This is a genomic window from Burkholderia anthinoferrum (assembly GCF_002925705.1).
GTDB classification, from domain to species: domain Bacteria; phylum Pseudomonadota; class Gammaproteobacteria; order Burkholderiales; family Burkholderiaceae; genus Burkholderia; species Burkholderia semiarida.
On the sequence record NZ_LFZP01000071.1, the window covers coordinates 1 to 56676 of the forward strand.

A 56676-nucleotide genomic window follows, 5' to 3' on the forward strand; every position below is an offset into this window, starting at 1 on the left:
GTGAGTTGTCACCGATCCTGATGCGCGTTCCGGCGCGCGAGGCGACGCCGCCGCATGCAAGTGCGGCGGCGTGTTTTCTTGCCGGTCCGGGTGCAGGTCCGGTTCAGCAAAACCGTCGTCGCATCGCCTACGGCGCGCGTCGGCTATCGCCCGTCACTCAGTAATCCCACACGACCGGGACGAACCGGAAACCGTCGCCGTCCCGGGCAACATGGCCGATGGACGGGAACGCGACGTGCGCGGCAGCCAGCATCGAGCCGGTGTCCGCGGCTTCGTTGAACAGCGCGAGACGCACGTCGACCGCCGCTTCGGGATCGTGTTCGAAGCCGTTTTGCCAGTCGGGATTGTCGAAGTTGACTTCGAAAATCGCATCGCCCGCGAACGTCAGCTTTTCTCCGTTCGATGCGATGTCGACCACGCAGTGCCCCGGCGTATGCCCGCCCGTCACCCGCGCCGACACGCCCGCGGCGACTTCCACGGTGCGATCGAACTGCACGACGTGTTCGCCGTAGAGCTCCATGAACCTCGCTGCCGCCTTGCGCAGCGCGGGCGGAACGGTTTCCGGCATCACCGTCTTGCTGAAGTCCGGATGCTTCCAGAACGCCACTTCCGCGGCCGACACGTGAATGCGTACGTCGGGGCGCAGCTTCGCCTTGACGCCGTCGACGTTCAGCCCGCCGACGTGATCCATGTGCATGTGCGTGATCACGATATCGGTGATCGCGGCCAGATCGATGCCGGCCGATTCCAGACGCATCACCGAGCGCCCGGCGCGCGTGAAGTATTCGAAACCGTCGCCCACGCCCGAATCGATCAGGATCAGGCGATCGCCGCTGCGCACGAGCGCGATGTTGAGCGCCCAGTCGAACATGTCGCGTTGCAGGAAACGGCCGTCGAACCACGCGTTGCGGTCCGCTTCGCTCACGTTGGTGGACATGGTGGAAGTCGGCAGCGGCAGCACGCCGTCGCTGATCAGCACGACATCGACGTCGCCGATGCGCACCGCGTAGCGGGACGAAACGAGCTCGCCCGAAGATTCGTTGCCCAGGCGGGCGGTAACCGGCCGGACGTTGCGGATGGGTGCGTTCATGTTCAGTAGTCCTGTTCGTCGAGAGAGGTAAGCCGCGCGGCACGGCGCGGCTCGCTGGCGCGATCGTGAAGGCCGCGCTTCGGTTCGCCCGGATTCCGGTCGAGCGTGTCAACGATTGTAGTGACGGCCGACACACGCCGACAGCGCCGCGCGGGGGCACATCGTGTTGTCCGGACGACAACAATCGGGCCGCGGCTTCGGTGGCCCGAAATGCACGTCGCCCGCCGTCCGTTGCCGGACGGCGGGCGATGCAATGGTTGCCGTTTATGGGAAGCCGGGCGCGGCCGGCGCGCGGGTCAGCCCGGCTGGCCGGGGAGCGTGTCGCCGCGCAGCGAACATCCGCGCGTCTCGATCACCGCCAGCAGCGCTATCAGCCCGACCGCGCAGGCGGCCATCATGTAGTACGCGGGAATCAGTGCGTTGCCGGTCTTGCCGATCAGCCAGTCGTTGACGATCGGCGCGGTGCCGCCGAACAGCGACGTCGACACGTTGTAGGCGATCGCCATGCCCGCATACCGGACGTGGGTCGGGAACATCGCCGGGAACATCGCGGAAATGGTGGCGAGCTGCGGCACGTAGAGCACGCCGAGCACCGCGAAGCCGACGAACGCGCCGAGCGGGCCGTGCGTCATCAGCGTGAACATCGGCACGGCCGCGACGAACAGCCCGACGAGCGAGATCCACCACATCGTCTTGCGGCCGACGCGATCCGACAGCCAGCCGGCGAACGGCAGCAGCACCATCATCGCGAGCATGCCGATCAGCGGAATCAGCAGCGACATGTTTTCGCTGACGCCGAGCTCCTTGTGCATGTAGGTCGGCATGTACGCGAGCAGCACGTAGTTGACGACATTCAATGCGACGACGAGCCCGCCAAGCAGCAGCAGCGGCTTCGCATAGCGCACCAGCAGCAGCCGGATCGGCAGCGCGGCGGCGACGCTTTTCTCGCGGCGGTGCGCCTGCTCCTCGAGTTCGCGGAACACCGGCGTTTCCTCGAGGCGCGAGCGCAGGTAGAAGCCGATCAGGCCGAGCGGCGCCGCGACGAGGAACGGCAGGCGCCAACCCCACGCATGCATCGCCGAATCGCCGAGCAGCAGCGCGAAGCCGAGCATCAGGAACGCGCCGAGCGAGAAGCCGGCGAGCGTCGCGAATTCGAGGAAGCTGCCGCACAGGCCGCGCCGCGAATCGGGCGCGTATTCGGCGATGAAGGTCGCCGCACCGCCGTATTCGCCGCCGGTCGAGAAGCCCTGCACCATGCGCAGCACGATCAGCGCGGCCGGCGCCAGCCAGCCGGCCGTCGCGTAGCTCGGCAGCAAGCCGACGAGCAGGGTTGCGCCCGACATCGTCAGGACCGTCAGCGCGAGCACGCGCTTGCGGCCGAGCCGGTCGCCGAGCGGCCCCCAGAACAGGCCGCCGAGCGGGCGGATCAGGAACGAGATCGCGAACGTGCCGAGCGCGAACAGCGTCGCGCTGGCCGTGTTGCCGGGAAACAGCGCGGCGGAAATGTACGCGAGGCCGTACGCGTAAATACCGTAATCGAACCATTCGGTCGCGTTGCCGAGGGCGGCGGCCGTGATCGCGACCCGCGGCAGGCTGTGCGGCTCGTCGCCGCGCTGGGTGGTTGTATCGTCGGGAATCGACGACGCGGCGGAAACGGAAGTCCACGATGGCACGTATCGCATGAGGGTCCTCGCTATCAGCATGCGCCCGGGCGGGCGCCGACGAGGATCAAAGTAATCCCGCCAATTAGCGATGCCCGATGTCATAGGACGATGTGGAGATCGGGGTTTTCCCGCGCCGTGGCGGGGGGCCGGCGGAGGCCGGGGCCGGCTCGCCGCGGCGCCGGCCGGCGAATGGCGGTAAGCTGCGCGCAGCCATGCGGGATTCGTCGGAGTGTGCGGCGCGTGGCGTCCCTTTTTTCACCCTTCATCAGGAGCGCATATCGTGGCGACCTACATCGTCTTTACACGGGAAAGCACGCAGGACCAGCATGAGCTCGACCTCTACTCGAGCCAGGTCGGTGCGACCCTCGCCGGCCATCCGGTGAAGGTGCTCGCCGCTTATGGGCCGCAGGAAACCCTCGAGGGTGAAGGCCCGGAAGGCGTCGTGATCGTCGAGTTCCCGTCGAAGGAGGCCGCGCACGCGTGGTATCACGGCCCCGAATACCAGAAGGTCGTCCAGCACCGGTTCAAGGGCGCGCGCTATCGCGCGGTGCTGGTCGAGGGCGTCTGAGCGCGGCCGCGCGCGCCCGTTACCGCACGTGCGGCAGCAGCGCGCGCAGCCAGTACGCGACGGCCACCGCGCCGCCATCCGGCGTACCGATCGCGCGTTCGCCGAGATAGCTGGCCCGTCCCGCGCGCGGCGTCATGCGTGCCGTTTCCCGCGCGCCTCGCTCGGCCGCGTCGACGGCCGCCGCCCATGCGCTCGCGGGATCGCGATCGCCGTCGAGCGCGCGGCCGAATGCGTCGACGGCCGGCACCAGCGCATCGAGCATCGTCCGGTCGCCGGCCTGCGCGCCGCCGAGTTCACTGATCGAATCCACCGCCGCGCGCAATGCCGCGGCCCAGTCGCGCGGCGACGGCTCGGCGATATCGGCCAGCCGGCGCGACGCGCGCAGCAGCGCGGTCGCATAGAACGGGCCGGAGCTGCCGGCGATCGCGCGACGCAACGCGGCGCCGAGCGCCGCGAGCGCACCGGACGGCGTGCCGTACGCGGTGTCGGGTAGTTCGAGGATCGCCTGCGCGGCGCGCCGCATGCTCGCGCCGAGATCGCCGTCGCCGGCTGCCGCATCGAGATCCGTCAACGTCTGCTCGTGGTCGATCAATGTTTGCGCCACCGCGTGCAGCGCCGGTTGCAGGCGCGCGGCCCACGCGCGGCCGGCTGCGTCGAGCGGCGGCAGCGGCGCGTCCTGCGACGCGTCCGCGGCCACGCGAATCCGCGTGTTCGCGATGCCGCCGCCCGGCCATGCGCGCGCCTGCGTCGGCGCATCGAGCAGCGCCGCGCGCTCGTCGTTCAGCCGCAGCACCGAGATCGAGCAGCCCGGCATGTTCAGCGCGGACAGGAACGTGCCGGCCCATGCGCGCGCGACGACGATGCCGCGCCGGCTCAGGTTGTCGAACGCGGCGCGCAGCACGATCGCGAGTTCCATGTCCGGCGTCGCGCCGAGGCCGTTGACGAACAGCGCGACGCGCTCGCCGCGCTCGAGCACGAGATCGGCGACGATGCTCGACAGCAGCGTGTCGGCCAGCGCGTCGGCCGGCAGCGGCGCGCGGCGCTCGACGCCTTTCTCGCCGTGGATGCCGAGGCCCAGCTCGATCTCGTGATCGGCGAGGCTGAAGCCCGATTTGTCGGCGCCCGGGATCGTGCAGCCGTCGAGCGCGACGCCCATCGTGCCGAGCTCGGCTGCCGCGTCGCGCGCGATGCTCGCGACGCGGGCAAGCGGCAGCCCGCGCGCGGCGGCGGCGCCCGCGAGCTTGTGGATCAGCACGGTGCCCGCGATCCCGCGCCGCTGGCCGCGCTCGACGCGGCCGCGCAGCGCGACGTCGTCGGCGACGATCACGGTTTCGACCGGAATGCCTTCCGCGCGTGCGAGCTCGGCGGCGAGCCCGAAATTGAGGCGGTCGCCGGTGTAGTTCTTCACGATCAGCAGCGCGCCGTTCGGGCCGGCGCTCGCGCGGATCGCGGCAAGCACGGCGTCGGTCGACGGCGACGTGAACACTTCGCCGCACACGGCCGCGCTCAGCATCCCTTCGCCGACGTAGCCGCCGTGCGCGGGCTCGTGGCCGCTGCCGCCGCCGGACAGGATCGCGACCGGCCGCTGCGACGGCTCGGGCAGCGGCTGGCGGACGAGCACGTGCTCGTCGCCGAGGAGCGCGAGATGCGGCGATTGCCGCGCGATGCCTTCCAGCATCTCTCGCACGACGTCGGACGGGCGGTTTACTAGCTTTTTCATGGCGACGGGTTCCGGACGGGTGAACGGGGCTCGGCCGGACGCGCACGGGCGCCGGACGGCTTTCGTGTTGCGGAGGATCGTGCGTGAGCGGTTGCCGGTCGCGGACGGTCGCACAACCGACGACCGAATGCGGGGCGGGCAACGAAGCGTACGCCTGGCGCCACGATACATCAGGTTCGGACGTCGCGACACGGATCGCGACGTGATCGCGCCGGAGCGGAACGGCGGCGCGCGCCGGATGCCGCTACTTGAGCGCGGCGATCGCCTTCGCGCGAATCAGCCGCGCACGCAGCACGTTGCGGCTGATGCCGAGCAACTGCGCGGCGCGGATCTGGTTGCGATGGCTGAATTCGAACGCGACACGCATGACCGTGTCCTCGATGTGTTCGAAGAGATTGCCGGGCCCGTCGTCGAACAGGTCGCGCAGCGCGTGTTCGAGCGCCGCCTGTGCGTCGGCGGGCGAATCGGCTGCTGGCGCGGCAACGGTCGGGCGGCATGGCGGCGCGATGTGCAGGTCGGTGTCCTGCAGCGCGTCGTGGCGGCTCACGAGCAGCGCGTGATGGATCACGTTCTCCAGTTCGCGGATATTGCCCGGCCAGCCGTGCGCCTCGAGCCGACGCTCGGCGCGCGGATCGATGCGGCGCGGGCCGCTGCCGAGCCGGTCGCGGTACATGTCGAAGAAGTGCCGCGCGAGCGGCAGGATGTCGCCCGGGCGCTCGCGCAGCGGCGGGACCGCGAGCTGCACGACGTTGAGGCGGTAGAACAGGTCGCCGCGAAAATGTCCGGCCGCGACCGCCTGCTGCAAGTCGACGTTGGTCGCCGCGACCACGCGCACGTCGACCGGAATCCCCGTGCGCGAACCGAGCCGCACGACCTCGCGTTCCTGCAGCACGCGCAGCAGCTTGACCTGCATCGCGAGCGGCAGGTCGCCGATTTCGTCGAGAAACAGCGTGCCGCCGTGCGCGGCTTCGAACCAGCCGGGCTTCGCGTTGATCGCACCCGTAAACGCGCCTTTCTCGTGGCCGAACAGTTCGCTGTCGACGAGCGTTTCGGAGAATGCGCCGCAGTTCACGGCGACGAACGGTCCGTCGCGACGGGCGCCGAGATCGTGCACGCGGCGCGCGATCAGTTCCTTGCCGGTGCCCGTCTCGCCGACGATCAGCACGTTCGCGTCGCTCGGCGCGACGCGGCGAACCTGTTCGAGTAGCGCGAGCGAACGCGGATCGGCGAACACCTGCGCTTGCGCACAGGGCTGCGCGTGACGTTCGGTCCGCGTGAGCACGGGCGCCTCGGCCTGAAGCTCGGCGAGGTCGCGGGGCGCGGTGACGACACGAAGATTGAGCGGGCGCGGCGATGGGGAAATGGAAGTCATGGCGATGAACCGTTGGATGGCCAGGCGATGCGGGGCGGCTGCTGCGTGATCAGCAGAGTGTTGAACGTTTCGCCGCGCGCGAAAAGCATCGATTTCTGATAACCAAAGCGCGATTGCTGCGGAACCCGCAACGGCGCGGAAACGTGGCGGCGCCGTGACGCTCGAACGTCGAATCGGGTGCTATCGCGCGTGATGCGCTGCTGCCTGATCAGCAGCGCATCAGCAGGCCCGCTGCACCGGATTCATCTCGTTGCGGAATATCGATGTGACGCACGAACCGAAACGCTTGCCACTGTCGCGCATTTGGTCGAGCGCCAATGCTGACGGGCGATGGCGCAAAGTTTCGGGATGCAGACGACCTTGCAGCCGCGCACCCGAACCGATGGCACGCTCCTTGCTGACCCGAACCGGTATCGCCGCACTGCACGCGGCTCCACCACGGGAACGCATGGCATGAGCCACACCCTCAACGTCGTCGCAATATCGGGCAGCCTGCAGCGGCCGTCGCGCACGCTGACGCTGACCGACGCGATCGTCACGGCGCTCGGCGCCGCGCTGCCGATCGATACGCGGCTGATCGAACTCGGCGAGATCGGCAGCCGGCTGGCCGGCGCGCTGACGCGTGCGCAGGTGCCGGCCGATCTCGATGCGCTGATCCGCGCGATCGAGACGGCAGACGCGCTCGTCGTCGCGAGCCCGGTGTACCGCGCGTCGTACACGGGCCTTTTCAAGCACCTGTTCGACCTCGTGCGCCACGACGCGCTCGTCGACGTGCCCGTGCTGCTCGCGGCCACCGGCGGCAGCGAGCGGCATGCGCTCGTGATCGACCATCAGCTGCGCCCGTTGTTCAGCTTCTTCCAGGCACGCACGCTGCCGATCGGCGTGTATGCGTCCGAAAGCGATTTCAACGCGTACCAGATCGCCAGCCCGGCGTTGCGCGAGCGCATCGCGCTCGCGGTGAATCGCGCGGTGCCGCAACTGCGCGCGCATGTGCTTTCCGCCGCGGCCGCGTAAGCCGCTTTTTCGTTTCCCCTTCGACCAGGACACCTTCATGAGCCTTCCCGACCCTTCCGCCGACGGCGTCAAATTCGCGTACTGGGTGCCGAACGTCAGCGGCGGCCTCGTCGTGAGCACGATCGAGCAGCGCACCGACTGGAGCCTCGAATACAACCAGAAGCTCGCGCGCACGGCCGAGGCAGCCGGCTTCGACTACGCGCTGAGCCAGATCCGCTTCACGGCCGGCTACGGCGCCGAATATCAGCACGAGTCGGTGTCGTTCAGCCAGGCGCTGCTGCATGCGACGACGAAGCTCAAGGTGCTCGCCGCGATCCTGCCGGGGCCGTGGCATCCGGCCGTGGTCGCGAAGCAGCTCGCGACGATCGACCACATCTCGAACGGGCGCATCGCGATCAACGTCGTGAGCGGCTGGTTCAAGGGCGAATTCACCGCGATCGGCGAGCCGTGGCTCGAGCACGACGAACGCTATCGGCGCTCGAAGGAATTCATCCAGGCGCTCAAGGGCATCTGGACGCAGGACAATTTCACGTTCAAGGGCGACTTCTACCGCTTCAACGACTACACGCTGAGCCCGAAGCCGGTGCAGAAGCCGCATCCGGAAATCTTCCAGGGCGGCAGCTCGCGCGCGGCGCGCGACAACGCGGCGAGCGTGTCGGACTGGTATTTCACGAACGGCAATACGCCGGAGAACCTGAAGGCGCAGATCGACGACATCCGCGCGAAGGCGGCCGCGAACAACCATCGCGTGCGGATCGGCGTCAATGCGTTCGTGATCGCGCGCGACACCGAGGAAGAAGCGAAGGCCGTGCTCGACGACATCATCCGGCATGCGCACGTCGAGGCCGTGCACGCGTTCGGCGATGCGGTGAAGCAGGCCGGCAAGGCGTCGCCCGAGGGCGAGGGCAACTGGGCGAAATCGACGTTCGAGGATCTCGTGCAGTACAACGACGGCTTTCGCACGAACCTGATCGGCACGCCGCGGCAGATCGCCGAGCGGATCGTCGCGCTGAAGGCGATCGGCGTCGATCTCGTGCTGGCCGGGTTCCTGCATTTCATCGAGGAAGTCGAGTACTTCGGCAAGCGCGTGCTGCCGCTCGTGCGCGAGCTGGAGGCGCAGCGGCAGGCCGTGGCCGCGTGACGCCGACCGGCCGCCTGCGCGCGGCCCGCGATCGTGCGGGCCCGCGCGGCGGCACGACGCTTACGTGATGCCCGCCATCTTCGATGCCTCGATCACCATCTCCACGCCGAGGCCGCCGAGCACCGCGCCCATCGCCCAGCGCTGCGCGAGCAGCAGCGCGGGACGGCCGTGCAGAAACCTCGCGAGGCTGCTCGAGCAGATCGCCACCAGCCCGTTGGCCGACGCGAACGCGGCAATCAGCAGCGAGCCGAGAAACAGCGACTGGCCGAACACGCTGCCTCGCCCGTAGTCGATGAACTGCGGCAGCAGCGACACGAACAGCATCGCGAGCTTCGGGTTCAGCACGCTGGTCGTCGCGCCCATCGCGAGCAGCCGCAACGGCTGCTCGTTCGGCAGCGTCTTCACCTCGAACGGCGAGCGGCCGCCCGGCCGCACCGCCTGCCATGCGAGATACAGCAGATAGGCCGCCCCGACCGCGCCCAGCACGCTGCCCGCATAGGGCACGCTCATGAACAGCGTCGTGATGCCGAACGCCGCGGCGAACATGTAGAACAGGTAGCCGATCATCACGCCGGCGAGCGAAACGAGGCCGGCCGCGCGCCCTTGCGCGATCGAGCGCGACATCACGTAGACCATGTTCGGCCCCGGCGTGACCGCGAGCATGCCGCCGATGACGAGAAACGCGTAGAGCGATCCGGACGTATGCATGTTTTCCGCTTCCTGCATCGAGTGAGTGTTGACGGAATTCATTGTCCGGCGCTGGGGGCGAACAGTAAAACGGGATAAACTGAATCAATTGATCAGTTTTTCTGAATCGACATGAAAAAGCTCGACCTCGATGTGCTCGCGATGGTGGTGGCCGTCGCGGAGTCCGGATCGTTCGCGCAGGGCGCGCAAGTCGTGCATCGCTCGCCGTCGGCGGTGAGCATGCAGATCAGGACGCTGGAAGACGCGCTCGGCAAGCCGCTGTTCATCCGCGACACGCGCAACGTCACGGCGACCGACGATGGCAGGATGCTGGCCGACTACGGCCGCCGGATGCTCGCGATGCGCGACGAGGCGTGGGCGTCGGTCGTGCGTCCGGAGATTCGCGGCCGCGTGACGATCGGCGTGCCCGACGATTACATCTCGTCGCTGCTGCCGCAGGTGCTCGGCAAGTTCGCCGCGATGCATCCGCGCGTGGAAGTGCGCGTGATCGGCCAGCCGAGCAGCGCGCTCGTGCCGATGCTGAAGGACAACACGGTCGACCTCGCATGCCTCACGCGGATCAAGGGCGTGACGGGCGAGCTGATCCGGATGGAGCCGCTCGTCTGGGTCGGTTCGCCAAAGCGCAACGTGTGGGAAGAGCGGCCGCTGCCGGTGGCGTTTTTCCCGCACGGCGGTAGCATGGCGCGGGATCACGCGGTGAGGGCGCTGAATCGGCGGAAGATCCCGTACCGGATGTCGTACGAAAGCCCGAGCCACCTCGGGCTGCTGAGCATGGTGGAGGCCGGGCTCGCGGTCGCGCCGCTCGCGCGCTGCTGTATTCCCGATCATCTCGTGCAGCTGTCGGAAAGCCACGGGTTGCCGCCGCTCGGCGAAATGGAAGTCGTGCTCGCGCGCAGCGCGCAGTCCGCGCGCCCCCCGTGCGACTACCTCGCCGAGCAGATTCTCGGCGAATGGCGTGTCTGAGGGCCGCTACGCGCCGTGTGTCAGCACGACGCCAGCAACCATTCGCGGAAGGCGACGAGCGACGGCAGCGTTTCGTTGCCCGGCGGGTAGACGAGGTAATAGCTGCGCTGGCTGGTAATCGCGTCGCCGATCGACACGAGTTCGCCGCGGCTCAATTCATCCTCGACGAGCACCTTCGGCACCAGCCCGATCCCCATTCCCGCGCGCACGGCCTGAATCAGGTGCGACGTCAGCTCGAAGCTCGGGCCGACGCGCATCTGGCGATGGTCGAGTCGATAGTGCGAGAACCACTCGGCCCAGGCCTGCTGATTGCTCGTCACGCCCAGCAGCGTCTGCTTCGCGGCCCAGGCCGGCGTGCGCGTGTCGGTCTTGCGGCCGCGCCCCGTATCGGGCGGCGCGATCGCGATCAGGAACTCGTTGTACAGCCGGTGCGCGTGCAGGCCCGGCCAGTCGTCCGCGCCGACGGTGATCGCCGCGTCGAGGTCGTCGTTGAGAAAATCGATCGCGCCGATTCGTGAATGAAGGTGCACGGTCACACCCGGATGCGCGGCGTAGAAGCCGTGCAGGTGCGGCAGCAGCCATTTCGAGCCGAAGGTCGGCAGGGTGGCCAGCCGCAGCGAGCCGGCGCCGGCCTGATGCGACATCGCCTGCAGCGTCGCGCCGCGAATGCGCCCGAGCGCGCCGCTCAGCTCGGCGAAATAGCGGCGGCCGACTTCGGTCAGCTTGACCGAGCGGCCCTCGCGCCGGAACAGCGGCACGCCGAGCTGATCCTCGAGCGTCTGCACCTGCCGGCTGATCGCGCTCTGGCTCAGCGACAGCTCGTCGGCCGCGCGCGTGTAGCTTTCATGCCGCGCGGCGGCCTCGAATGCGAGCAGCAGCGACATCGACGGGGTGAGGCGACGGTAATTCATGAGTTTTTTGCAAGTTTTGCCGGGTGAGAATTCGTTTGTTTTCGGCGGAAGATACGAAGATACTGGAATTCCCGGTCGCGCGGAAACTTGCCAAAAATTCATGTTTCGGCGAACGCGAACCGGCCGGCTCCACCCACATTGCGTTTTTGCCCCATGTCGATCGTCCCGTTGCCCCGTCCTGCCAATCCGTCCGCGAACGTTTACCGCGATTTTCTCGTCGCGTTGCGGGCGACCGGCTTCGCCGGGGAAATCCGCGCGGACCACGCGAACCGGACCGTGCAGGCCACCGACAACTCGATCTACCAGCGCCTGCCGCAGGCGGTGGTCTGCCCCGCGCATGCGGACGACGTCCAGTTGCTGGCCCGGCTGCTGGCCGAGCCCGCGCATCGCGACGTCGCGGTGGCCGCGCGCGGCGGCGGCACCGGCACCAACGGGCAGTCGCTGACCGACGGCATCGTCGTCGATCTGTCGCGGAACATGAACCGCATCCTCGAGATCAACGCGGAAGAACGCTGGGTGCGCGTGGAGGCGGGCGTCGTCAAGGATCAGCTCAATGCGGCGCTGGAGCCGCACGGCCTCTTCTTCGCGCCGGAACTGTCGACGTCGAACCGCGCGACCGTCGGCGGGATGATCAACACCGACGCGAGCGGCCAGGGCAGCTGCACGTACGGCAAGACGCGCGATCACGTGCTCGAACTCGATTTCGTGCTGATGGGCGGCGAGCGGCTGCACAGCGACGCGCTCGACAATGAAGAACTGGAGCGCCGCTGCGCGCGGCAGGACCGTGTCGGCAAGGTGTATCGCACCGCGCGGCGCATCCGCGACGACAAGGCCGCGCTCATCGACGCGAAATTTCCGAAACTCAACCGCTGCCTGACCGGCTACGACCTCGCGCACCTGCGCGAACCCGACGGCCGCTTCAACCTGAACAGCGTGCTGTGCGGCGCAGAAGGCTCGCTCGGCTTCGTCGTCGGGGCGAAGCTCAACGTGCTGCCGATCCCGAAGTTTTCGGTGCTGGTCAACGTGCGTTATGCGGGCTTCATGGACGCGTTACGCGACGCGCGCGCGCTGCTCGAACACCGGCCGCTGTCGATCGAGACGGTCGATTCGAAAGTGCTGATGCTCGCGATGAAGGACTTCGTGTGGAGCAGCGTGGCCGAGTATTTCCCGCAGGACGACGCGCGTCCGACGCTCGGCATCAACCTGATCGAATTCAGCGGCGACGATGAACACGACGTCGATGCGCGCGTGCGTGCGTTCGTCGAGCATCTGCGCACCGATACGAGCGTGGCGCGGCTCGGCCACACGCTGGCGGTCGGCGACGACGCGGTGAAGCGCGTGTATGCGATGCGCAAGCGCGCGGTCGGCCTGCTCGGCAACGTGCAGGGCGAGGCGCGTCCGCAGCCGTTCGTCGAGGACACCGCGGTGCCGCCCGAGAACCTCGCCGCGTACATCGCCGAATTCCGCGCGCTGCTGGACGGCCACGGGCTGCAGTACGGGATGTTCGGCCACGTCGATGCGGGCGTGCTGCACGTGCGCCCGGCGCTCGACATGAAGGACCCGAAGCAGGCGGCGCTGGTGCGGCCTGTGTCGGACGCGGTGGCCGAGCTCACGCAGCGCCATGGTGGCCTTTTATGGGGCGAGCACGGCAAGGGCGTCCGCTCCGAATATGCGCCGGCGTTTTTCGGGGAGCTGTATCCGTCGCTGCAGCAACTGAAGGCCGCGTTCGATCCGCACAACCAGTTCAACCCGGGCAAGATCGCGACGCCGCCGGACTCCGCGCTGCGGCTGCTGAAGATCGACGAGGTGCCGACGCGCGGCGACCATGACCGGCAGATCGACGAGCGCGTGTGGCAAAGCTACGGCACCGCGATGCATTGCAACGGCAATGGCGCGTGCTACAACTTCGATCCGGACGACGCGATGTGCCCGTCGTGGAAGGCGACGCGCGAACGCGTGCAGTCGCCGAAGGGGCGCGCGTCGCTGATGCGCGAATGGTTGCGCCTGCAAGGGCAGGCGGGCGTCGACGTCGTCGCGGCGGCGCGCACGCGGCAGCCGTTCCTGCGCGGTCTGGCCGCGCGCTGGCGCAACGGCCGCAACGTCCGCGATGGCGACGCGGATTTCTCGCACGAGGTGTACGACGCGATGGCCGGTTGCCTCGCGTGCAAGTCGTGCGCGGGACAGTGTCCGGTCAAGGTGAACGTGCCCGAGTTCCGCTCGCGCTTTCTCGAGCTGTATCACCAGCGGTACCTGCGGCCGCTGCGCGACTACCTGATCGGCTCGCTCGAATTCACGATGCCGTGGATGGCGCGCGTGCCGGCGCTGTACAACGGGCTGATGGGCGCCGGCTGGGTGCGGACGCTGCTCGAGCGCCACGTCGGCATGGTCGACAGCCCGCTGCTGAGCCGCTTCGATCTCGCGGCCGTGATCCGCGCATGGCGCGTGAAGCCGGCCGATCCGCATGCGCTCGCCGCGCTGAGCGATGCGCAGCGCGCGCGCAGCGTCGTCATCGTGCAGGACACGTTCACGCGCTACTTCGATACCGAGCAACTGGCGACGCTGATCGAGCTGGCGGCGCGCCTGGGCTTTCAGGTGTGGCTCGCGCCGCTCGCGCCGAACGGCAAGGCGCTGCACGTGCAGGGGTTTCTTCACGCATTCGAAAAGGCGGCGGTCCGCAACGCGACGCAACTGGCCGCGCTCGCGCGCTCGGGCGTCGCGCTGGTCGGTCTCGATCCGGCGATGACGCTGACGTATCGGCAGGAGTACCGGAAGGTGACGGGGCTCACCGACGTGCCGAAGGTCGCGCTGCCGCAGGAATGGCTGCTCGATGTGCTGCCGGAAGCCGGTGCGGGCGGGGCGACGGTTTCATATCGGCTGCTGCCGCATTGCACCGAGAAGACCAATGCGCCGGACAGCGGCAAGCAATGGGTGCAGGTGTTCGCGCGTCGCGGGCTGCGCTTGCAGGTTCAGGCGGCCGGGTGTTGCGGGATGTCGGGCACGTACGGGCACGAGGCGCGCAATCTCGCGACGTCGAAGACGATCTATGCGCAGTCTTGGGCCGCGCACGTGGACGGGCCGGAGCAGGAAGGCGAGGCGCTGGCGACCGGGTATTCGTGCCGCAGCCAGGTGAAACGCCTGTCGTCGAAGCAGGTGCGCCATCCGTTGCAGGCGCTGCTCGACCATGTGCGGGCCGTGGGGTGACAACAGGGCGGTGCGGGGCGCGCGCCGCCTAGGCGGCGTCGATCGCGCGTCGAGCGGCAACCCCGTGCCGCTGTCGACTGCCGCCGGCGCGGGTCAGGCGTCGGCTTTCGCCGCTTTACGCGCCCGCGGTTTTTCCGCCGCGGGAAGCACGCCGACGCCGCGCGGCCGTTTCGGCTCGATCCGCATTTGCCGGATCACGCGCCGGAAGTCGATCTCGTGCGCGGCCAGCGTGCCGATCAGTTTCGCGATGACCGCGAGGTGGGAAGGGACGGTGCCCTTGCTCGAATAGTTGGTGATCGAACTTTCGTTCATCCGGATCAGGCGGGCGAACTCGCGCGCCGTCAACTGCGCCTTCTTCAACTCCTGCTGGAATTCCGCATACGCCATTGCGCACATGATGCTTCGTCTCCGTGAATCGGCATTCGGCCCGCGCGGCGCCGGCGTCGACGGGTGGCGTTCCCGTCGTGCCGGCGCCGCGTGGGGTTACATCTTCACCTGGTCGAGGAAGGTCTTCTTGCCGCTCTTGTAGCCGTAGATCGAGATGATCCCGTGCGTCAGGTCGCCCTTCGCGTCGAAGGTCGTCGTGCCGATCACGCCGTCGTACTTCGTCGCCGGCATCGCCGCGAGGATCTTCGCCGGATCGGTCGAGTTCGCGCGCTTCATCGCGTCGACCGCGATGTAGACCGCGTCATACGCGAACGGTGCGTCGAACTTGATGCCCTGGTTGAAGCGTTTCTGGTACTTCGCGAGGAAGTCCGCGCCGCCCGGCATCTTCTCGAGCGCAGCGCCTGCCTGCGAGCACAGCACGTTGTCGGCCGCCGGGCCGGCCAGCTGCGCGAGCGAGTCGGTGCACACGCCGTCGCCGGACAGGATCTTCGCGCGCAGGCCGAGCTGCTTCGCCTGCTTCGCGAGCGGGCCGCCGGTGGCGTCCATACCGCCGTACATGATCGCGTCGGGGTTCTCGCCCTTGATCTTGGTCAGGATCGCGCGGAAGTCCACCGCCTTGTCGTTGGTCGCGTCGTGCGACAGCACCTTCAGGCCGAGCGCCTTCGCCTTCTTCTCGAACTCGTTCGCGAGGCCCTGGCCGTACGCGGTCGAATCGTCGATCACCGCGACGCTCTTCACGCCCTTCGACTGTGCATAGCTCGCGAGCGCCGGGCCCTGCTGCGCATCGGTCGCGACCACGCGGTAGGTGGTCTTGAAGCCTTGCTGCGTGTAGGTGGGGTTCGTGGCAGACGGCGAGATCTGCACGATGCCCGCGTCGCTGTAGATCTTCGACGCCGGGATCGACGTGCCCGAGTTCAGGTGGCCGATGACGGCGACGACCTTGTCGTCGACGAGCTTCTGCGCCACCTGCGTCGCCTGGCGCGGGTCGGCCGCGTCATCCTGCGCGTCGAGCTGCAGCGTGATCTTCTTGCCGCCGATCGTCAGGCCCTTTGCGTTGATTTCCTCAACCGCGAGGCGCGCGCCGTTCTCGTTGTCCTTGCCGAGGTGCGAGATGCCACCCGTCGTCGGTTCGACGCTGCCGATCTTCACCACTTGATCGGCCATCGCGCCCGAGGCGGCCGCGAACGCGGCGGCAGCCAATGCAACGGTGATCAGGGGTTTGCAGCGCATGCCGACAGTGCTTCGTTCCATCTGTCATCTCCGAATTGAATGTCTTTCTATTGACGTCTCGACCGGCCGGCCGCAGCCGGCGCGATCGGACGATTTTCACTACCCGTCACGGGTTCGCTTGCATGGCGTCCGGCCGGGTGACCTGCCGCCCGGGCGAGCGGGCGGACCGGCGCCTGACGCGATGCAATTCGTATGAATATATCGGAACCCGCTTCCGCGTGCCGCCGTGCCCCGTGTGGCGGGCCGTTGCGGCGCTTGCCGGCGCGCGGATGTCGAAGGTTCCGGATACCGGAAATCGTGCGCCACGGCGGCCTGCGGATTGCGATTCGCTGTCGTCGGCCTTACGGCCGTATCCATTATTCGGCCGGTCGTCGCGGCGAAGCCATGGACACTGACGTGCGGTCAATCGGGAACTGTTTGGTCGATTTGTCTGCACAGTTTGGTCAATTGCGAATCGCGTATCCGGTTGCATGGTCATGCTTCGTCGAGTGCGATCGCTGCCGTTATGCAACTAACGGTCTAGTTCGCCAGCATCGACGAATAGGTGCCGATTGCACTGACTGCGCCATTCGTCCAGTTCGGCAGAAACCGGGGCTTTTCGCGACCGGCCCGCTTCGGCTTTCGGATCGTCGCGTCGGCCACGCAATCGCCGCCATCTCGACCTACGACCGTCCGCGCCATGCGACGACGGTCACGCCGGCGATCGCCAGCAGGCCGCCGCACGCCGTCGCGATGCCGGGCCGCTCGCCCGTCAGCGCCATCGACAGCAGTGTCGCAACCGCCGGCGTCAGGTAGAGAAAGTTGGCCGCGCGCGCGGCGCCGAAGTAGCCGAGCGCGAAGGTCCATGTCGCGTAACCGAGCGCGGCGGGAAAGACGCCGAGCACCACGACGGCCAGCGCCGTATCGCGCGACCCGCCGCCGAGCGACACGAGCGCGCCAGGCAGCCACGGCGCGAGCAGCGCCGCGCCCGCCAGCAGCGTGTATGCGGTGCACGGCAGCGCGCCGTACACGGGAATCAGCCGCCGCTGCAACACGAAATAGCTGGCCGAACACAGCGCCGCGCCGAGAATCAGCGTGCTCCCCGAGCCGAGGACGAGGCCGCCGGGCTGCCCTTGCGCGATCACCGCGATGCCGGCCAGGCTGATCAGCGAGCCGAGCCAGCCCCAGCAATTGAAGCGCTCGCGCAGAAACACGGCGGCCAGCAACGCGGTGAAGATCGGCAGCGTGTTCACGATGAAACTCGCCGCGCCGGCCGACACGGTTTGCTCGCCGGTATTGAGCAGGGCGTTGTAGAGTGCGATGCCGAGCAGGCCGCACGCGAGAAAGCGCCACGCATCGCCTTTCGTCGGCAGCGGCGGCCGTCGCCACGCGAGCCACGCGATCACGAGCAACGCAGCGGTCGCGAAGCGCGCGGCCGCGAGCTGCAGCGGTGCGAGGCCGTGCAGGCCGATCCGGATGAACGGGAAGGCGGACGCCCACGAGACGATCGTGAACGCGACGGCCGCTGCCGCGACGAGCGGTTGTCGCGCGCCGCGCGACGTCGGTGACGAAAGCGTATTCATGCGGTAATGGTGCGGCATGGCGAGATGCTAAGCTAGCGCACAGATCAACACCCGGATATGAATATGGCTCACAGCTCGGCGGCGCGGCGGGCAGACGGTCCGGCGCATGCGCGCCCGGTGGCCGCCACCCCGATGCCGGGCCCGCGGCCACCGCTCGCGAGCCTGGAGACGGTCTGCACGGTCGCGCGCGAGGGTTCGTTTCTCGCGGCCGCCGACGTCTCCGGCGTCACGCACGGCGCGATCAGCCGGCGGGTGGCCGCCGTGGAAAACTGGCTCGGGATGGCGCTGTTCGAGCGGCATGCGCGCGGCGTGCGCCTGACGCCGGACGGGCAGCGCTTCGTCGGCCGGATCGAGCAGGCGTTCGCGATCATCGACAGCGCGGCCGATCAGTGGCGCTCGCCGCGCACGCCGCGGCTGGTCCGGATGAGCGTGGTGCCCGCGTTCGCGCAGCTGTGGCTGCTGGAGCGGCAGCCTGCGCTCGAGCGTGAAGCGCCCGCGCTGCGCATCGAGCTCGGCATCGAGCTGCGCAACGTGGATATCGCCGGCGGCGAAGCCGATCTGTCGATCCGGTACGGGCGCGGCAACTGGCGTCAGCTTGAAACCCGGCCGTTCATGCCGGAACGGCTGTATCCGGTCGCCCATCCGCGACTTGCCGGGCAGCTGGCCAGGATGCGCCGCGCAACGGGCGATGCCGCGCTGCTCGACATGCCGTTGCTGCACGATTCCGACGTGACCGGCTGGCGCACGTGGTTCGATGCGCTCGGCATTCCGTTCAAGCCGCGTGCGCAGGATCGCCGGTTCGAGGATTACAACCTCGTGCTGGCGGCGGCCGAAGCGGGACTGGGCGTGGCGCTTGCGCGAACGCCGCTTGCCGATGCGTATCTGAAGCGCAGCGCACTCGTGCGCGTGAGCCGCCACGAAGTCGATTCGCTGCTCAGCTATCACTTCGTGCATGCGAAGGGCGAGAATCGACCGGAAGTCCTTGCGTTGATGGAGCGGATGGTCAGGGCGCTGGGGTAGGGGGCGCGGCGGATTGCGTAGAATGGCGAGCGGGACGCATGCCTTTCACGGCCGAAGGTCGTCGTACATCGAGATTTCCGCACCCGCGGCATGGGCAAGCGCGAGTGCTTCGGCGAGGTCGTCTTGGCTGACGGCGAACGCCGTATAGGCGTCGTGTCCGGTGTCGAGATGAAGCAACGCGTACCCTTTATCGGCCAGCCAGGCGCCCAGCACGAGCAGCCCGGCCGGTACGTCGCCTTCGCCGTCCCAGGTCCAGCGCTCGGCGATGCCCAGCGTATCGAGCATCTGGTTTGCCTGCCATTCGATTTGGTCGGATGCGCGCCAGTCGACCGAAATGCACAGGCACCAGTTGGAAGGGTCGAGCGTTTCCGGGGCGCTCATGTCGCGTGTCAGTACCCAGTCGAGTATCGACGACGTGTCTTCTCCGGGTTCGGCATCGAGGACGTAGGCGACGAGACGGTGACGGGTCACGGTGTCGAGCGGCTTTACGATGAGCTCGACCAGCTTCGCAAGCGCCGCCAACGCGTCTGGCGATGGCGAGAAGTGATCGCGCAGGATATCGGCATCGGAAACCGGCTCGGGCGCGTCCGGTGTGTCGTTCCGGTCGCTTGTCTTGTTGCCAAACCAGCGCGTGAAAAATCGGATCATGGTTTCTCCAGCATTGCCTCGTTTCGCGGCCACCAACGCGTGCGATCACGGCCGGCAGGGAAGCCGGTTTTCGGATGAAGCCCGGTGTCGATGTCGTCGAGCGTACCGTCGGACTTCCGACGCCACGAAAGGGGCGAGTGTATACGGCACGGACGGCTGGCTTGCCATGGAAACTCGCGTGGTCATGCCGCTTTATGTCGGCGACCGTTTCGGGACGAATGGAATGCGGCGGGGTTCGGCCGCGGCCGCAGCCGCCGAATCGTTACAATGCAGCCGCGGAAAACGGCGAGATCGCCGCGGTGAAGCGGAACAGTGAGGCGGAATCGAGCCTTTGCCCGACGGCAGGGCAATCACCAATTATTGCAATACGGGTTCAAATTTGCACAAAAGGGAACCGATGAATAGACCAGACAAATCGTCGAAAGCGCGTGCGGCGCTGGATCAACTTTTTTCCGGCCTGGCGCCCACGGACGCGAAGCGCGAATCGCCGCGTCCGGGCAATCCGTTCGCAACGGACGACGAGGTGTCGAGCGCATCCGGCGGTCGCGGCGTCGAAGTCACGTTGTCGACCCGCATCCAGTTGCGCGGTTATCCGAGCGCCGACGCGTTCATGAAGCGCATGGCCGAAGCGTGGGGCCTCGAGTGGGGCACGTACGACAGCGTCCGCGCGGTGGCGACGCTGCCTGCCGGATGGCGTTCGCGCCGGCTTCCGGAAGTCACGCAGATCGTCGACGAGCGCGACGTGCTGCGCGCCGAGAGCAGCCTGCAGGGCGGCGAGATGTCGTATTTGAAGGTGCATCCGCGCTACTACATCGATGCGCGCAAGCGTTTCGGCTGGAGCAAGTCGTCGAAGGCGTCCGACGATCCGGATCTCGACGGCCCCGACTGGAACTGCTTCGTGATCGATCGGGAAAAATCCGTCGAATTGCACGAACTGACGACGTCGTCGTTGAAGGCCGACATGGACAATGCGCGGGCGACGCTGCTGAAATGGCTGGACGAGCACTATCCGAAACATCGCGATCCGTTTGCGTACTGGTCGGACTGCGAAGGGGCGTAGCGGACCGGTTTGCACGGCGGCTTCGCTCGATGCATCGATTTCCCCGCCATAAGGACGAGCATTGAAACAAGCGCGCGTGGTGCCGGTTCTCTGGGCAGCGTTCGGCGCGGCGGTCGGATCGACCGTCATCGAGTTGCTGCTTTGGGCCATCGTCGGCGAAGACGCCGTCCGGAACCTGTTGCGCGACGCGCGCCTCACCGCCGCGATCGTGATGGGGCCACGCGTGCTCGGTGCGTCCGGCGGCTTCGATCCGCTGGTCATGGGCGTGGCGACGCTCGTGCATGCGGCGCTTTCGCTCGTCTATGCGGCCGTGCTGGCACGGCTGATCCGCAGTTTGCCGCTCGTGGCCGCGCTGTTCGCGGGCGGCGCGTTCGGGTTCCTCCTGTATGGCGTGAACCTGTACGGGTTCACGGCGATCTTTCCGTGGTTCATCCCGGTTCGCGGCGCGATCACGCTGGTCGCTCATCTGATCTTCGGGATCACGGCAGCGGCTGTCTACCATGTCGCCCGACGTCACGCTACGCGGTGATCCCGGCATCGATTGCCAAGGATGTCTGCGACGGACATCCGTATCCCGACCCCTGGAATAACCTGCCGCGCTGTGTCGTTTAGCCGTCAGGAGACCCCTGTACGAAGCGAAGCAGCGGCGAGAGGCGATCGCCGCGCGACGAATCGTGCGCAAGCAAAACGGTGCGCGGGCGTCGTTGGCGACGCTCGGGATCAATGGGTCGGGGGCAACGACGCAGGAGCCGATCATGTGCAACTCGTTTCGATCCGTGACAGGTATCGTCTGTCTCGGCTTTGCCGCGTCCGTCTTCGCGCAAATGACCGACGATCCAGCGGAGAACGGCACGAACTGCCGTGCGGTCGTCGCGCAGGCGAACATCGACGGCACGGAGCAGCAGATCGTGGGGCGCGCGTGTCTGCAAGACGACGGGACCTGGCAGATCGTGCAAGACGCCGACGGCAGCGTGCTTTGGTACCCGGTGGCAGCCTATCCGTATGCCGATCCGTGGTACTGGGGGCCGCCGCTGTTCATCGGCGCGGGTGTGAGCTTCATCTTCGTCGATCGCTTCCGGCGTTTTCACCATTTCGATCACGTCGATCATTTCAATCCGATCGGACATCGCCGCTTCGGCGTGCCGATGGGCGCGGGGTTCCGCCATGGCGCGTTCCCGGTGGGTGCGGGTCACGGGTTCGGCGGCATGCGGCGACATTAGACCGATGATTGGACCGGTGTTGCGACGCCTGTTCGACCCTGGAAGGCGTGCGGCGACTGTCCAGAGCCTTCAGTGCCGGAAACGTGCTGCGGTCCCATGAACCGAGGCCGTACGATTGCCACAGTATTCTCCGTCTGACGAAAATTTCGAAGGTGGGCGTCGGCGGAGACAATTTTTCGAGGCGCTGCCGCCGCTCGAAGTCGTGACGAACGTGAAGATGGCCAGTGTAAACGCGGCAGGCGCGCACCGCGGTGCGCGCCTGCCGCGTTTACACTGGCCATCTTCACGTTCGTCACGACTTCGAGCGGCGGCAGCGCCTCGAAAAATTGTCTCCGCCGACGCCCACCTTCGAAATTTTCGTCAGACGGAGAATACTGTGGCAATCGTACGGCCTCGGTTCATGGGACCGCAGCACGTTTCCGGCACTGAAGGCTCTGGACAGTCGCCGCACGCCTTCCAGGGTCGAACAGGCGTCGCAACACCGGTCCAATCATCGGTCTAATGTCGCCGCATGCCGCCGAACCCGTGACCCGCACCCACCGGGAACGCGCCATGGCGGAACCCCGCGCCCATCGGCACGCCGAAGCGGCGATGTCCGATCGGATTGAAATGATCGACGTGATCGAAATGGTGAAAACGCCGGAAGCGATCGACGAAGATGAAGCTCACACCCGCGCCGATGAACAGCGGCGGCCCCCAGTACCACGGATCGGCATACGGATAGGCTGCCACCGGGTACCAAAGCACGCTGCCGTCGGCGTCTTGCACGATCTGCCAGGTCCCGTCGTCTTGCAGACACGCGCGCCCCACGATCTGCTGCTCCGTGCCGTCGATGTTCGCCTGCGCGACGACCGCACGGCAGTTCGTGCCGTTCTCCGCTGGATCGTCGGTCATTTGCGCGAAGACGGACGCGGCAAAGCCGAGACAGACGATACCTGTCACGGATCGAAACGAGTTGCACATGATCGGCTCCTGCGTCGTTGCCCCCGACCCATTGATCCCGAGCGTCGCCAACGACGCCCGCGCACCGTTTTGCTTGCGCACGATTCGTCGCGCGGCGATCGCCTCTCGCCGCTGCTTCGCTTCGTACAGGGGTCTCCTGACGGCTAAACGACACAGCGCGGCAGGTTATTCCAGGGGTCGGGATACGGATGTCCGTCGCAGACATCCTTGGCAATCGATGCCGGGATCACCGCGTAGCGTGACGTCGGGCGACATGGTAGACAGCCGCTGCCGTGATCCCGAAGATCAGATGAGCGACCAGCGTGATCGCGCCGCGAACCGGGATGAACCACGGAAAGATCGCCGTGAACCCGTACAGGTTCACGCCATACAGGAGGAACCCGAACGCGCCGCCCGCGAACAGCGCGGCCACGAGCGGCAAACTGCGGATCAGCCGTGCCAGCACGGCCGCATAGACGAGCGAAAGCGCCGCATGCACGAGCGTCGCCACGCCCATGACCAGCGGATCGAAGCCGCCGGACGCACCGAGCACGCGTGGCCCCATCACGATCGCGGCGGTGAGGCGCGCGTCGCGCAACAGGTTCCGGACGGCGTCTTCGCCGACGATGGCCCAAAGCAGCAACTCGATGACGGTCGATCCGACCGCCGCGCCGAACGCTGCCCAGAGAACCGGCACCACGCGCGCTTGTTTCAATGCTCGTCCTTATGGCGGGGAAATCGATGCATCGAGCGAAGCCGCCGTGCAAACCGGTCCGCTACGCCCCTTCGCAGTCCGACCAGTACGCAAACGGATCGCGATGTTTCGGATAGTGCTCGTCCAGCCATTTCAGCAGCGTCGCCCGCGCATTGTCCATGTCGGCCTTCAACGACGACGTCGTCAGTTCGTGCAATTCGACGGATTTTTCCCGATCGATCACGAAGCAGTTCCAGTCGGGGCCGTCGAGATCCGGATCGTCGGACGCCTTCGACGACTTGCTCCAGCCGAAACGCTTGCGCGCATCGATGTAGTAGCGCGGATGCACCTTCAAATACGACATCTCGCCGCCCTGCAGGCTGCTCTCGGCGCGCAGCACGTCGCGCTCGTCGACGATCTGCGTGACTTCCGGAAGCCGGCGCGAACGCCATCCGGCAGGCAGCGTCGCCACCGCGCGGACGCTGTCGTACGTGCCCCACTCGAGGCCCCACGCTTCGGCCATGCGCTTCATGAACGCGTCGGCGCTCGGATAACCGCGCAACTGGATGCGGGTCGACAACGTGACTTCGACGCCGCGACCGCCGGATGCGCTCGACACCTCGTCGTCCGTTGCGAACGGATTGCCCGGACGCGGCGATTCGCGCTTCGCGTCCGTGGGCGCCAGGCCGGAAAAAAGTTGATCCAGCGCCGCACGCGCTTTCGACGATTTGTCTGGTCTATTCATCGGTTCCCTTTTGTGCAAATTTGAACCCGTATTGCAATAATTGGTGATTGCCCTGCCGTCGGGCAAAGGCTCGATTCCGCCTCACTGTTCCGCTTCACCGCGGCGATCTCGCCGTTTTCCGCGGCTGCATTGTAACGATTCGGCGGCTGCGGCCGCGGCCGAACCCCGCCGCATTCCATTCGTCCCGAAACGGTCGCCGACATAAAGCGGCATGACCACGCGAGTTTCCATGGCAAGCCAGCCGTCCGTGCCGTATACACTCGCCCCTTTCGTGGCGTCGGAAGTCCGACGGTACGCTCGACGACATCGACACCGGGCTTCATCCGAAAACCGGCTTCCCTGCCGGCCGTGATCGCACGCGTTGGTGGCCGCGAAACGAGGCAATGCTGGAGAAACCATGATCCGATTTTTCACGCGCTGGTTTGGCAACAAGACAAGCGACCGGAACGACACACCGGACGCGCCCGAGCCGGTTTCCGATGCCGATATCCTGCGCGATCACTTCTCGCCATCGCCAGACGCGTTGGCGGCGCTTGCGAAGCTGGTCGAGCTCATCGTAAAGCCGCTCGACACCGTGACCCGTCACCGTCTCGTCGCCTACGTCCTCGATGCCGAACCCGGAGAAGACACGTCGTCGATACTCGACTGGGTACTGACACGCGACATGAGCGCCCCGGAAACGCTCGACCCTTCCAACTGGTGCCTGTGCATTTCGGTCGACTGGCGCGCATCCGACCAAATCGAATGGCAGGCAAACCAGATGCTCGATACGCTGGGCATCGCCGAGCGCTGGACCTGGGACGGCGAAGGCGACGTACCGGCCGGGCTGCTCGTGCTGGGCGCCTGGCTGGCCGATAAAGGGTACGCGTTGCTTCATCTCGACACCGGACACGACGCCTATACGGCGTTCGCCGTCAGCCAAGACGACCTCGCCGAAGCACTCGCGCTTGCCCATGCCGCGGGTGCGGAAATCTCGATGTACGACGACCTTCGGCCGTGAAAGGCATGCGTCCCGCTCGCCATTCTACGCAATCCGCCGCGCCCCCTACCCCAGCGCCCTGACCATCCGCTCCATCAACGCAAGGACTTCCGGTCGATTCTCGCCCTTCGCATGCACGAAGTGATAGCTGAGCAGCGAATCGACTTCGTGGCGGCTCACGCGCACGAGTGCGCTGCGCTTCAGATACGCATCGGCAAGCGGCGTTCGCGCAAGCGCCACGCCCAGTCCCGCTTCGGCCGCCGCCAGCACGAGGTTGTAATCCTCGAACCGGCGATCCTGCGCACGCGGCTTGAACGGAATGCCGAGCGCATCGAACCACGTGCGCCAGCCGGTCACGTCGGAATCGTGCAGCAACGGCATGTCGAGCAGCGCGGCATCGCCCGTTGCGCGGCGCATCCTGGCCAGCTGCCCGGCAAGTCGCGGATGGGCGACCGGATACAGCCGTTCCGGCATGAACGGCCGGGTTTCAAGCTGACGCCAGTTGCCGCGCCCGTACCGGATCGACAGATCGGCTTCGCCGCCGGCGATATCCACGTTGCGCAGCTCGATGCCGAGCTCGATGCGCAGCGCGGGCGCTTCACGCTCGAGCGCAGGCTGCCGCTCCAGCAGCCACAGCTGCGCGAACGCGGGCACCACGCTCATCCGGACCAGCCGCGGCGTGCGCGGCGAGCGCCACTGATCGGCCGCGCTGTCGATGATCGCGAACGCCTGCTCGATCCGGCCGACGAAGCGCTGCCCGTCCGGCGTCAGGCGCACGCCGCGCGCATGCCGCTCGAACAGCGCCATCCCGAGCCAGTTTTCCACGGCGGCCACCCGCCGGCTGATCGCGCCGTGCGTGACGCCGGAGACGTCGGCGGCCGCGAGAAACGAACCCTCGCGCGCGACCGTGCAGACCGTCTCCAGGCTCGCGAGCGGTGGCCGCGGGCCCGGCATCGGGGTGGCGGCCACCGGGCGCGCATGCGCCGGACCGTCTGCCCGCCGCGCCGCCGAGCTGTGAGCCATATTCATATCCGGGTGTTGATCTGTGCGCTAGCTTAGCATCTCGCCATGCCGCACCATTACCGCATGAATACGCTTTCGTCACCGACGTCGCGCGGCGCGCGACAACCGCTCGTCGCGGCAGCGGCCGTCGCGTTCACGATCGTCTCGTGGGCGTCCGCCTTCCCGTTCATCCGGATCGGCCTGCACGGCCTCGCACCGCTGCAGCTCGCGGCCGCGCGCTTCGCGACCGCTGCGTTGCTCGTGATCGCGTGGCTCGCGTGGCGACGGCCGCCGCTGCCGACGAAAGGCGATGCGTGGCGCTTTCTCGCGTGCGGCCTGCTCGGCATCGCACTCTACAACGCCCTGCTCAATACCGGCGAGCAAACCGTGTCGGCCGGCGCGGCGAGTTTCATCGTGAACACGCTGCCGATCTTCACCGCGTTGCTGGCCGCCGTGTTTCTGCGCGAGCGCTTCAATTGCTGGGGCTGGCTCGGCTCGCTGATCAGCCTGGCCGGCATCGCGGTGATCGCGCAAGGGCAGCCCGGCGGCCTCGTCCTCGGCTCGGGGAGCACGCTGATTCTCGGCGCGGCGCTGTGTTCGGCCAGCTATTTCGTGTTGCAGCGGCGGCTGATTCCCGTGTACGGCGCGCTGCCGTGCACCGCATACACGCTGCTGGCGGGCGCGGCGCTGCTCGCGCCGTGGCTGCCTGGCGCGCTCGTGTCGCTCGGCGGCGGGTCGCGCGATACGGCGCTGGCCGTCGTGGTGCTCGGCGTCTTTCCCGCCGCGCTCGGTTACGCGACATGGACCTTCGCGCTCGGCTACTTCGGCGCCGCGCGCGCGGCCAACTTTCTCTACCTGACGCCGGCGGTTGCGACACTGCTGTCGATGGCGCTGACGGGCGAGCGGCCCGGCATCGCGACGGCGTGCGGCGGCCTGCTGGCGATCGCCGGCGTGACCGTCGTCGCATGGCGCGGACGGTCGTAGGTCGAGATGGCGGCGATTGCGTGGCCGACGCGACGATCCGAAAGCCGAAGCGGGCCGGTCGCGAAAAGCCCCGGTTTCTGCCGAACTGGACGAATGGCGCAGTCAGTGCAATCGGCACCTATTCGTCGATGCTGGCGAACTAGACCGTTAGTTGCATAACGGCAGCGATCGCACTCGACGAAGCATGACCATGCAACCGGATACGCGATTCGCAATTGACCAAACTGTGCAGACAAATCGACCAAACAGTTCCCGATTGACCGCACGTCAGTGTCCATGGCTTCGCCGCGACGACCGGCCGAATAATGGATACGGCCGTAAGGCCGACGACAGCGAATCGCAATCCGCAGGCCGCCGTGGCGCACGATTTCCGGTATCCGGAACCTTCGACATCCGCGCGCCGGCAAGCGCCGCAACGGCCCGCCACACGGGGCACGGCGGCACGCGGAAGCGGGTTCCGATATATTCATACGAATTGCATCGCGTCAGGCGCCGGTCCGCCCGCTCGCCCGGGCGGCAGGTCACCCGGCCGGACGCCATGCAAGCGAACCCGTGACGGGTAGTGAAAATCGTCCGATCGCGCCGGCTGCGGCCGGCCGGTCGAGACGTCAATAGAAAGACATTCAATTCGGAGATGACAGATGGAACGAAGCACTGTCGGCATGCGCTGCAAACCCCTGATCACCGTTGCATTGGCTGCCGCCGCGTTCGCGGCCGCCTCGGGCGCGATGGCCGATCAAGTGGTGAAGATCGGCAGCGTCGAACCGACGACGGGTGGCATCTCGCACCTCGGCAAGGACAACGAGAACGGCGCGCGCCTCGCGGTTGAGGAAATCAACGCAAAGGGCCTGACGATCGGCGGCAAGAAGATCACGCTGCAGCTCGACGCGCAGGATGACGCGGCCGACCCGCGCCAGGCGACGCAGGTGGCGCAGAAGCTCGTCGACGACAAGGTCGTCGCCGTCATCGGCCACCTGAACTCGGGCACGTCGATCCCGGCGTCGAAGATCTACAGCGACGCGGGCATCGTGCAGATCTCGCCGTCTGCCACGAACCCCACCTACACGCAGCAAGGCTTCAAGACCACCTACCGCGTGGTCGCGACCGATGCGCAGCAGGGCCCGGCGCTCGCGAGCTATGCACAGTCGAAGGGCGTGAAGAGCGTCGCGGTGATCGACGATTCGACCGCGTACGGCCAGGGCCTCGCGAACGAGTTCGAGAAGAAGGCGAAGGCGCTCGGCCTGAAGGTGCTGTCGCACGACGCGACCAACGACAAGGCGGTGGACTTCCGCGCGATCCTGACCAAGATCAAGGGCGAGAACCCCGACGCGATCATGTACGGCGGTATGGACGCCACCGGCGGCCCGCTCGCGAAGCAGGCGAAGCAGCTCGGCCTGCGCGCGAAGATCCTGTCCGGCGACGGCGTGTGCACCGACTCGCTCGCGCAGCTGGCCGGCCCGGCGGCCGACAACGTGCTGTGCTCGCAGGCAGGCGCTGCGCTCGAGAAGATGCCGGGCGGCGCGGACTTCCTCGCGAAGTACCAGAAACGCTTCAACCAGGGCATCAAGTTCGACGCACCGTTCGCGTATGACGCGGTCTACATCGCGGTCGACGCGATGAAGCGCGCGAACTCGACCGATCCGGCGAAGATCCTCGCGGCGATGCCGGCGACGAAGTACGACGGCGTGATCGGCACGACGACCTTCGACGCGAAGGGCGACCTGACGCACGGGATCATCTCGATCTACGGCTACAAGAGCGGCAAGAAGACCTTCCTCGACCAGGTGAAGATGTAACCCCACGCGGCGCCGGCACGACGGGAACGCCACCCGTCGACGCCGGCGCCGCGCGGGCCGAATGCCGATTCACGGAGACGAAGCATCATGTGCGCAATGGCGTATGCGGAATTCCAGCAGGAGTTGAAGAAGGCGCAGTTGACGGCGCGCGAGTTCGCCCGCCTGATCCGGATGAACGAAAGTTCGATCACCAACTATTCGAGCAAGGGCACCGTCCCTTCCCACCTCGCGGTCATCGCGAAACTGATCGGCACGCTGGCCGCGCACGAGATCGACTTCCGGCGCGTGATCCGGCAAATGCGGATCGAGCCGAAACGGCCGCGCGGCGTCGGCGTGCTTCCCGCGGCGGAAAAACCGCGGGCGCGTAAAGCGGCGAAAGCCGACGCCTGACCCGCGCCGGCGGCAGTCGACAGCGGCACGGGGTTGCCGCTCGACGCGCGATCGACGCCGCCTAGGCGGCGCGCGCCCCGCACCGCCCTGTTGTCACCCCACGGCCCGCACATGGTCGAGCAGCGCCTGCAACGGATGGCGCACCTGCTTCGACGACAGGCGTTTCACCTGGCTGCGGCACGAATACCCGGTCGCCAGCGCCTCGCCTTCCTGCTCCGGCCCGTCCACGTGCGCGGCCCAAGACTGCGCATAGATCGTCTTCGACGTCGCGAGATTGCGCGCCTCGTGCCCGTACGTGCCCGACATCCCGCAACACCCGGCCGCCTGAACCTGCAAGCGCAGCCCGCGACGCGCGAACACCTGCACCCATTGCTTGCCGCTGTCCGGCGCATTGGTCTTCTCGGTGCAATGCGGCAGCAGCCGATATGAAACCGTCGCCCCGCCCGCACCGGCTTCCGGCAGCACATCGAGCAGCCATTCCTGCGGCAGCGCGACCTTCGGCACGTCGGTGAGCCCCGTCACCTTCCGGTACTCCTGCCGATACGTCAGCGTCATCGCCGGATCGAGACCGACCAGCGCGACGCCCGAGCGCGCGAGCGCGGCCAGTTGCGTCGCGTTGCGGACCGCCGCCTTTTCGAATGCGTGAAGAAACCCCTGCACGTGCAGCGCCTTGCCGTTCGGCGCGAGCGGCGCGAGCCACACCTGAAAGCCCAGGCGCGCCGCCAGCTCGATCAGCGTCGCCAGTTGCTCGGTATCGAAGTAGCGCGTGAACGTGTCCTGCACGATGACGACGCTGCGCGCGCGCTGCGCATCGCTCAGCGCGGCGAGCGCATGCGGATCGGCCGGCTTCACGCGCCATGCGCGGATCACGGCCGCGAGATCGAAGCGGCTCAGCAGCGGGCTGTCGACCATGCCGACGTGGCGCTCGAGCAGCGTCCGCACCCAGCCGGCGCCCATCAGCCCGTTGTACAGCGCCGGCACGCGCGCCATCCACGGCATCGTGAATTCGAGCGAGCCGATCAGGTAGTCGCGCAGCGGCCGCAGGTACCGCTGGTGATACAGCTCGAGAAAGCGCGAGCGGAACTCGGGCACGTTCACCTTGACCGGACACTGTCCCGCGCACGACTTGCACGCGAGGCAACCGGCCATCGCGTCGTACACCTCGTGCGAGAAATCCGCGTCGCCATCGCGGACGTTGCGGCCGTTGCGCCAGCGCGCGGCCAGACCGCGCAGGAACGGCTGCCGCGTGCGCGCCGCCGCGACGACGTCGACGCCCGCCTGCCCTTGCAGGCGCAACCATTCGCGCATCAGCGACGCGCGCCCCTTCGGCGACTGCACGCGTTCGCGCGTCGCCTTCCACGACGGGCACATCGCGTCGTCCGGATCGAAGTTGTAGCACGCGCCATTGCCGTTGCAATGCATCGCGGTGCCGTAGCTTTGCCACACGCGCTCGTCGATCTGCCGGTCATGGTCGCCGCGCGTCGGCACCTCGTCGATCTTCAGCAGCCGCAGCGCGGAGTCCGGCGGCGTCGCGATCTTGCCCGGGTTGAACTGGTTGTGCGGATCGAACGCGGCCTTCAGTTGCTGCAGCGACGGATACAGCTCCCCGAAAAACGCCGGCGCATATTCGGAGCGGACGCCCTTGCCGTGCTCGCCCCATAAAAGGCCACCATGGCGCTGCGTGAGCTCGGCCACCGCGTCCGACACAGGCCGCACCAGCGCCGCCTGCTTCGGGTCCTTCATGTCGAGCGCCGGGCGCACGTGCAGCACGCCCGCATCGACGTGGCCGAACATCCCGTACTGCAGCCCGTGGCCGTCCAGCAGCGCGCGGAATTCGGCGATGTACGCGGCGAGGTTCTCGGGCGGCACCGCGGTGTCCTCGACGAACGGCTGCGGACGCGCCTCGCCCTGCACGTTGCCGAGCAGGCCGACCGCGCGCTTGCGCATCGCATACACGCGCTTCACCGCGTCGTCGCCGACCGCCAGCGTGTGGCCGAGCCGCGCCACGCTCGTATCGGTGCGCAGATGCTCGACGAACGCACGCACGCGCGCATCGACGTCGTGTTCATCGTCGCCGCTGAATTCGATCAGGTTGATGCCGAGCGTCGGACGCGCGTCGTCCTGCGGGAAATACTCGGCCACGCTGCTCCACACGAAGTCCTTCATCGCGAGCATCAGCACTTTCGAATCGACCGTCTCGATCGACAGCGGCCGGTGTTCGAGCAGCGCGCGCGCGTCGCGTAACGCGTCCATGAAGCCCGCATAACGCACGTTGACCAGCACCGAAAACTTCGGGATCGGCAGCACGTTGAGCTTCGCCCCGACGACGAAGCCGAGCGAGCCTTCTGCGCCGCACAGCACGCTGTTCAGGTTGAAGCGGCCGTCGGGTTCGCGCAGGTGCGCGAGGTCGTAGCCGGTCAGGCAGCGGTTGAGTTTCGGAAATTTCGCGTCGATGAGCGCGGCCTTGTCGTCGCGGATGCGCCGCGCGGTGCGATACACCTTGCCGACACGGTCCTGCCGCGCGCAGCGGCGCTCCAGTTCTTCATTGTCGAGCGCGTCGCTGTGCAGCCGCTCGCCGCCCATCAGCACGAAATCGAGTTCGAGCACGTGATCGCGCGTCTTGCCGTACGTGCAGCTGCCCTGGCCGCTCGCGTCGGTGTTGATCATCCCGCCGACGGTCGCGCGGTTCGACGTCGACAGTTCCGGCGCGAAGAAGAGGCCGTGCGGCTCCAGCGCCGCATTGAGCTGATCCTTGACGACGCCCGCCTCCACGCGCACCCAGCGTTCTTCCGCGTTGATCTCGAGGATGCGGTTCATGTTCCGCGACAGATCGACGACGATGCCGTCGGTCAGCGACTGCCCGTTGGTGCCGGTGCCGCCGCCGCGCGCGGCCACCGCGACGTCGCGATGCGCGGGCTCGGCCAGCAGCCGGGCCAGCAACTGGACGTCGTCCGCATGCGCGGGGCAGACCACCGCCTGCGGCAGGCGCTGGTAGATCGAGTTGTCGGTGGCCTGCACGGTCCGGTTCGCGTGGTCCGCGCGGATTTCCCCGGCGAAGCCGGTCGCCCGCAACGCGACGAGAAAATCGCGGTAAACGTTCGCGGACGGATTGGCAGGACGGGGCAACGGGACGATCGACATGGGGCAAAAACGCAATGTGGGTGGAGCCGGCCGGTTCGCGTTCGCCGAAACATGAATTTTTGGCAAGTTTCCGCGCGACCGGGAATTCCAGTATCTTCGTATCTTCCGCCGAAAACAAACGAATTCTCACCCGGCAAAACTTGCAAAAAACTCATGAATTACCGTCGCCTCACCCCGTCGATGTCGCTGCTGCTCGCATTCGAGGCCGCCGCGCGGCATGAAAGCTACACGCGCGCGGCCGACGAGCTGTCGCTGAGCCAGAGCGCGATCAGCCGGCAGGTGCAGACGCTCGAGGATCAGCTCGGCGTGCCGCTGTTCCGGCGCGAGGGCCGCTCGGTCAAGCTGACCGAAGTCGGCCGCCGCTATTTCGCCGAGCTGAGCGGCGCGCTCGGGCGCATTCGCGGCGCGACGCTGCAGGCGATGTCGCATCAGGCCGGCGCCGGCTCGCTGCGGCTGGCCACCCTGCCGACCTTCGGCTCGAAATGGCTGCTGCCGCACCTGCACGGCTTCTACGCCGCGCATCCGGGTGTGACCGTGCACCTTCATTCACGAATCGGCGCGATCGATTTTCTCAACGACGACCTCGACGCGGCGATCACCGTCGGCGCGGACGACTGGCCGGGCCTGCACGCGCACCGGCTGTACAACGAGTTCCTGATCGCGATCGCGCCGCCCGATACGGGGCGCGGCCGCAAGACCGACACGCGCACGCCGGCCTGGGCCGCGAAGCAGACGCTGCTGGGCGTGACGAGCAATCAGCAGGCCTGGGCCGAGTGGTTCTCGCACTATCGACTCGACCATCGCCAGATGCGCGTCGGCCCGAGCTTCGAGCTGACGTCGCACCTGATTCAGGCCGTGCGCGCGGGAATGGGGATCGGGCTGGTGCCGAAGGTGCTCGTCGAGGATGAATTGAGCCGCGGCGAACTCGTGTCGATCGGCGACGCGATTACCAGCCAGCGCAGCTATTACCTCGTCTACCCGCCGGGCAACGAAACGCTGCCGTCGCTCGTCGCCTTCCGCGAATGGTTGCTGGCGTCGTGCTGACACACGGCGCGTAGCGGCCCTCAGACACGCCATTCGCCGAGAATCTGCTCGGCGAGGTAGTCGCACGGGGGGCGCGCGGACTGCGCGCTGCGCGCGAGCACGACTTCCATTTCGCCGAGCGGCGGCAACCCGTGGCTTTCCGACAGCTGCACGAGATGATCGGGAATACAGCAGCGCGCGAGCGGCGCGACCGCGAGCCCGGCCTCCACCATGCTCAGCAGCCCGAGGTGGCTCGGGCTTTCGTACGACATCCGGTACGGGATCTTCCGCCGATTCAGCGCCCTCACCGCGTGATCCCGCGCCATGCTACCGCCGTGCGGGAAAAACGCCACCGGCAGCGGCCGCTCTTCCCACACGTTGCGCTTTGGCGAACCGACCCAGACGAGCGGCTCCATCCGGATCAGCTCGCCCGTCACGCCCTTGATCCGCGTGAGGCATGCGAGGTCGACCGTGTTGTCCTTCAGCATCGGCACGAGCGCGCTGCTCGGCTGGCCGATCACGCGCACTTCCACGCGCGGATGCATCGCGGCGAACTTGCCGAGCACCTGCGGCAGCAGCGACGAGATGTAATCGTCGGGCACGCCGATCGTCACGCGGCCGCGAATCTCCGGACGCACGACCGACGCCCACGCCTCGTCGCGCATCGCGAGCATCCGGCGGCCGTAGTCGGCCAGCATCCTGCCATCGTCGGTCGCCGTGACGTTGCGCGTGTCGCGGATGAACAGCGGCTTGCCGAGCGCGTCTTCCAGCGTCCTGATCTGCATGCTCACCGCCGACGGCGAGCGATGCACGACTTGCGCGCCCTGCGCGAACGATCCGGACTCCGCGACGGCCACCACCATCGCGAGCACATCGAGGTCGAGCTTTTTCATGTCGATTCAGAAAAACTGATCAATTGATTCAGTTTATCCCGTTTTACTGTTCGCCCCCAGCGCCGGACAATGAATTCCGTCAACACTCACTCGATGCAGGAAGCGGAAAACATGCATACGTCCGGATCGCTCTACGCGTTTCTCGTCATCGGCGGCATGCTCGCGGTCACGCCGGGGCCGAACATGGTCTACGTGATGTCGCGCTCGATCGCGCAAGGGCGCGCGGCCGGCCTCGTTTCGCTCGCCGGCGTGATGATCGGCTACCTGTTCTACATGTTCGCCGCGGCGTTCGGCATCACGACGCTGTTCATGAGCGTGCCCTATGCGGGCAGCGTGCTGGGCGCGGTCGGGGCGGCCTATCTGCTGTATCTCGCATGGCAGGCGGTGCGGCCGGGCGGCCGCTCGCCGTTCGAGGTGAAGACGCTGCCGAACGAGCAGCCGTTGCGGCTGCTCGCGATGGGCGCGACGACCAGCGTGCTGAACCCGAAGCTCGCGATGCTGTTCGTGTCGCTGCTGCCGCAGTTCATCGACTACGGGCGAGGCAGCGTGTTCGGCCAGTCGCTGTTTCTCGGCTCGCTGCTGATTGCCGCGTTCGCGTCGGCCAACGGGCTGGTGGCGATCTGCTCGAGCAGCCTCGCGAGGTTTCTGCACGGCCGTCCCGCGCTGCTGCTCGCGCAGCGCTGGGCGATGGGCGCGGTGCTCGGCGGCCTCGGCGTGGAGATGGTGATCGAGGCATCGAAGATGGCGGGCATCACGTAAGCGTCGTGCCGCCGCGCGGGCCCGCACGATCGCGGGCCGCGCGCAGGCGGCCGGTCGGCGTCACGCGGCCACGGCCTGCCGCTGCGCCTCCAGCTCGCGCACGAGCGGCAGCACGCGCTTGCCGAAGTACTCGACTTCCTCGATGAAATGCAGGAACCCGGCCAGCACGAGATCGACGCCGATCGCCTTCAGCGCGACGATCCGCTCGGCGATCTGCCGCGGCGTGCCGATCAGGTTCGTGCGAAAGCCGTCGTTGTACTGCACGAGATCCTCGAACGTCGATTTCGCCCAGTTGCCCTCGCCCTCGGGCGACGCCTTGCCGGCCTGCTTCACCGCATCGCCGAACGCGTGCACGGCCTCGACGTGCGCATGCCGGATGATGTCGTCGAGCACGGCCTTCGCTTCTTCCTCGGTGTCGCGCGCGATCACGAACGCATTGACGCCGATCCGCACGCGATGGTTGTTCGCGGCCGCCTTCGCGCGGATGTCGTCGATCTGCGCCTTCAGGTTCTCCGGCGTATTGCCGTTCGTGAAATACCAGTCCGACACGCTCGCCGCGTTGTCGCGCGCCGCGCGCGAGCTGCCGCCCTGGAAGATTTCCGGATGCGGCTTCTGCACCGGCTTCGGGCTCAGCGTGTAGTCGTTGAAGCGGTAGAAGTCGCCCTTGAACGTGAAATTGTCCTGCGTCCAGATGCCCTTGAGCGCCTGGATGAATTCCTTCGAGCGCCGATAGCGTTCGTCGTGCTCGAGCCACGGCTCGCCGATCGCGGTGAATTCGCCCTTGAACCAGCCGCTCACGACGTTGATCGCGATGCGCCCGTTCGAGATGTGGTCGATCGTCGCGAGCTGCTTCGCGACCACGGCCGGATGCCACGGCCCCGGCAGGATCGCGGCGAGCACCTTGAGCTTCGTCGTCGCATGCAGCAGCGCCTGGCTGAACGACACCGACTCGTGCTGATATTCGGCGCCGTAGCCGGCCGTGAAGCGGATCTGGCTCAGCGCGTAGTCGAAGCCGGCTGCCTCGGCCGTGCGCGCGAGCTTCTGGTTGTATTCGAGGCTCCAGTCGGTGCGCTGCTCGATCGTGCTCACGACGAGGCCGCCGCTGACGTTCGGCACCCAGTACGCGAATTTGACGCCGTCGGCGGAAGGGTCGGGAAGGCTCATGAAGGTGTCCTGGTCGAAGGGGAAACGAAAAAGCGGCTTACGCGGCCGCGGCGGAAAGCACATGCGCGCGCAGTTGCGGCACCGCGCGATTCACCGCGAGCGCGATGCGCTCGCGCAACGCCGGGCTGGCGATCTGGTACGCGTTGAAATCGCTTTCGGACGCATACACGCCGATCGGCAGCGTGCGTGCCTGGAAGAAGCTGAACAACGGGCGCAGCTGATGGTCGATCACGAGCGCATGCCGCTCGCTGCCGCCGGTGGCCGCGAGCAGCACGGGCACGTCGACGAGCGCGTCGTGGCGCACGAGGTCGAACAGGTGCTTGAAAAGGCCCGTGTACGACGCGCGGTACACCGGGCTCGCGACGACGAGCGCGTCTGCCGTCTCGATCGCGCGGATCAGCGCATCGAGATCGGCCGGCACCTGCGCACGCGTCAGCGCGCCGGCCAGCCGGCTGCCGATCTCGCCGAGTTCGATCAGCCGCGTATCGATCGGCAGCGCGGCGCCGAGCGCCGTGACGATCGCGTCGGTCAGCGTCAGCGTGCGCGACGGCCGCTGCAGGCTGCCCGATATTGCGACGACGTTGAGGGTGTGGCTCATGCCATGCGTTCCCGTGGTGGAGCCGCGTGCAGTGCGGCGATACCGGTTCGGGTCAGCAAGGAGCGTGCCATCGGTTCGGGTGCGCGGCTGCAAGGTCGTCTGCATCCCGAAACTTTGCGCCATCGCCCGTCAGCATTGGCGCTCGACCAAATGCGCGACAGTGGCAAGCGTTTCGGTTCGTGCGTCACATCGATATTCCGCAACGAGATGAATCCGGTGCAGCGGGCCTGCTGATGCGCTGCTGATCAGGCAGCAGCGCATCACGCGCGATAGCACCCGATTCGACGTTCGAGCGTCACGGCGCCGCCACGTTTCCGCGCCGTTGCGGGTTCCGCAGCAATCGCGCTTTGGTTATCAGAAATCGATGCTTTTCGCGCGCGGCGAAACGTTCAACACTCTGCTGATCACGCAGCAGCCGCCCCGCATCGCCTGGCCATCCAACGGTTCATCGCCATGACTTCCATTTCCCCATCGCCGCGCCCGCTCAATCTTCGTGTCGTCACCGCGCCCCGCGACCTCGCCGAGCTTCAGGCCGAGGCGCCCGTGCTCACGCGGACCGAACGTCACGCGCAGCCCTGTGCGCAAGCGCAGGTGTTCGCCGATCCGCGTTCGCTCGCGCTACTCGAACAGGTTCGCCGCGTCGCGCCGAGCGACGCGAACGTGCTGATCGTCGGCGAGACGGGCACCGGCAAGGAACTGATCGCGCGCCGCGTGCACGATCTCGGCGCCCGTCGCGACGGACCGTTCGTCGCCGTGAACTGCGGCGCATTCTCCGAAACGCTCGTCGACAGCGAACTGTTCGGCCACGAGAAAGGCGCGTTTACGGGTGCGATCAACGCGAAGCCCGGCTGGTTCGAAGCCGCGCACGGCGGCACGCTGTTTCTCGACGAAATCGGCGACCTGCCGCTCGCGATGCAGGTCAAGCTGCTGCGCGTGCTGCAGGAACGCGAGGTCGTGCGGCTCGGTTCGCGCACGGGGATTCCGGTCGACGTGCGCGTGGTCGCGGCGACCAACGTCGACTTGCAGCAGGCGGTCGCGGCCGGACATTTTCGCGGCGACCTGTTCTACCGCCTCAACGTCGTGCAGCTCGCGGTCCCGCCGCTGCGCGAGCGCCCGGGCGACATCCTGCCGCTCGCGCGGCACTTCTTCGACATGTACCGCGACCGGCTCGGCAGCGGCCCGCGCCGCATCGATCCGCGCGCCGAGCGTCGGCTCGAGGCGCACGGCTGGCCGGGCAATATCCGCGAACTGGAGAACGTGATCCATCACGCGCTGCTCGTGAGCCGCCACGACGCGCTGCAGGACACCGACCTGCACATCGCGCCGCCATGCCGCCCGACCGTTGCCGCGCCAGCAGCCGATTCGCCCGCCGACGCACAGGCGGCGCTCGAACACGCGCTGCGCGACCTGTTCGACGACGGGCCCGGCAATCTCTTCGAACACATCGAGGACACGGTCATGCGTGTCGCGTTCGAATTCAGCCATCGCAACCAGATCCGCGCCGCGCAGTTGCTCGGCATCAGCCGCAACGTGCTGCGTGCGCGGCTGATTCGCGCGAAGGCGATCGCCGCGCTCAAGTAGCGGCATCCGGCGCGCGCCGCCGTTCCGCTCCGGCGCGATCACGTCGCGATCCGTGTCGCGACGTCCGAACCTGATGTATCGTGGCGCCAGGCGTACGCTTCGTTGCCCGCCCCGCATTCGGTCGTCGGTTGTGCGACCGTCCGCGACCGGCAACCGCTCACGCACGATCCTCCGCAACACGAAAGCCGTCCGGCGCCCGTGCGCGTCCGGCCGAGCCCCGTTCACCCGTCCGGAACCCGTCGCCATGAAAAAGCTAGTAAACCGCCCGTCCGACGTCGTGCGAGAGATGCTGGAAGGCATCGCGCGGCAATCGCCGCATCTCGCGCTCCTCGGCGACGAGCACGTGCTCGTCCGCCAGCCGCTGCCCGAGCCGTCGCAGCGGCCGGTCGCGATCCTGTCCGGCGGCGGCAGCGGCCACGAGCCCGCGCACGGCGGCTACGTCGGCGAAGGGATGCTGAGCGCGGCCGTGTGCGGCGAAGTGTTCACGTCGCCGTCGACCGACGCCGTGCTTGCCGCGATCCGCGCGAGCGCCGGCCCGAACGGCGCGCTGCTGATCGTGAAGAACTACACCGGCGACCGCCTCAATTTCGGGCTCGCCGCCGAGCTCGCACGCGCGGAAGGCATTCCGGTCGAAACCGTGATCGTCGCCGACGACGTCGCGCTGCGCGGCCGCGTCGAGCGCGGCCAGCGGCGCGGGATCGCGGGCACCGTGCTGATCCACAAGCTCGCGGGCGCCGCCGCCGCGCGCGGGCTGCCGCTTGCCCGCGTCGCGAGCATCGCGCGCGACGCGGCAGCCGAGCTCGGCACGATGGGCGTCGCGCTCGACGGCTGCACGATCCCGGGCGCCGACAAATCGGGCTTCAGCCTCGCCGATCACGAGATCGAGCTGGGCCTCGGCATCCACGGCGAGAAAGGCGTCGAGCGCCGCGCGCCGCTGCCGGCCGACGCGCTGGCCGACACGCTGCTGTCGAGCATCGTCGCCGATCTCGTGCTCGAGCGCGGCGAGCGCGTCGCGCTGTTCGTCAACGGCCTCGGCGCGACGCCGGACATGGAACTCGCGATCGTGCTGCGCGCCGCGTTCGACAACCTGAGCCGGCGCGGCATCGTCGTCGCGCGCGCATGGGCCGGCACGTTCCTGTCCGCGCTGAACATGCCGGGCTGCTCGATCTCGGTGCTGCGGCTGAACGACGAGCGCGCGGCGCTGCTCGATGCGCCGACGCAGGCGCGCGCATGGCCGGGCGGCGGCATCGCGAACACGCGGATTCGCGTGGCCGCGGACGCGTCGCAGGACGCGCCGCTGCCGCCGCTCGACGCAGCCGGCCGCGCGTGGGCCGCGCGCCTGCAACCGGCGCTGCACGCGGTGGCGCAAACATTGATCGACCACGAGCAGACGTTGACGGATCTCGATGCGGCAGCCGGCGACGGCGATCTCGGCGCGAGCATGCGGCGCGCCGCGCAGGCGATCCTCGAACTACCCGACACCGCGTACGGCACGCCGTCCGGTGCGCTCGCGGCGCTCGGCGCCGCGTTGCGTCGCGCGATCGCCGGCAGCTCCGGCCCGTTCTATGCGACCGCGCTGCTGCGCGCGTCGCGCCGGCTGGCCGATATCGCCGAGCCGTCGCCGCGCGACTGGGCCGCGGCATTGCGCGCGGCGGTGGATTCGATCAGTGAACTCGGCGGCGCGCAGGCCGGCGACCGGACGATGCTCGATGCGCTGGTGCCGGCCGTCGACGCATTCGGCCGCGCGCTCGACGGCGATCGCGATCCCGCGAGCGCATGGGCGGCGGCCGTCGACGCGGCCGAGCGAGGCGCGCGGGAAACGGCACGCATGACGCCGCGCGCGGGACGGGCCAGCTATCTCGGCGAACGCGCGATCGGTACGCCGGATGGCGGCGCGGTGGCCGTCGCGTACTGGCTGCGCGCGCTGCTGCCGCACGTGCGGTAACGGGCGCGCGCGGCCGCGCTCAGACGCCCTCGACCAGCACCGCGCGATAGCGCGCGCCCTTGAACCGGTGCTGGACGACCTTCTGGTATTCGGGGCCGTGATACCACGCGTGCGCGGCCTCCTTCGACGGGAACTCGACGATCACGACGCCTTCCGGGCCTTCACCCTCGAGGGTTTCCTGCGGCCCATAAGCGGCGAGCACCTTCACCGGATGGCCGGCGAGGGTCGCACCGACCTGGCTCGAGTAGAGGTCGAGCTCATGCTGGTCCTGCGTGCTTTCCCGTGTAAAGACGATGTAGGTCGCCACGATATGCGCTCCTGATGAAGGGTGAAAAAAGGGACGCCACGCGCCGCACACTCCGACGAATCCCGCATGGCTGCGCGCAGCTTACCGCCATTCGCCGGCCGGCGCCGCGGCGAGCCGGCCCCGGCCTCCGCCGGCCCCCCGCCACGGCGCGGGAAAACCCCGATCTCCACATCGTCCTATGACATCGGGCATCGCTAATTGGCGGGATTACTTTGATCCTCGTCGGCGCCCGCCCGGGCGCATGCTGATAGCGAGGACCCTCATGCGATACGTGCCATCGTGGACTTCCGTTTCCGCCGCGTCGTCGATTCCCGACGATACAACCACCCAGCGCGGCGACGAGCCGCACAGCCTGCCGCGGGTCGCGATCACGGCCGCCGCCCTCGGCAACGCGACCGAATGGTTCGATTACGGTATTTACGCGTACGGCCTCGCGTACATTTCCGCCGCGCTGTTTCCCGGCAACACGGCCAGCGCGACGCTGTTCGCGCTCGGCACGTTCGCGATCTCGTTCCTGATCCGCCCGCTCGGCGGCCTGTTCTGGGGGCCGCTCGGCGACCGGCTCGGCCGCAAGCGCGTGCTCGCGCTGACGGTCCTGACGATGTCGGGCGCAACCCTGCTCGTCGGCTTGCTGCCGAGCTACGCGACGGCCGGCTGGCTGGCGCCGGCCGCGCTGATCGTGCTGCGCATGGTGCAGGGCTTCTCGACCGGCGGCGAATACGGCGGTGCGGCGACCTTCATCGCCGAATACGCGCCCGATTCGCGGCGCGGCCTGTGCGGCAGCTTCCTCGAATTCGCGACGCTCGCCGGCTTCTCGCTCGGCGCGTTCCTGATGCTCGGCTTCGCGCTGCTGCTCGGCGATTCGGCGATGCATGCGTGGGGTTGGCGCCTGCCGTTCCTCGTCGCGGCGCCGCTCGGCCTGATCGGCTTCTACCTGCGCTCGCGCCTCGAGGAAACGCCGGTGTTCCGCGAACTCGAGGAGCAGGCGCACCGCCGCGAGAAAAGCGTCGCCGCCGCGCTGCCGATCCGGCTGCTGCTGGTGCGCTATGCGAAGCCGCTGCTGCTGCTTGGCGGGCTCGTCGTCGCATTGAATGTCGTCAACTACGTGCTGCTCGCGTACATGCCGACCTACATGCACAAGGAGCTCGGCGTCAGCGAAAACATGTCGCTGCTGATTCCGCTGATCGGCATGCTCGCGATGATGGTGCTGCTGCCGTTCGCCGGCTGGCTGTCGGATCGCGTCGGCCGCAAGACGATGTGGTGGATCTCGCTCGTCGGGCTGTTCGTCGCGGCCGTGCCGATGTTCACGCTGATGACGCACGGCCCGCTCGGCGCGTTCGTCGGCTTCGCGGTGCTCGGCGTGCTCTACGTGCCGCAGCTCGCCACCATTTCCGCGATGTTCCCGGCGATGTTCCCGACCCACGTCCGGTATGCGGGCATGGCGATCGCCTACAACGTGTCGACGTCGCTGTTCGGCGGCACCGCGCCGATCGTCAACGACTGGCTGATCGGCAAGACCGGCAACGCACTGATTCCCGCGTACTACATGATGGCCGCCTGCGCGGTCGGGCTGATAGCGCTGCTGGCGGTGATCGAGACGCGCGGATGTTCGCTGCGCGGCGACACGCTCCCCGGCCAGCCGGGCTGACCCGCGCGCCGGCCGCGCCCGGCTTCCCATAAACGGCAACCATTGCATCGCCCGCCGTCCGGCAACGGACGGCGGGCGACGTGCATTTCGGGCCACCGAAGCCGCGGCCCGATTGTTGTCGTCCGGACAACACGATGTGCCCCCGCGCGGCGCTGTCGGCGTGTGTCGGCCGTCACTACAATCGTTGACACGCTCGACCGGAATCCGGGCGAACCGAAGCGCGGCCTTCACGATCGCGCCAGCGAGCCGCGCCGTGCCGCGCGGCTTACCTCTCTCGACGAACAGGACTACTGAACATGAACGCACCCATCCGCAACGTCCGGCCGGTTACCGCCCGCCTGGGCAACGAATCTTCGGGCGAGCTCGTTTCGTCCCGCTACGCGGTGCGCATCGGCGACGTCGATGTCGTGCTGATCAGCGACGGCGTGCTGCCGCTGCCGACTTCCACCATGTCCACCAACGTGAGCGAAGCGGACCGCAACGCGTGGTTCGACGGCCGTTTCCTGCAACGCGACATGTTCGACTGGGCGCTCAACATCGCGCTCGTGCGCAGCGGCGATCGCCTGATCCTGATCGATTCGGGCGTGGGCGACGGTTTCGAATACTTCACGCGCGCCGGGCGCTCGGTGATGCGTCTGGAATCGGCCGGCATCGATCTGGCCGCGATCACCGATATCGTGATCACGCACATGCACATGGATCACGTCGGCGGGCTGAACGTCGACGGCGTCAAGGCGAAGCTGCGCCCCGACGTACGCATTCACGTGTCGGCCGCGGAAGTGGCGTTCTGGAAGCATCCGGACTTCAGCAAGACGGTGATGCCGGAAACCGTTCCGCCCGCGCTGCGCAAGGCGGCAGCGAGGTTCATGGAGCTCTACGGCGAACACGTCGTGCAGTTCGATCGCACCGTGGAAGTCGCCGCGGGCGTGTCGGCGCGGGTGACGGGCGGGCATACGCCGGGGCACTGCGTGGTCGACATCGCATCGAACGGAGAAAAGCTGACGTTCGCGGGCGATGCGATTTTCGAAGTCAACTTCGACAATCCCGACTGGCAAAACGGCTTCGAACACGATCCCGAAGCGGCGGTCGACGTGCGTCTCGCGCTGTTCAACGAAGCCGCGGACACCGGCTCGATGCTGGCTGCCGCGCACGTCGCGTTCCCGTCCATCGGCCATGTTGCCCGGGACGGCGACGGTTTCCGGTTCGTCCCGGTCGTGTGGGATTACTGAGTGACGGGCGATAGCCGACGCGCGCCGTAGGCGATGCGACGACGGTTTTGCTGAACCGGACCTGCACCCGGACCGGCAAGAAAACACGCCGCCGCACTTGCATGCGGCGGCGTCGCCTCGCGCGCCGGAACGCGCATCAGGATCGCTGACAACTCACGCGACGGCCGAAATATTCCGCTCCGCTACCTCGTCCACCGCATCCTTCACGATCGCGACGATCTCGTCGGCTTCCGCACGCGTCATCACGAGCGGCGGCGCAAAGCCGAGAATGTCGCCGTGCGGCATCGCCCGCGCGATCACATCCCACACCTTCTCGCCTACGATCACGCCCCACGGCGGCGCATACGCACTCGTCAGCCCCTTCGCGACGGTAATCAGATCGGGCTTGATCCCCGACGTGCTGCGCGCCCGTCTTCCGGCTCATGCTTGGTCCGCTCGCCCACGCTCAAGCTTTTCCCCAAAGATCCGATAACCCGTGCGTCCAGCAAATATTTTGCCAACGAACAGCCATGGAGATCGGACGCACATGTTACTGAACAAAAAAAGCTTCGCCGCCCTAGCGCTCCTGATTTCCATCTCAGGCCATGCTAGCGATGCGACGCCCGAGATCGATAGTGAAAAACTGGGTGCGGTCAAGACCGTGACGGTCGTCTATCCCGGTAAAGCGGTGTACATCGCATTCGGGCCGTCTGGTCCCATTCACATCCCGATTCCAATTCCAGGTGCCGGCGTAGTCGGAGCGCTCGCAACGGGAGCCATCGCGGGCGCTGTCAACGCCGGGCTCAACAAGAGCGAAAACGACTCGCCGACGTCACTCAACGACCTCGTGACGGCCAAATTGGGCGACACTGGGTTGAACCGGCGCTTCACCGACAGTATCGAAACGGTTCTGCGAAACCATGGCTTCACCGTAAAGGAGGTTGATGCGTCATCGCCGGGCCTCCCCACGGTCAAACCGGACGAGCACCGCCTCTGGCAGGCAAGCGGCTCGCCCTATCAAGGAAGCGATGCCGTTCTGTACATTCGTGTCGGAACAGGCTATGTAACGCCCGGCGCTCGTCACGCGTACACGCGCAGAGTGATCGGCGACATTGTCATGTTCAAGAGCGACACATACGATGCCATTCTCCGACAACATGTCAGTTGGAAGCAGTCCAACGACCCATATAGCTATCCGTCGATCGAATCGCTGGAAAGCGATCTTCAACATGCAATCGACGGCCTCAACGAAGGTCTGATGGCACAGGTTGATCCGTTCAACAAGTTGTTCGACTCGCTTCAGCGCTAAGGAACATCGAAGCGTTCGCACAAGAAAAAATGCCCGCACTGGCATTCATGGATAGTGATGCAGATAGGAGCTGGATGACCGGCGGGGATCAATAGTGAAGAAAACATCCGCCGACTTGCTTCCTTTGCACGCTGATAGCCAGGCGGCTAGCCAAACTCGCGAACAGCCCCCAAAAACACGCCGCCGCACTTGCATGCGGCGGCGTCGCCTCGCGCGCCGGAACGCGCATCAGGATCGCTGACAACTCACGCGACGGCCGAAATATTCCGCTCCGCTACCTCGTCCACCGCATCCTTCACGATCGCGACGATCTCGTCGGCTTCCGCACGCGTCATCACGAGCGGCGGCGCAAAGCCGAGAATGTCGCCGTGCGGCATCGCCCGCGCGATCACGCCGCGCTGCAACGCCGCAGCCGACACCTGCGCGCCGATCTTCAGCGCGGGATCGAACGGCGTACGTGCGTCCTTGTCGGCCATGAACTCGAGCGCGGCCAGCATCCCGACGCTGCGCACTTCGCCGACGAGCGCATGCGCGCCGAATGCATCGCGCAGCTTCGCGCCGAAATACGCGCCGACCTCGGCCGCGTTGCCGACCAGGTTCTCACGCTCCAGAATCGCGAGATTCGCAAGCGCCGCGGCCGCGCATACCGGATGGCCCGAATACGTCCAGCCGTGCCCCATCGGCCCGTGTTCCTGCGAGCCGCGCGCGATCACGTCCCACACCTTCTCGCCGACGATCACGCCCGACAACGGCGCATACGCGCTCGTCAGCCCCTTCGCGACGGTAATCAGGTCGGGCTCGATCCCGAAGTGCTGCGCGCCCATCTTCGAGCCGAGACGCCCGAACCCGCACACGACTTCATCGGAAATCAGCAGGATGTCGTGCTTGCGCAGCACGGCCTGGATCGCGGGCCAGTAGCCGGCCGGCGGTTCGATGATGCCGCCCGTGCCCATCACCGGCTCCGCGATGAACGCGGCGACCGTGTCGGCGCCCTCGCGCGCGATCAGCTTCTCGAGTTCGTCGACGCAGTACGCGACGAACTGCGCTTCGTTCATGCCGGCCGGCGCCTTGCGGTACCAGTGCGGACACACCGTATGCTTCACGCGGTCGATCGGCAGGTCGAAATGCTGGTGGAAGCTCGGCAGGCCCGTGAGGCTGCCCGTCACGATGCCCGAGCCGTGATAGCCGCGCTCGCGCGAGATGATCTTCTTCTTGTTCGGGCGGCCGAGCACGTTGTTGTAATACCAGACGATCTTGACCTGCGTCTCGTTCGCGTCGGAACCCGACATCCCGTAGTAGACCTTCTTCATCCCCGCCGGCGACCAGTCGATGATGCGCGACGACAGCTCGATGATCGCGTCCGACGCGTGGCCGACGTACGTGTGGTAATAGGCGAGCTGCTTCGCCTGTTCGTGCATCGCGTCGGCCACTTCGGTGCGGCCGTAGCCGATGTTCACGCAGTAGAGGCCGGCGAACGCGTCGATATAGCGCTTGCCCTGGTGATCCTCGATGCGGATGCCTTCGCCGCCGCGCACGATCTTGCCCGGCAGCGCGCCGGTCTCGTGGTCGTACGCGTGCGTCGACGGGTGCATGAAGTGGGCGCGGTCCTCGCGCAGCAGTGCGTCGATCGATTGTTTCATGATGGGTTCCTTTGAATGGGTCAGGCCGTCGCCGTAACGGGCAGGCCGAGATTGCCGAGGCAGAAGTACTTGGTTTCAGTGAACGGTTCGAAGCCTTCGGCGCCGCCTTCGCGCCCGAGGCCCGACGCCTTCATCCCGCCGAACGGGATCGGCGCGCCGGTGAATTTCACGCCGTTGACTGACACCATCGCGAAATCGAGCCGCCGCACGAGCTGGAAGATCGTGTCGACGCGCGTCGCGCATACGTAGGCAGCGAGGCCGTATTCGGTGTCGTTGGCCGTTTCGATTGCCTCGTCGAGCGTGTCGAACGCGCCGACGGCCGAGATCGGCGCGAAGTTTTCCTCGTCGACCACGCGCATGCCGGGTGCGGCATCCGCGATCACGGTCGGCTCGTAGAACCAGCCGCCGAGCGCATGCGGCCGGCCGCCCGCGACGATGCGCGCACCGCGCGCCCGCGCATCCTCGACGCGCGCCACGGTCGCGTCGAACGCGGCCTGATGCATCAGCGGGCCGACGTCGACGCCCTGCTCGAACGCGGGCCCCGTCTTCAGCGCGCGCACCGCGTTCGCATACCGTTCGACGAACGCGTCGTACAGCGGGCGCGCGACGAGAATCCGGTTCGCCGCGCAGCAGTCCTGGCCGGAGGTCTGGAACTTCGCGCCGACGGCGATCGGCACCGCCTGGTCGAGATCCGCGTCCTCGGTCACGATGAACGGCGCGTTGCCGCCCAGTTCGAGCGCGATCTTGCGAATGCCGGCCTTCGCGGCGGCTTCGGTCACGAGCCGCCCGACGCGCGTCGAGCCGGTGAAGCTCACCGCACGCACGCGCGCGTCGCCGACCAGCGTTTCCATCGCCATCTGCGGCTCGCCTAGCACGACGTTGAACACGCCGGCCGGGAAGCCGGCCTCGTCGGCGAGCTGCGCGAGCGCGAGCGCCGAGAACGGCGTTTCGTGCGCGGGCTTCACGACCACGGTGCAACCGACCGCGATCGCGGCCGCCGCCTTGCGCGTGATCATCGCGGCCGGGAAATTCCACGGCGTGATCAGCGCCGCGACGCCGACCGGCTCCATCACGGTGCCGAGATGCGCACCGTCGATATGCGTCGGAATCGTGCGGCCCGCGACGCGTTTGGCCTCGTTCGCGAACCATTCGACGAAGCTCGCCGCATAGCGGATCTCGCCGCGCGCTTCGGCCAGCGGCTTGCCCTGTTCCAGCGACAGCAGCGCGGCCAGATCGTCGACGTGACGCAGGATCAGCGCATGCCAGCGCAGCAATGTCGCGCTGCGCGCCGCTTGCGATGTCCAGCGCCAGGTGCCGTACGCGCGCTGCGCGGCATCGACGGCCGCGACGATCTGCGCGCGTTCGAGCATCGGCACGTGACCGATCACGGCCTGATCGGCCGGATTCACGACGGCGACCGTCGCGGCACTGTCGCTGTGGATCCAGCGACCGTCGACGTAGCAGGTCGACTTGAACAGAACGGGGTGTCCGGGCAGCATGCTGCGTCTCCTCGTTGGTGGGCACGGACTTCATTGTGTCGCGCCGGCGCATGCGGAAATTTCGGTTTGCACGACTGGAAATGCCGGTTTTTTCCGTATTGCCGCGCGCCGGCGCGAACTTTCACAACCAGTCCGGCACGCCGCCGGAGGTGCACTTCACGACCTTCGTCACGATGTACGTGAAGTAGCGCTCGATGCCAAGATCTTCCATCAGCAACGCATCGATGAAGCGCTGGTAATGGTCGATGTCGCGCGCGACCACGTGCAGCACGTAGTCCACGCCGCCGCCGGTCGCGTAGCACTGCGCGACCTCGGGCGCCGCGGCCACGCGATCCTCGAAGCGTCGCATGTCGGGCGCGGTATGCCGCGACAGCGTGACCTCGACGACGATGCGGCTGCCGGAGCACGCGCCGATCCAGTCGACGTCCGCGCGATAGCCGCGGATCACGCCGCTTTCCTCGAGCTTGCGCACGCGCTCCCATGCCGGCGAAATCGACAGGTTCACGGCTTCCGCGAGTTTCGACTTCGTGATGCGCCCGTCGCGCTCGAGCAGGCGCAGGATCGCGAGGTCGTATCGGTCGAGCTTGATCACGTCGTGCGCGTCCTCATACGGCCACCGGAATGTTGCGCTCGACGATGTCGGCCACCACCGCGATCGTGTCGCCGGGCTGCACGATGCCGGGGAAGTGCCGGGCCGCGAGCAGCCCGCGCCGCCGTGCGACGTATTCGATCGGCGTGACGCCCGTGCGATCGATGTCGTGCACGCGCGCGAGCACGTCGCCGGCGTCGACCTCGGTGCCGAGATCGCGGCACATCTCGAGCAGCCCGCGATGCTCGCTCGTCGTGAAGCACGAACCGTCCGGCATGTCGAGCAGCGTCGTCGTACGCGGCGCGTTGCCGTCGATCACGTCCTTCGCGATCACGCCCGCATGCGCGAGGAACCCATACACGCCGCGCTCGGCGATCGCGACGCTCGCTGCCGTCGACGTGCCGCCGCCGCCCAGCTCGGTCGACACGAATACCTTGCCGGCCTCCTCGGCCGCGCTGTCGTAGAGGCCGACGCTGTCGAGTTCCAGCATGCGCATCGAATACGGCGCGCCGAACGCGCGCATCGCGCGCTCGCACCGCGCTTCCTGATCGCGGTCCGCCAGCACGTGAATCGCCGCGAACGGCACGAAGTCGAGCGTGCGGCCGCCCGCGTGAATGTCGAGCACGTGCGTCGCGAGCGGCAGCAGGTGACGCTGAAAGTAATCGGCGATCTTCTCGGTCGCGGTGCCGTCCGGCCGGCCGGGGAAGCTGCGGTTCAGGTTGCCCGCATCGATCGGCGACGTGCGGCAACCGGCGCGAAACGCCGGGTAGTTCATGAACGGCACGACGATCACGCGGCCGGTCACGTCGGCCGCCTTCAGCGAGCCGGCCAGCTTCGACAGCGCGACCGGCCCCTCGTATTCGTCGCCGTGATTGCCGCCGGTCAGCAACACCGTCGGCCCGTCGCCGCGCTTCACGACGGTCACCGGAATCATGATCGCGCCCCACGCGGAATCGTCGCGCGAGTAAGGCAGCTTCAGGAAGCCGTGCTGTTCGCCGTCCGCGTCGAAATCGACGGTCGGCGTAATCGGGGAAGCACGCATCGCCCTACTCCTTCACGAACAGCTTGCGCGGCACGTTGCAGAACGTCTCGACGCCGGTCTCGGTGATCAAGATGCTTTCCGTGATCTCCAGCCCCCAGTCGTCGAGCCACAGCCCCGGCATGAAATGGAACGTCATGCCGGGTTCGAGCACCGTCCGGTCGCCCGGACGCAGGCTCATCGTGCGCTCGCCCCAGTCGGGCGGATAGCTCGCGCCGATCGGATAGCCGCAGCGGCTGTCCTTCTCGATGCCCGCACGGCGCAGCACCGCGAAGAACGCATTCGCGACGTCCTCGCACACGTTGCCCGGCTTCGCGGCCGCGAGCCCGGCCTCGATCCCTTCGACCACCGCGCGCTCGCCTTCGATGAAGTGCGCGGGCGGCTTGCCGAGGTAGACCGTGCGCGACAGCGGGCAGTGATAGCGGCGGTAGCAACCGGCGATCTCGAAGAACGTGCCGGCACCGCGCGCGAACGTCGAATCGTCCCACGTCAGGTGCGGCGCGGCGGCATCCGCGCCGGTCGGCAGCAGCGGCACGATCGCCGGATAGTCGCCGCCGAAGCCCTCCGCGCCGCCGATGCCGGTCGCATAGATCTGCGCGACCAGGTCGCTTTTCTTCATGCCGGGCTCGATCGTCTCGACGATGTGCGCGTGCATCCGCTCGACGATGCGCGCGGCCACGCGCATGTACTCGATCTCGCGCGGCGACTTCACCGCGCGCTGCCAGTTCACGAGCGCGGTCGCATCGACCCAGCGCGCGGCCGGCAGATGCCGCTGCAGCGACGCGTACGCCGCCGCGCTGAAGTAGTAGTTGTCGAGCTCGACGCCGATGCGCAGCGTGCTCCAGCCGCGCGCAGCGATCACTTCGGCGGACAGGTAGTCCATCGGATGACGGGCCGTCGACTGCACGTAATGATCGGGATACCCGACGATGTTTTCGTGCGCCATGAACGCGGTGCGCTTCGCGCCGTTCGCGTCCTGGCCGCGGCCGAACCACACGGGTTCGCCGTCCAGCGCCAGGAGCACGCATTGGTGCACGTAGAACGACCAGCCGTCATAGCCGGTGAGCCAGCCCATGTTGGTCGGGTCGGTGACGATCAGCAGGTCGATGCCGGCCCGCTCCATCGCCGCGCGCGTCTTCGCGATCCGCGCAGCGTATTCGCTGCGATCGAACGCGAGACGCGGCGCGGCTTCGTAGGTTTCGATGACTGCGGCCATCTGTCTCCTCTCAGGTCGTGAGGTCGTTGTGGAAAATCGTGCCGACTTCCGCCGCGCGGGCGCGTTGCAGCGCAAGCACGGCAATGGCGGTGTCCTGCGCGCCGGTGCCGGTCAGATCGCAGATCGTGATGTCGTCGCGATGCGTGCGGCCGTCGCGGCGGCCGGCGATCACTTCGCCGAGTTCGGGGAACATGGCATCGGCCGGCACCACGCCGGCCGCGATCGCATGCGCGAGTTCGCCGGCCACGCGGGTCTGCTGCAACCGGTCGCAGAAGTAGTGCGCGGCGCCGAACACCGACGGCGCGAGTTCGGTCTTGTAGTCGGCGTCCGAACCCATCGCCGTCACGTGCAGCCCGGGATGCAGATCCTCCGCGTGCACGAGCGGCGCGCGGCTCGGCGTGGTCGTCACCGCGATGTCGGCGTCGGCGAGCGCCGCGTGCACCGAGCGCGCGACGATCGCGTCGATCCCGTATGCGGCGCGCACGTCGGCCGCGAATCGCGTGGCACGCTCGGCATCGCGCGCCCACACCGTCACATGCGTGATGTCGCGCACGAGCATCAGCGCGTCGAGCTGCAGCCGGGCCTGCTCGCCCGCGCCGACGATCGCCGCGCGGCGCGCATCGGCGCGCGCGAGCCGGCGCGCGGCCACGGCGCCGGCCGCCGCGGTGCGCACGGCCGTCAGGTAGCCGTTGTCGAGCAGCACGGCCTCGGTCAGGCCGGTGCGCGCGGACAGCACGAGCATCAACCCGTTCAGGCTCGGCAGCCCGAGCGACGGGTTGTCGAAGAAGCCGGGGCTGACCTTGATCGCGAAGCTGTCGAAGCGTGGCAGGTAAGCGGTCTTGACGTCCACTTCGGCATGGCGCTCCGGCAGCGGGAGATTCAGGATCGGCGGCATCACGACGGCGTCGGTCGCCAGCGACGCGAACGCGGCCTCGATCTGGTCAATCGCGGCCAGATCGAGCGGCACCAGCGCGCGCAGTTGCGCCTGGCCGAGCAACGTGACGGGACGGGTCATGTCAGTTCTCCGAAACGAGCCGGCGATGCGCGGCCATGTCGATGTTCGCGCCGCTCACGACGACCACGATCGGGCCGCCGCGATCGCGGCGCGCGATCCGTTCATCCAGCAACGCGGCGAGGCCGACCGCGCCGGCGCCTTCGACGACGAGCCGTTCTTCCCGATACGCATGCGCGATGCCGCGCGCGATCGACGGCTCGTCGAGCAGCACGACGTCGTCGGCCAGCGCGCGCGTCATGTCGAACGTGTAGCGGTTGTCGAGGCCGATGCCGCCGCCGAGCGAATCGGCCAGCGTCGGCTGCTCGGCGACGTCGACCGGGCGGCCGGCCGCGAGGCTCGCATGCATCGCGGCGCCGCGCGCCATCGATACGCCGATCGCCTCGACCGCCGGCCGGATCGCCTTCGCGGCAAACGCGACCCCGCTGAACAGGCCGCCGCCCGACAGCGGCACGACGAGCGTCGCCGTATCGGGCAGCGCCTCGAGAATCTCGACGCCGATCGTCGCCTGGCCCGCGATGATGCGCGGATCGTCGAACGGCGGCACGTACGCATAGCCTTCGTCGCATACCAGGCGCCTTGCTTCGGCCTGCGCGTCGTCCTGGCTGTCGCCGACGATCACCACGCGCGCGCCGAGCGCCGCGACCGCATCGACCTTGTTGGCCGGCACGAGCGACGACATGCAGACGGCCGCGTCGATGCCGAGCGCGCGCGCCGCGTACGCGAGCGCGCGACCGTGATTGCCCGTCGACGCGGTGACCACGCGCGTCACGCGCTGCGCCGCGAGTTCCGCGAGCACGTTGGTCGCGCCGCGCAGCTTGAAGCTGCCGGTCGGCTGCAGCGTTTCGAGCTTCAGGTAGACCGGTGCGCCAACGCGCGCGGACAGCGCGGCGGATGCAACGAGCGGCGTACCATCTGCGCGCCCGGCGAGGCGGCGGCGCGCGCGGTAGACGTCGGACAGCGACAGGAAGGACATGGAACGCACGCCTCGCGACGAATGTGATGCGATCCAGTCTAATGTTCCAAATCGCGCTTTCGAATGTCCTGATACATTGCGCGCGACGTTGCGGCGCCGCCGCCGGTTCAGTGGAAATCGTTCAGGTGCGGATACTGCTCGAACACGCCCGCGATCGTCTCGAGCGCAGCGTTGCACGCGGCATCGGTGGTTTCGGCGCCGATGCACACGCGCACCGCGTTCGGCCGCTCCGTGCCGCCAACCAGAAACGGATCGGGCGACGTCACCGCGATCTTGCGCGTGCGCAATTCGCGCACGATCCGCTCGGCCTGCCAGTAGTCGGGCACGCGCAGCCATGCCGAAACCGCATTGGGATGCGCGCCCAGCACATACGGCCCCAGCGCGGCCCTCACCATCGCCTGACGCACGGCGAGCCGCTGGCGCTGCAGTTCGACGAGCCGCCGCGCGGTGCCGTCGGCGATCCAGCGCGTCGCGATTTCCGCGATCGGCGACGTCGCCATCCAGCTGCTCACGCGCAGCACGCTCTCGACGCGCAACGCGAGCCGCCGCGGCATCGCGAGATAGCCGGTGCGTAAGCCCGTCAGCACCGATTTCGTCATGCTCGTGCAGTAGAAGCCGAGCTCCGGAATCAGGCTGGCGATCGGCGTGGCCGTCTTCTCGGGCAGCGGACCATACACGTCGTCCTCGATCACGTACACGCCGTAGCGCGTCGCGATGCGCGCGATCGACCGCCGCCGCGACTCGGTCATCATCGACACGGTCGGGTTATTGAGGGTCGGCGTGCAGACGAGCGCGCTGATCCGCTCGCCGTCGCACATCTCCTCGAAATGTTCGGGACGGATGCCGTGCTCGTCCATCTCGAGCCCTTTCAGCGTAAAGCCGAGCACGTTCGCGGAGCCGATCACGCCGTGATCGGTCAGGCTCTCGCACAACACGGTATCGCCCGGCCCGACGATCGACGCGAGCGCGAGAAAGATCCCGTGCGCCGCGCCGTTCGTAACCAGCAGCGATTCGCGGTGCACGGGCATGTTCAGCGACGCGAGCCACGCGGCGCCGGCGTCGCGATGCGCATCGAGGCCGGCGATCGGCCGGAACGACCGGATCCACGGCTGATCGTCGGCGCCCGCCAGCGCCGCGCACACGCTGCGCCACGCGGCATCGTGCTCCGGCGTGTGGACGATGCGGGCGATCGAGAAGTCGACCAGTTCGCGCTCGGTCGTATCGAGGATGTAGTTCGACATCGATTCGGTCACGCGCGCGGCCACGAAGCTGCCGCGGCCGACCTCGCAGCGGATCAGCCCCTGGCGCTCCAGCTCCTTGTACGCGTTGGTGACGGTCTGCACGCTGACGCCGAGGCTCGACGCGACGTCGCGCTGCGGCGCGAGCCGTGCGCCCGGCGCGAGCGCGCCGGTCTCGATGTCGCCGGCGATCGCCTTCACGAGCCGCTTGTATTTCGACTCGATGCCGTGCACGGCGCCGATCGCGTCGCGCCAGCCTGCCGATACCTCGGTCCGTCCCATCTCGATGTCTCCGTCATGGCTTCCGCATGGTCGCTCAGAAAGACACCCTGAAAATATTGTCCTAGTGCAATCGCGCGCGAAAGCAGGACGTTGCGGGTCGAAACGGGCCGCGCAAGCGGCGTGCCCGGCATGCGTACGCGCCCGGCTCTTCAATTGATCGGACGAATGTCGGGGCGGCGGCGCGGAATGCGGCACGCGCGGGCGTACTTCGTGTTGCCGGACAGTTCTCGTTCCGACTATTCGATATGGTCGCCGCGCCGGACATGCGGGTTCGCGGTCGCCAGCCTTGCTTGACCACGGCCGGCACGCCGCCTGGATTGCTTCAGGTAGGCCGGCCGTGCCGCCTGCGATGTGTCATCCGGTTGGCAAATACGATAGTTTGCTATCGAATCTTTTTGCCCCTATCATCTCGCCCATGACCAATCTGCACGATCTCCGCCTCGCCGTCAGCAGCCTGCTCGTGCTCACCGCGCGCAAGTGGCGCCGCACCAGCGACGGCGTGCTGACCGCGTACAACGTGTCCGAGGCCTGCGCGACGCCGCTCCTGATCGCCGGGCGCCTCGGCGAAGGCGTGCGGCAAGGTACGCTCGCCGAACACGTCGGCATCGAAGGGCCGTCGCTCGTGCGCCTGCTCGACCAGCTGTGCGCGGCCGGCCTCGCGCGCCGCGACGAGGATCCGCACGACCGCCGCGCGAAGACGATCTCGCTGACGGCCGCCGGCCGCGCAGTCACCGCGAAGATGGAGGAAGACCTGCGCGCGCTGCGTGCACAGGTGCTCAAAGGCGTGTCGCGCGCCGATCTCGAAGCCACGCTGCGCGTACTGAACGCATTCAACGCAGCCGACGCGCCCCCTGGGGCTTCGCCCCCGTCCCACTCCGCCGATTCCGCGTCATGACCTATCCGAGCCTCCGCGACTGGCTGTTCTCGGGCAAGACGTTCGCCGCATCGATGCTGGCGCTGTACCTCGGCCTGTATTTCCAGTTGCCGCGCCCGTACTGGGCGATGGCGAGCGTGTACATCGTGTCGAACCCATTCGTCGGCGCGACGCGCTCGAAAGCGCTGTACCGCGCGCTCGGCACCGCGCTCGGCGCGGCCGCCGCGATCTTCTTCGTGCCGCCGTTCGTCGAGACGCCGCTCCTGTTCAGCATCATCGTCGCGACCTGGTGCGGCACGCTGCTGTACCTGGCGATCTCCGATCGCACCGCGCGCAGCTACGTCTTCATGCTCGCCGGCTATACGATGCCGCTGGTCGCGCTGCCGACCGTCACCGACCCGTCCACGATATTCGACGTCGCGATCGCGCGCACCGAGGAAATCGTGCTCGGCATCGTCTGCGCGAGCGTGGTCGGCAGCACCGTGTTTCCGAACCGGCTCGCGCCGACGCTGATCGAGCGCACCGACGCGTGGTTCAAGGACGCCGCGTTCTACGGCCGCGAAACGCTGTCCGGGCATCTGGCCGGCAAGGCGCTGTCCGCGTGCCGGCAGCGGCTCGCCGCGACCATAACCGGCCTCGAGTTCCTGCTGAGCCAGCTGGGCTACGACCATGCGCATCCGCGCCTGCTCGCGCGGGCGCAGGCGCTCGCGGGCCGGATGCAGTTGTTCCTGCCGCTGATGTCGTCGCTCGCCGATCCGCTGGTCGCGCTGATGCGCGACCTGCACGTGCGCCCGCCCGCGCTCGACGCGCTGCTGGCCGACGCCGCGAAGTGGTTCGACGCGCCGCTGCCGGCCGTGAAGACCGGCACCGACGGCGACATGGCGCACGATCCGGTCGCGGACGACCTGCGCGCGCGCATCGCCGCGCTGCAGCCGCCCGCCAGCGCGCTGGCGAGCTGGGACGGCGCGCTGCTGTCGAATGCGCTGTGGCGGCTGCGCCAGGTCATCGACATCTGGCAGGACTGCCGCTCGCTGCGTGCGCTGATCGCGAACGAGTCGGGCGTGTGGCAGCCGCGCTACCGGCACTGGCGGCTCGGCGGCACCGAGCGCTTCTTCGATCGCGGGATGATGCTGTTCTCGACGCTGACCGTCGTGTTCGCGATCGTGTTCGCGTGCTGGCTGTGGATCTCGTCCGGCTGGCACGACGGCGCAGCCGCCGTCACGCTCGTGGCCGTGTCGTGCAGTTTCTTCGCCGCGCTCGACGAGCCGGCGCCGCTGGTGTTCAAGTTCTTCCTGTCGACCGCCGCGAGCGTCGTGTTCGCCGGCCTGTACCTGTTCGTCGTGCTGCCGCACGTGCACGATTTCGCGATGCTCGTGCTGATGTTCGCGGGCCCGTTCATCCTGATCGGCACGCTGCTGCCACGCCCGCAGTTCAACATGGTGACGATGCTCGTCGCCGTGAACACGGCTACCTTCATCAGCATCCAGAGCGCGTACGAAGCCGATTTCTTCGTGTTCCTGAACAGCAACCTCGCGGGCGTCGCCGGGCTGCTGTTCGCGTACGTGTGGACGCGCGCGACGCGCCCGTTCGGCGCGGAACTCGCGGTGCGGCGCCTGCTGCGCTCGGGCTGGGAGGACGTCGCGCGCTCCGCGTCGACGCAGCCGCTCGACGACCAGCGCAACCACGCGTCGCGGATGCTCGATCGCGTCACGCAACTGCTGCCG

General features: G+C 67.6%; 49 protein-coding genes and 1 pseudogene (1 of these 50 only partly in view). 22 read left to right on the forward strand and 28 right to left on the reverse strand.

The window, feature by feature from the left end:
• Nucleotides 1-157: 157 nt before the first annotated feature.
• A complete protein-coding gene (locus C5F75_RS34810; RefSeq protein WP_059579484.1) occupies nucleotides 158-1090 on the reverse strand; it encodes an MBL fold metallo-hydrolase in 933 nt (310 codons plus the stop codon).
• A 296-nt stretch (nucleotides 1091-1386) separates the two neighbouring features.
• Complete coding sequence (locus C5F75_RS34815; RefSeq protein WP_059641089.1) at nucleotides 1387-2772, reverse strand: MFS transporter; 1386 nt, start codon at nucleotides 2770-2772, stop codon at nucleotides 1387-1389.
• 262 nt (nucleotides 2773-3034) lie between these two features.
• On the opposite strand from C5F75_RS34815, the gene C5F75_RS34820 reads away from it, so the two are divergent.
• The gene (locus tag C5F75_RS34820) at nucleotides 3035-3322 is read left to right on the forward strand and encodes a DUF1330 domain-containing protein (protein ID WP_059579480.1); all 288 of its coding nucleotides are present in this window, start codon (nucleotides 3035-3037) and stop codon (nucleotides 3320-3322) included.
• A gap of 19 nt (nucleotides 3323-3341) precedes the next feature.
• Here the strand turns inward: C5F75_RS34820 and dhaL (C5F75_RS34825) are convergent, their stop codons facing one another.
• The gene (dhaL, locus tag C5F75_RS34825; RefSeq protein ID WP_104013446.1) at nucleotides 3342-5042 is read right to left on the reverse strand and encodes a dihydroxyacetone kinase subunit DhaL; all 1701 of its coding nucleotides are present in this window, start codon (nucleotides 5040-5042) and stop codon (nucleotides 3342-3344) included.
• Between the two features lie 244 nt (nucleotides 5043-5286).
• A complete protein-coding gene (locus C5F75_RS34830; protein ID WP_104013447.1) occupies nucleotides 5287-6414 on the reverse strand; it encodes a sigma-54 interaction domain-containing protein in 1128 nt (375 codons plus the stop codon).
• Nucleotides 6415-6867: 453 nt separating this feature from the next.
• Between C5F75_RS34830 and msuE (C5F75_RS34840) the strand changes: the two genes are divergently transcribed.
• Nucleotides 6868-7428 carry an FMN reductase gene (gene msuE / locus C5F75_RS34840; RefSeq protein WP_104013448.1) on the forward strand — a complete coding sequence of 187 codons (561 nt, stop codon included), beginning with the start codon at nucleotides 6868-6870 and terminating at the stop codon, nucleotides 7426-7428.
• Between the two features lie 37 nt (nucleotides 7429-7465).
• A complete protein-coding gene (gene sfnG / locus C5F75_RS34845; protein ID WP_059579471.1) occupies nucleotides 7466-8569 on the forward strand; it encodes a dimethylsulfone monooxygenase SfnG in 1104 nt (367 codons plus the stop codon).
• A 60-nt stretch (nucleotides 8570-8629) separates the two neighbouring features.
• Here the strand turns inward: sfnG (C5F75_RS34845) and C5F75_RS34850 are convergent, their stop codons facing one another.
• Entirely contained in the window at nucleotides 8630-9277 is a 648-nt protein-coding gene (locus C5F75_RS34850) for a LysE family translocator (protein WP_104013461.1), read from the reverse strand.
• A gap of 111 nt (nucleotides 9278-9388) precedes the next feature.
• On the opposite strand from C5F75_RS34850, the gene C5F75_RS34855 reads away from it, so the two are divergent.
• Nucleotides 9389-10240 (forward strand): LysR substrate-binding domain-containing protein, encoded by an 852-nt coding sequence (locus C5F75_RS34855; RefSeq protein WP_104013449.1) that lies wholly within the window; start codon nucleotides 9389-9391, stop codon nucleotides 10238-10240.
• Between the two features lie 20 nt (nucleotides 10241-10260).
• On the opposite strand, the gene C5F75_RS34860 is transcribed toward C5F75_RS34855, so the two are convergent.
• Nucleotides 10261-11151 carry a LysR substrate-binding domain-containing protein gene (locus tag C5F75_RS34860; protein ID WP_060310015.1) on the reverse strand — a complete coding sequence of 297 codons (891 nt, stop codon included), beginning with the start codon at nucleotides 11149-11151 and terminating at the stop codon, nucleotides 10261-10263.
• 153 nt (nucleotides 11152-11304) lie between these two features.
• Here C5F75_RS34860 and ydiJ (C5F75_RS34865) point away from each other — a divergent pair, with 153 nt between their 5' ends.
• A complete protein-coding gene (ydiJ, locus tag C5F75_RS34865; protein WP_104013450.1) occupies nucleotides 11305-14352 on the forward strand; it encodes a D-2-hydroxyglutarate dehydrogenase YdiJ in 3048 nt (1015 codons plus the stop codon).
• A gap of 93 nt (nucleotides 14353-14445) precedes the next feature.
• On the opposite strand, the gene C5F75_RS34870 is transcribed toward ydiJ (C5F75_RS34865), so the two are convergent.
• The 3 genes from C5F75_RS34870 to C5F75_RS34880 all read right to left on the reverse strand — a co-directional run bounded on the left by C5F75_RS34870 (nucleotide 14446) and on the right by C5F75_RS34880 (nucleotide 17531).
• Complete coding sequence (locus tag C5F75_RS34870) at nucleotides 14446-14748, reverse strand: hypothetical protein (RefSeq protein WP_059579460.1); 303 nt, start codon at nucleotides 14746-14748, stop codon at nucleotides 14446-14448.
• Nucleotides 14749-14835: 87 nt separating this feature from the next.
• On the reverse strand, nucleotides 14836-15990 hold the full coding sequence (locus C5F75_RS34875) for a branched-chain amino acid ABC transporter substrate-binding protein (RefSeq protein WP_104013451.1): 1155 nt from the start codon (nucleotides 15988-15990) through the stop codon (nucleotides 14836-14838).
• Between the two features lie 641 nt (nucleotides 15991-16631).
• On the reverse strand, nucleotides 16632-17531 hold the full coding sequence (locus C5F75_RS34880; protein WP_104013462.1) for a DMT family transporter: 900 nt from the start codon (nucleotides 17529-17531) through the stop codon (nucleotides 16632-16634).
• A 57-nt stretch (nucleotides 17532-17588) separates the two neighbouring features.
• Here C5F75_RS34880 and C5F75_RS34885 point away from each other — a divergent pair, with 57 nt between their 5' ends.
• The gene (locus C5F75_RS34885; RefSeq protein WP_104013452.1) at nucleotides 17589-18551 is read left to right on the forward strand and encodes a LysR substrate-binding domain-containing protein; all 963 of its coding nucleotides are present in this window, start codon (nucleotides 17589-17591) and stop codon (nucleotides 18549-18551) included.
• A gap of 45 nt (nucleotides 18552-18596) precedes the next feature.
• Here C5F75_RS34885 and C5F75_RS34890 read toward each other — a convergent pair whose 3' ends face one another.
• Nucleotides 18597-19199, reverse strand: coding sequence for a DUF6630 family protein (locus C5F75_RS34890; RefSeq protein WP_104013453.1), 603 nt, complete (start codon nucleotides 19197-19199; stop codon nucleotides 18597-18599).
• A gap of 397 nt (nucleotides 19200-19596) precedes the next feature.
• Here C5F75_RS34890 and C5F75_RS34895 point away from each other — a divergent pair, with 397 nt between their 5' ends.
• The 3 genes from C5F75_RS34895 (at nucleotide 19597) to C5F75_RS34905 (ending at nucleotide 21479) form a co-directional block, all read left to right on the forward strand.
• The gene (locus C5F75_RS34895) at nucleotides 19597-20259 is read left to right on the forward strand and encodes a hypothetical protein (RefSeq protein ID WP_059579449.1); all 663 of its coding nucleotides are present in this window, start codon (nucleotides 19597-19599) and stop codon (nucleotides 20257-20259) included.
• Nucleotides 20260-20320: 61 nt separating this feature from the next.
• A complete protein-coding gene (locus C5F75_RS34900; protein WP_104013454.1) occupies nucleotides 20321-20788 on the forward strand; it encodes a sodium:proline symporter in 468 nt (155 codons plus the stop codon).
• Between the two features lie 226 nt (nucleotides 20789-21014).
• Nucleotides 21015-21479: a hypothetical protein gene (locus C5F75_RS34905; protein ID WP_059579635.1), complete on the forward strand. Its 465-nt coding sequence runs from the start codon at nucleotides 21015-21017 to the stop codon at nucleotides 21477-21479.
• A 498-nt stretch (nucleotides 21480-21977) separates the two neighbouring features.
• Here the strand turns inward: C5F75_RS34905 and C5F75_RS34910 are convergent, their stop codons facing one another.
• The 3 genes from C5F75_RS34910 to C5F75_RS34920 all read right to left on the reverse strand — a co-directional run bounded on the left by C5F75_RS34910 (nucleotide 21978) and on the right by C5F75_RS34920 (nucleotide 23860).
• Nucleotides 21978-22442, reverse strand: coding sequence for a hypothetical protein (locus C5F75_RS34910; RefSeq protein ID WP_059579635.1), 465 nt, complete (start codon nucleotides 22440-22442; stop codon nucleotides 21978-21980).
• 226 nt (nucleotides 22443-22668) lie between these two features.
• A complete protein-coding gene (locus C5F75_RS34915) occupies nucleotides 22669-23136 on the reverse strand; it encodes a sodium:proline symporter (RefSeq protein ID WP_104013454.1) in 468 nt (155 codons plus the stop codon).
• A gap of 61 nt (nucleotides 23137-23197) precedes the next feature.
• Nucleotides 23198-23860, reverse strand: a complete 663-nt coding sequence (locus C5F75_RS34920) for a hypothetical protein (protein ID WP_059579449.1) — start codon at nucleotides 23858-23860, stop codon at nucleotides 23198-23200.
• A 397-nt stretch (nucleotides 23861-24257) separates the two neighbouring features.
• Between C5F75_RS34920 and C5F75_RS34925 the strand changes: the two genes are divergently transcribed.
• Nucleotides 24258-24860 (forward strand): DUF6630 family protein, encoded by a 603-nt coding sequence (locus C5F75_RS34925; RefSeq protein WP_104013453.1) that lies wholly within the window; start codon nucleotides 24258-24260, stop codon nucleotides 24858-24860.
• 45 nt (nucleotides 24861-24905) lie between these two features.
• Here the strand turns inward: C5F75_RS34925 and C5F75_RS34930 are convergent, their stop codons facing one another.
• The gene (locus tag C5F75_RS34930) at nucleotides 24906-25868 is read right to left on the reverse strand and encodes a LysR substrate-binding domain-containing protein (RefSeq protein WP_104013452.1); all 963 of its coding nucleotides are present in this window, start codon (nucleotides 25866-25868) and stop codon (nucleotides 24906-24908) included.
• Nucleotides 25869-25925: 57 nt separating this feature from the next.
• Here C5F75_RS34930 and C5F75_RS34935 point away from each other — a divergent pair, with 57 nt between their 5' ends.
• The 3 genes from C5F75_RS34935 to C5F75_RS34945 all read left to right on the forward strand — a co-directional run bounded on the left by C5F75_RS34935 (nucleotide 25926) and on the right by C5F75_RS34945 (nucleotide 29011).
• Entirely contained in the window at nucleotides 25926-26825 is a 900-nt protein-coding gene (locus C5F75_RS34935) for a DMT family transporter (protein ID WP_104013462.1), read from the forward strand.
• 641 nt (nucleotides 26826-27466) lie between these two features.
• Complete coding sequence (locus tag C5F75_RS34940) at nucleotides 27467-28621, forward strand: branched-chain amino acid ABC transporter substrate-binding protein (RefSeq protein WP_104013451.1); 1155 nt, start codon at nucleotides 27467-27469, stop codon at nucleotides 28619-28621.
• 87 nt (nucleotides 28622-28708) lie between these two features.
• On the forward strand, nucleotides 28709-29011 hold the full coding sequence (locus C5F75_RS34945) for a hypothetical protein (RefSeq protein ID WP_059579460.1): 303 nt from the start codon (nucleotides 28709-28711) through the stop codon (nucleotides 29009-29011).
• A 93-nt stretch (nucleotides 29012-29104) separates the two neighbouring features.
• Here C5F75_RS34945 and ydiJ (C5F75_RS34950) read toward each other — a convergent pair whose 3' ends face one another.
• Complete coding sequence (gene ydiJ, locus C5F75_RS34950; RefSeq protein WP_104013450.1) at nucleotides 29105-32152, reverse strand: D-2-hydroxyglutarate dehydrogenase YdiJ; 3048 nt, start codon at nucleotides 32150-32152, stop codon at nucleotides 29105-29107.
• A 153-nt stretch (nucleotides 32153-32305) separates the two neighbouring features.
• Between ydiJ (C5F75_RS34950) and C5F75_RS34955 the strand changes: the two genes are divergently transcribed.
• The gene (locus C5F75_RS34955; protein ID WP_060310015.1) at nucleotides 32306-33196 is read left to right on the forward strand and encodes a LysR substrate-binding domain-containing protein; all 891 of its coding nucleotides are present in this window, start codon (nucleotides 32306-32308) and stop codon (nucleotides 33194-33196) included.
• Nucleotides 33197-33216: 20 nt separating this feature from the next.
• Here the strand turns inward: C5F75_RS34955 and C5F75_RS34960 are convergent, their stop codons facing one another.
• A complete protein-coding gene (locus C5F75_RS34960) occupies nucleotides 33217-34068 on the reverse strand; it encodes a LysR substrate-binding domain-containing protein (protein WP_104013449.1) in 852 nt (283 codons plus the stop codon).
• Nucleotides 34069-34179: 111 nt separating this feature from the next.
• On the opposite strand from C5F75_RS34960, the gene C5F75_RS34965 reads away from it, so the two are divergent.
• Nucleotides 34180-34827 carry a LysE family translocator gene (locus C5F75_RS34965; protein ID WP_104013461.1) on the forward strand — a complete coding sequence of 216 codons (648 nt, stop codon included), beginning with the start codon at nucleotides 34180-34182 and terminating at the stop codon, nucleotides 34825-34827.
• Nucleotides 34828-34887: 60 nt separating this feature from the next.
• Here C5F75_RS34965 and sfnG (C5F75_RS34970) read toward each other — a convergent pair whose 3' ends face one another.
• Both sfnG (C5F75_RS34970) and msuE (C5F75_RS34975) read right to left on the reverse strand, forming a co-directional pair.
• Entirely contained in the window at nucleotides 34888-35991 is a 1104-nt protein-coding gene (sfnG, locus tag C5F75_RS34970; protein ID WP_059579471.1) for a dimethylsulfone monooxygenase SfnG, read from the reverse strand.
• A 37-nt stretch (nucleotides 35992-36028) separates the two neighbouring features.
• Nucleotides 36029-36589: an FMN reductase gene (gene msuE, locus C5F75_RS34975; protein ID WP_104013448.1), complete on the reverse strand. Its 561-nt coding sequence runs from the start codon at nucleotides 36587-36589 to the stop codon at nucleotides 36029-36031.
• 453 nt (nucleotides 36590-37042) lie between these two features.
• Between msuE (C5F75_RS34975) and C5F75_RS34985 the strand changes: the two genes are divergently transcribed.
• Nucleotides 37043-38170, forward strand: a complete 1128-nt coding sequence (locus C5F75_RS34985) for a sigma-54 interaction domain-containing protein (protein ID WP_104013447.1) — start codon at nucleotides 37043-37045, stop codon at nucleotides 38168-38170.
• A gap of 244 nt (nucleotides 38171-38414) precedes the next feature.
• Nucleotides 38415-40115: a dihydroxyacetone kinase subunit DhaL gene (gene dhaL / locus C5F75_RS34990; protein WP_104013446.1), complete on the forward strand. Its 1701-nt coding sequence runs from the start codon at nucleotides 38415-38417 to the stop codon at nucleotides 40113-40115.
• 19 nt (nucleotides 40116-40134) lie between these two features.
• Here the strand turns inward: dhaL (C5F75_RS34990) and C5F75_RS34995 are convergent, their stop codons facing one another.
• Nucleotides 40135-40422, reverse strand: a complete 288-nt coding sequence (locus tag C5F75_RS34995) for a DUF1330 domain-containing protein (protein ID WP_059579480.1) — start codon at nucleotides 40420-40422, stop codon at nucleotides 40135-40137.
• Between the two features lie 262 nt (nucleotides 40423-40684).
• Here C5F75_RS34995 and C5F75_RS35000 point away from each other — a divergent pair, with 262 nt between their 5' ends.
• Both C5F75_RS35000 and C5F75_RS35005 read left to right on the forward strand, forming a co-directional pair.
• Nucleotides 40685-42070 carry an MFS transporter gene (locus C5F75_RS35000; protein WP_059641089.1) on the forward strand — a complete coding sequence of 462 codons (1386 nt, stop codon included), beginning with the start codon at nucleotides 40685-40687 and terminating at the stop codon, nucleotides 42068-42070.
• 296 nt (nucleotides 42071-42366) lie between these two features.
• A complete protein-coding gene (locus C5F75_RS35005) occupies nucleotides 42367-43299 on the forward strand; it encodes an MBL fold metallo-hydrolase (protein ID WP_059579484.1) in 933 nt (310 codons plus the stop codon).
• Between the two features lie 153 nt (nucleotides 43300-43452).
• Here the strand turns inward: C5F75_RS35005 and C5F75_RS35010 are convergent.
• A pseudogene (locus C5F75_RS35010) lies at nucleotides 43453-43723 on the reverse strand (hypothetical protein); the annotation flags it as partial.
• A 102-nt stretch (nucleotides 43724-43825) separates the two neighbouring features.
• Here C5F75_RS35010 and C5F75_RS35015 point away from each other — a divergent pair.
• Nucleotides 43826-44587 (forward strand): hypothetical protein, encoded by a 762-nt coding sequence (locus C5F75_RS35015; protein WP_059579487.1) that lies wholly within the window; start codon nucleotides 43826-43828, stop codon nucleotides 44585-44587.
• A 245-nt stretch (nucleotides 44588-44832) separates the two neighbouring features.
• Here C5F75_RS35015 and C5F75_RS35020 read toward each other — a convergent pair whose 3' ends face one another.
• The 8 genes from C5F75_RS35020 to ehuR form a co-directional block, all read right to left on the reverse strand.
• Nucleotides 44833-46227: an aspartate aminotransferase family protein gene (locus C5F75_RS35020; protein WP_059579489.1), complete on the reverse strand. Its 1395-nt coding sequence runs from the start codon at nucleotides 46225-46227 to the stop codon at nucleotides 44833-44835.
• 20 nt (nucleotides 46228-46247) lie between these two features.
• Nucleotides 46248-47726 (reverse strand): NAD-dependent succinate-semialdehyde dehydrogenase, encoded by a 1479-nt coding sequence (locus C5F75_RS35025; protein WP_059579492.1) that lies wholly within the window; start codon nucleotides 47724-47726, stop codon nucleotides 46248-46250.
• 121 nt (nucleotides 47727-47847) lie between these two features.
• Entirely contained in the window at nucleotides 47848-48318 is a 471-nt protein-coding gene (locus C5F75_RS35030; protein ID WP_059579495.1) for an Lrp/AsnC family transcriptional regulator, read from the reverse strand.
• Between the two features lie 13 nt (nucleotides 48319-48331).
• Nucleotides 48332-49357, reverse strand: coding sequence for a N(2)-acetyl-L-2,4-diaminobutanoate deacetylase DoeB (doeB, locus tag C5F75_RS35035; RefSeq protein ID WP_059579499.1), 1026 nt, complete (start codon nucleotides 49355-49357; stop codon nucleotides 48332-48334).
• 4 nt (nucleotides 49358-49361) lie between these two features.
• Nucleotides 49362-50570: an ectoine hydrolase DoeA gene (gene doeA, locus C5F75_RS35040; RefSeq protein WP_059579502.1), complete on the reverse strand. Its 1209-nt coding sequence runs from the start codon at nucleotides 50568-50570 to the stop codon at nucleotides 49362-49364.
• 10 nt (nucleotides 50571-50580) lie between these two features.
• Nucleotides 50581-51585 (reverse strand): cyclodeaminase, encoded by a 1005-nt coding sequence (locus C5F75_RS35045; protein WP_104013455.1) that lies wholly within the window; start codon nucleotides 51583-51585, stop codon nucleotides 50581-50583.
• Between the two features lies 1 nt (nucleotide 51586).
• Nucleotides 51587-52558: a hydroxyectoine utilization dehydratase EutB gene (gene eutB / locus C5F75_RS35050; protein ID WP_059579506.1), complete on the reverse strand. Its 972-nt coding sequence runs from the start codon at nucleotides 52556-52558 to the stop codon at nucleotides 51587-51589.
• Between the two features lie 107 nt (nucleotides 52559-52665).
• On the reverse strand, nucleotides 52666-54078 hold the full coding sequence (ehuR, locus tag C5F75_RS35055; protein ID WP_059579509.1) for a MocR-like ectoine utilization transcription factor EhuR: 1413 nt from the start codon (nucleotides 54076-54078) through the stop codon (nucleotides 52666-52668).
• 415 nt (nucleotides 54079-54493) lie between these two features.
• Between ehuR and C5F75_RS35060 the strand changes: the two genes are divergently transcribed.
• Together C5F75_RS35060 and C5F75_RS35065 are read left to right on the forward strand one after the other, a co-directional pair.
• The gene (locus tag C5F75_RS35060) at nucleotides 54494-54973 is read left to right on the forward strand and encodes a MarR family winged helix-turn-helix transcriptional regulator (RefSeq protein ID WP_059579512.1); all 480 of its coding nucleotides are present in this window, start codon (nucleotides 54494-54496) and stop codon (nucleotides 54971-54973) included.
• On the forward strand, nucleotides 54970-56676 hold the 5' portion of the coding sequence (locus tag C5F75_RS35065; RefSeq protein ID WP_059579515.1) for an FUSC family protein. It continues 417 nt past the right edge of the window; only the first 1707 of its 2124 coding nucleotides appear in the window; the start codon lies at nucleotides 54970-54972; the stop codon falls past the right edge of the window. The genes C5F75_RS35060 and C5F75_RS35065 overlap by 4 nt, the downstream gene beginning before the upstream one ends.

Excerpts from the sequence above, each read along its gene's own strand:
- C5F75_RS34810 (WP_059579484.1), bottom strand. The coding sequence starts at position 1,090 with ATGAACGCACCCATCCGCAACGTCCGGCCGGTTACCGCCCGCCTGGGC.
- C5F75_RS34815 (WP_059641089.1), bottom strand. The coding sequence starts at position 2,772 with ATGCGATACGTGCCATCGTGGACTTCCGTTTCCGCCGCGTCGTCGATT.
- dhaL (WP_104013446.1), bottom strand. The coding sequence starts at position 5,042 with ATGAAAAAGCTAGTAAACCGCCCGTCCGACGTCGTGCGAGAGATGCTG.
- C5F75_RS34830 (WP_104013447.1), bottom strand. The coding sequence starts at position 6,414 with ATGACTTCCATTTCCCCATCGCCGCGCCCGCTCAATCTTCGTGTCGTC.
- msuE (WP_104013448.1), top strand. The coding sequence starts at position 6,868 with ATGAGCCACACCCTCAACGTCGTCGCAATATCGGGCAGCCTGCAGCGG.
- sfnG (WP_059579471.1), top strand. The coding sequence starts at position 7,466 with ATGAGCCTTCCCGACCCTTCCGCCGACGGCGTCAAATTCGCGTACTGG.
- C5F75_RS34850 (WP_104013461.1), bottom strand. The coding sequence starts at position 9,277 with ATGCATACGTCCGGATCGCTCTACGCGTTTCTCGTCATCGGCGGCATG.
- C5F75_RS34855 (WP_104013449.1), top strand. The coding sequence starts at position 9,389 with ATGAAAAAGCTCGACCTCGATGTGCTCGCGATGGTGGTGGCCGTCGCG.
- C5F75_RS34860 (WP_060310015.1), bottom strand. The coding sequence starts at position 11,151 with ATGAATTACCGTCGCCTCACCCCGTCGATGTCGCTGCTGCTCGCATTC.
- ydiJ (WP_104013450.1), top strand. The coding sequence starts at position 11,305 with ATGTCGATCGTCCCGTTGCCCCGTCCTGCCAATCCGTCCGCGAACGTT.
- C5F75_RS34870 (WP_059579460.1), bottom strand. The coding sequence starts at position 14,748 with ATGTGCGCAATGGCGTATGCGGAATTCCAGCAGGAGTTGAAGAAGGCG.
- C5F75_RS34875 (WP_104013451.1), bottom strand. The coding sequence starts at position 15,990 with ATGGAACGAAGCACTGTCGGCATGCGCTGCAAACCCCTGATCACCGTT.
- C5F75_RS34880 (WP_104013462.1), bottom strand. The coding sequence starts at position 17,531 with ATGAATACGCTTTCGTCACCGACGTCGCGCGGCGCGCGACAACCGCTC.
- C5F75_RS34885 (WP_104013452.1), top strand. The coding sequence starts at position 17,589 with ATGAATATGGCTCACAGCTCGGCGGCGCGGCGGGCAGACGGTCCGGCG.
- C5F75_RS34890 (WP_104013453.1), bottom strand. The coding sequence starts at position 19,199 with ATGATCCGATTTTTCACGCGCTGGTTTGGCAACAAGACAAGCGACCGG.
- C5F75_RS34895 (WP_059579449.1), top strand. The coding sequence starts at position 19,597 with ATGAATAGACCAGACAAATCGTCGAAAGCGCGTGCGGCGCTGGATCAA.
- C5F75_RS34905 (WP_059579635.1), top strand. The coding sequence starts at position 21,015 with ATGTGCAACTCGTTTCGATCCGTGACAGGTATCGTCTGTCTCGGCTTT.
- C5F75_RS34910 (WP_059579635.1), bottom strand. The coding sequence starts at position 22,442 with ATGTGCAACTCGTTTCGATCCGTGACAGGTATCGTCTGTCTCGGCTTT.
- C5F75_RS34920 (WP_059579449.1), bottom strand. The coding sequence starts at position 23,860 with ATGAATAGACCAGACAAATCGTCGAAAGCGCGTGCGGCGCTGGATCAA.
- C5F75_RS34925 (WP_104013453.1), top strand. The coding sequence starts at position 24,258 with ATGATCCGATTTTTCACGCGCTGGTTTGGCAACAAGACAAGCGACCGG.
- C5F75_RS34930 (WP_104013452.1), bottom strand. The coding sequence starts at position 25,868 with ATGAATATGGCTCACAGCTCGGCGGCGCGGCGGGCAGACGGTCCGGCG.
- C5F75_RS34935 (WP_104013462.1), top strand. The coding sequence starts at position 25,926 with ATGAATACGCTTTCGTCACCGACGTCGCGCGGCGCGCGACAACCGCTC.
- C5F75_RS34940 (WP_104013451.1), top strand. The coding sequence starts at position 27,467 with ATGGAACGAAGCACTGTCGGCATGCGCTGCAAACCCCTGATCACCGTT.
- C5F75_RS34945 (WP_059579460.1), top strand. The coding sequence starts at position 28,709 with ATGTGCGCAATGGCGTATGCGGAATTCCAGCAGGAGTTGAAGAAGGCG.
- ydiJ (WP_104013450.1), bottom strand. The coding sequence starts at position 32,152 with ATGTCGATCGTCCCGTTGCCCCGTCCTGCCAATCCGTCCGCGAACGTT.
- C5F75_RS34955 (WP_060310015.1), top strand. The coding sequence starts at position 32,306 with ATGAATTACCGTCGCCTCACCCCGTCGATGTCGCTGCTGCTCGCATTC.
- C5F75_RS34960 (WP_104013449.1), bottom strand. The coding sequence starts at position 34,068 with ATGAAAAAGCTCGACCTCGATGTGCTCGCGATGGTGGTGGCCGTCGCG.
- C5F75_RS34965 (WP_104013461.1), top strand. The coding sequence starts at position 34,180 with ATGCATACGTCCGGATCGCTCTACGCGTTTCTCGTCATCGGCGGCATG.
- sfnG (WP_059579471.1), bottom strand. The coding sequence starts at position 35,991 with ATGAGCCTTCCCGACCCTTCCGCCGACGGCGTCAAATTCGCGTACTGG.
- msuE (WP_104013448.1), bottom strand. The coding sequence starts at position 36,589 with ATGAGCCACACCCTCAACGTCGTCGCAATATCGGGCAGCCTGCAGCGG.
- C5F75_RS34985 (WP_104013447.1), top strand. The coding sequence starts at position 37,043 with ATGACTTCCATTTCCCCATCGCCGCGCCCGCTCAATCTTCGTGTCGTC.
- dhaL (WP_104013446.1), top strand. The coding sequence starts at position 38,415 with ATGAAAAAGCTAGTAAACCGCCCGTCCGACGTCGTGCGAGAGATGCTG.
- C5F75_RS35000 (WP_059641089.1), top strand. The coding sequence starts at position 40,685 with ATGCGATACGTGCCATCGTGGACTTCCGTTTCCGCCGCGTCGTCGATT.
- C5F75_RS35005 (WP_059579484.1), top strand. The coding sequence starts at position 42,367 with ATGAACGCACCCATCCGCAACGTCCGGCCGGTTACCGCCCGCCTGGGC.
- C5F75_RS35015 (WP_059579487.1), top strand. The coding sequence starts at position 43,826 with ATGTTACTGAACAAAAAAAGCTTCGCCGCCCTAGCGCTCCTGATTTCC.
- C5F75_RS35020 (WP_059579489.1), bottom strand. The coding sequence starts at position 46,227 with ATGAAACAATCGATCGACGCACTGCTGCGCGAGGACCGCGCCCACTTC.
- C5F75_RS35025 (WP_059579492.1), bottom strand. The coding sequence starts at position 47,726 with ATGCTGCCCGGACACCCCGTTCTGTTCAAGTCGACCTGCTACGTCGAC.
- doeB (WP_059579499.1), bottom strand. The coding sequence starts at position 49,357 with ATGCGTGCTTCCCCGATTACGCCGACCGTCGATTTCGACGCGGACGGC.
- doeA (WP_059579502.1), bottom strand. The coding sequence starts at position 50,570 with ATGGCCGCAGTCATCGAAACCTACGAAGCCGCGCCGCGTCTCGCGTTC.
- C5F75_RS35045 (WP_104013455.1), bottom strand. The coding sequence starts at position 51,585 with ATGACCCGTCCCGTCACGTTGCTCGGCCAGGCGCAACTGCGCGCGCTG.
- eutB (WP_059579506.1), bottom strand. The coding sequence starts at position 52,558 with ATGTCCTTCCTGTCGCTGTCCGACGTCTACCGCGCGCGCCGCCGCCTC.
- ehuR (WP_059579509.1), bottom strand. The coding sequence starts at position 54,078 with ATGGGACGGACCGAGGTATCGGCAGGCTGGCGCGACGCGATCGGCGCC.
- C5F75_RS35060 (WP_059579512.1), top strand. The coding sequence starts at position 54,494 with ATGACCAATCTGCACGATCTCCGCCTCGCCGTCAGCAGCCTGCTCGTG.